The following is a 57671-nucleotide window of genomic DNA, read 5'->3' on the forward strand; positions in this document are numbered from 1 at the left end:
GAGGTTGTGTCTGTGATCTGCTTGCTCCTTCTTGCGGGGGTGGTGGGTTTGTTCTTCCCATCCCTTCTTTTTTCTTCCCCGGGGGGCTAACCCCGTATCCGAACCCAGAGATGAAGGGGGATTAGGGCTGGTCAGCAGGCCGTGTCATCAAAACACTGGCTGAAGCATGATCCTGTGGGGTCAGACCGTTCTCATCGCGGTAGTTCTCTCCCAGAGTTTCTTTGAGGGTATCAAGTTGTTGAGACACCGCGTCGAGGGTAACGATCGACCCCACCCAGCGGGAAGGCTCATCGGCTTCGCTGTTTAGTGAGTTGTAAATAGCCGATGCTTCCTGGTACGCGATAGCACGCTCGTTCTCATCGGCAATACGTGAAGCATCTCTGGCCTGCTCGGTAGCGGTCTTAATCCGGTGGGGGATAGTGCAATCAGTATCCTGCGAGTACAGGCCCACCCTCTGCTCAGCTGCTTGCTGCTGAGCCCGCGAAACCTCGCCATAAAACCGATCCTCCGGAGTCGAGAAAGTAGTGGTCGCCATACCCGCTCGCATCACCTCGGCGTTAACAAAACTATCGCCGGAGTAGAGTGCGGCGTCGAGATAACCCGAAGAACCCACCAAGGAATCATCAAAACGTAAAGTCACGGGTGTGCCCTCGGGTAACTTCTGCCTGAGATAGTCGGTAGACTCCTCCACAAGGCAGGAACCCGAAAGCACATTGTTGTTTTCCGAGGGAGCCACCACATTAAGCAGACGAACCTGCCTCTGCACCCCATCAATATCAACGGTCACCGTATTAGCGGACTCCACCGACGTCACGGTTGCGGCCTGCCCGTCAGCATAACTAGAACTGGGGGAGGAAGAGACAGCGGCATCGTCCGCCGCCTGCCCGCAACCCGCCAATGTAAGCAGTCCAATACCGGCCGGAATAAACACCCGAAAAAACTTCATAGAAACCCTCAAGAAAACTAGTTACTTTTAGCTGCTAGCTCCGCGGCAGCACGGTACATCCCCAAAGGCCCCTGATCGGCGTATGCTTGCGAATGGTCATAGCGGTAGAGCCGCGGCGGGCGGTGCCGGGTCCCCTCAACCCTCTTGCCCGTATCAATAATCGACTTCGACGCGGCAATCTGTCTGCGAAAATTAGCGGGATCAAGCTCCCTACCCAGAATCGCCTCATACACCTCTCTAAGCTGGGCCAGCGTAAACTCATCCCCCAAAAAAGAATGCGCGATACGGGAATGCTCCACCTTGCGCTCCAACCGGTAGAGGGCGTACTCAACAATTTCGTTGTGATCAAAAGCGAGCACGGGCAGGTCATCTGCGGGAAACCAGCGAATATTCTCGTGCACACGGGTACGGCTGACCTCGTTAGCCGGAATAGAAGCCCAGTAAACCACCGAGACGGTGCGGGCGACTGCCGGGCCCGTCTCCGAACCTGACAGAGAGCCGTCTCCGGAAGGCATATGCTGGCCGGGAGTACGATTAATCTCCCCAAAAGCATAAAGCTGCTCCAGGTAACCGGGTACCAGGCCGGTGGCGCGTTTAAGCGTGGAAGCCGCCGCCTGCTCCAGCGAAAGCTCTGCGGGCAGCGGGCCACCGGGAAGAGCCCACTGCCCCTTATAAGGCTCCCGGAGACGCCGCACCAGGGGCAGCCATAGAGAATTCTGTGTAGCACCCTCCTTTTTACGCAGGGCAAGAATCACCGTTGAAACAGCAAGGGTTGCTGCACCACCCTGCGTATCGGCAGGATCCTGCGCCACCTGATTATGCGGTTGGTGCGGAAGGGCCACCATTAAAACCTCCTGGTCCCGTCTACTTACCTTTTCACTACCTCACCATTTATTCTAGTGAAAAAAACCGCTTTCACGTAAAAACCGGTATGCAACCGCATTGCACACCGGTTTTTATAAAATTATTCGCTACTTCTCCAGGTACCGGAAAAAATCGCTAGTCGATCTGAAGCTCTCCCATGGTATCCCAGCCATCACCCTCAATCTGGCGGGATACGATCTTCGGGGTAGCGACCAAAAAAGGACGCATGGTCTCCAAGCCCTGAGCAAAATGCTCAGAGTTCACGTGTGCCTCACCGGCATCATCATCAAATGCCTCAAGCAGCACAAACTCGTGAGGATCCTCAACAGAACGGAACCAGTCAAACCATTTATTGCCCGGTTCGGCGCGGGTGGCCTCGGTAAAATCACCCATAGCTGCTATAAAATCCTCTGCCAGCTGGGGTTTCACCCGGTATTTCACGGTAATAAAAATCAAGGGATACTCCTGATAAAAATAATAGTGTCATCTTTCATTCTAGGCGGCTAGCTCGCCGCTGACTTCAAAATTTTGATTGTTTCAAAGAGAACTCGCCGGTCATTTTCCTCAGTCCTACGCTCCCGGGCGCTGCCGGTAGCACCCATAAAAGCGGCGTTATAGTACATGCCGTCGGCAAGCAAAATAATTGCTCGAGTAACATCTGGGTCTCCCACCTCTGCCAAAATAAGCTCAGTCACCAGCTCCTGCGACTTTTCAAGCGCCACGGACGCCTGCCGATTGGCCTCCTGCGCCAGCCTACTCACCGCAATAAGAGCACGATCAAAGGGGCTATCCCGATAAAAAGAAGTGTTGACATAGTAGGCAGAGGCACCCTCCTGTGCGGTTCGCATGAGCTCGGCATCCTCGCGAGAAAGCCGCTCAAAATGCTCAAGCAACCCCTGAATCAGGGACTCCTTCGAGGGAAAATGATAGAGGAGTCCGCCCTTAGAAACTCCGGCCGACTTGGCAACCGCATCGAGGGTTGCAGCTTTCTCACCCCCGTGCAGCAGCAGCGTCTCATAGGCGGAAAGTATTTTTTCTCTGGCGCTCATAGTCACAAACCTAACGTATTGAAAGTTTACCGTCCAGTTGGTACAGTCTAGAGGGCGAACCGTCCAGCCAGTACAGTAGGTCGACCGGTTCCTTTATTAGCAGACAAAACTACTTAATCTAAGAGGTGAACTATGCCCCTGACAGCCCCTATCCCGGTCATTAACTCGCAGGCTGGAAATAGCCGACCCCCCAAAACCACACCGCGTCAGCGCTGGTCAGCACTTGCCGTGCTCATGCTCCCGGTGCTTTTGGTCTCCATAGACAACACGGTACTCTCCTTCGCTATCCCCAAAATCTCGCAGGCACTGGGACCCAGCGGTGTGCAGCAGCTGTGGATTATCGACGCATACTCCCTGGTGTTGGCCGGTCTACTTGTCCCCATGGGCAGCATCGGCGACCGCATCGGGCGAAAAAAACTGCTCATGATCGGCTCCACGGGGTTCGCGGTTATCTCGGCGCTAGCCGCATTTGCCCCCTCGGCGGCCTGGCTCATCACCGCCCGCGCAGCACTGGGCTTCTTCGGCGCTATGCTGATGCCCTCGACCCTGTCCCTCATCCGCAATATTTTCCCTAACCCCAACGAACGCCGCACAGCGCTGGCCATCTGGGCCGCAGGGTTTGGCAGTGGTGCGGCGCTGGGACCGGTGGTCGGTGGATTTATTCTTGAACACTTTCACTGGGGGGCGGTCTTCATGATGGCGGTACCGGTGCTCATTCCCTTCCTGGTACTGGCCCCCTTCCTCATTCCGGAATCGAAAGACCCTAACCCCGGCCCTGTTGACCCGCTCGCCATCGCCCTGGTCATGGTAGCCATGACATCCATCACCTACGCGATTAAGCACCTAGCCGAGGGCGGTATCGACCTTATCTTCGCGGGCACCCTCGTACTCGGGCTGCTTGCAGGCTGGGCCTTCGTGCGCCGCCAGCTCACCCGGGATATACCCATGCTCGACATGAGACTCTTCACCAACAAAGTCTTTACCGGCGCCATATCGGCAAACCTGCTGGCAGTGATGTCCATGGTCGGCTACATCTATTTCATCTCACAGCACCTACAGTTGGTTGTGGGTATGGGGGCCATGGAAGCGGGCCTCTTCCTCATCCCCGGAACCCTGGTCTCCATGGCCACCGGTCTACTGGTAGTTCGCCTGGTTCCGCGCATCCACCCGGCAAAACTGGTTTCGCTGGGCCTCCTCTTCAACGCCGTAGCCTACGGACTGGTCTACACGCTCGGCGGCGAATCCACCGCGGTGCTCATGGTCTCCTTTATTCTGCTGGGACTGGGAGCAGGAACATCAGAAACCCTCTCCAACGACCTCATGCTCTCCTCCGTCTCACCCGAAAAAGCAGGTGCGGCCTCAGCCATCTCCGAAACCTCCTACGAAATCGGCGCGGTCATGGGAACAGCCATCCTCGGGGGCATACTCACTGCCGCCTACAGGCTGCACATTGTGCTCCCCGAGGGGCTCACCGAAAGCCAACAGCACCTGGCCTCAGAAACCCTGGGTGGAGCGGTACAGCTAGCTACCGGTCTAGATTCTCCCCTGGACGGCCAGCTTCTCGAAGCAGCCCGGCACGCCTTTGACTCGGGAGTCGTGTGGACCACCGGAATCAGCGCCCTGCTCATGCTCTTCGCCGCAACCATGGCATGGTTCATGCTGCGCACCGCAGACCCCAACGCCGAAGCGGCAGAACACTAAAACCGCTACAGGCCGCTGAGACCCGCGCACAGCCGCGGGTCTCAGCCCACAATCACAAAACCAGTCCACCGGGATACAGAATATAGGCCGGTAGCCTCACTAAACTAAAGCCAGATCTTCACCCGATCTTCCGGGGCCAGGTACAGGGCGCTCTCCGGGCCCACCCCAAAAGCCTCATAAAACTCATCAACATTGCGCACTACGCCGTTTACCCGAAACTCATCGGGCGAATGCGGATCAACCGAGAGCATCATCTGCGCATGCTGCACACGGGACTTGGTGCGCCACCCCTGAGCCCAGGCATAGAATACCCGCTGTAGAGCACTCATACCGTCAATCACCGGAGCGGTATCCAGAGAAAGCCCCCGGGCCTCCAGGGCAATCCGGTAAGCCCGCAAAGCAATGGACAGCCCACCCAAATCACCAATATTCTCTCCCAGGGTGAGCTCACCGTTCACCCGGTACTGGGCAGGGTCAAGCCCCTCCGGGGTATAGGCACTGTACTGGTCCACCAGGGCAGAAGTACGCGCGGTAAATTCCTCACGATCCCCATCCGTCCACCAGTTATTCAGCGCCCCACTGCCGTCATATTTTGACCCCTGATCATCAAAACCGTGCCCAATCTCGTGCCCAATGACCGCACCAATGCCACCGTAATTAGCAGCATCATCGGCCGTAGGATCAAAGTAGGGCGGCTGTAGGATAGCTGCCGGGAATACGATCTCGTTTGCCGGCGGCATATAGTAGGCATTCACGGTCTGCGGACTCATTAGCCACTCGTCCCTATCAACCGGTTGACCAATCCGGCTCAACTGAAAATCATGCTCAAAAAGAAGGGCGCGGCGCACATTCTCCAGGAGGTCCCCCTCAACCAGCTGAAGCGAAGAATAATCCCGCCACCTCTCGGGGTAGCCAACCTTGGTCACAAATTTGGACAGCTTATCAAGGGCCCGCTCGCGGGTAGATGCGCTCATCCACTCCAGCGAACCTATCGCCTGCCGGTATGCCTCAAGCAGGTTACCCACCAGTGCCAGCATCTTCTGCTTATACTCCGGCGGAAAATGGACGGCAACATACTCTTGACCCAGTTCCTCACCCAAATGATCCTCAACCACCGAAACCCCGCGCTTCCAGCGCTCACGCAACTGCTCGGTACCCGAAAGGGTCTTACCGTAGAAATCAAAATGGGCGAGGACCAGATCATCGCTGAGATAGGGGGCGCGAGCACCAATGGTCTTCCACACCAGGTAGAGCCTCCAATCATCAAGGGGAGCAGACTCCCACAGCCTCGAAAAATTCTCAAAGAAAGATGGCTGACCCACGATCAGGGTTCCAAACCGCTCAACCGATGAACCCAGCCGCCCTATCCAGGTGGAATAGTCAAAACCGGGAAACTTCTCATTAAGCTCCGCGGCACTGTAGGGGTTATAGCGCTTATCCGCATCGCGCAGGGTGACCTTATCCCAGTGATAGCTGGCAATCTCAGTCTCAAAATCCATGACCCTCCGGGCAAGGTCACCGGCAGGGGCACCCCACGATTCGTCAAGACCGGTCAACTCGAACATTCGCTCAATATGCCGCAGGTATGCCGCCCGAATATCCGCATACTTCTCTTCACGGTAGTAGCTCTCATCGGGTAAGCCCAGCCCCGACTGCACCAGGTACACCACATATTTTTCGGGGTTCTTGGCATCGATACTGGTATACCATCCCAGGGGGCCACCCACCCCCGCACGATCGGCCTCAGCCAGTGCTGACAGCAGTTCTTCCTTCGTCACCGCCTCACGGATCGGCTGCACCTCGGTATGCAGGGGGGCAGCGCCATCACCGTTAATCTTCTGGATATCCATGAAAGAGTTATAGAGCGCACCGATACGCGAAGCAGGATCCTGTGCGGCAATGTGCTCAATAATAGCGCGAACTTTTTCCTCTGCCTCATCGCGGAGTCTATACATGCCGCCGTCTTTAGAGCGATCCGCCGGTATCTCATGACTATCTAGCCAGACACCGTTAACATGGCGAAAAAAATTATCGCCGGGGGAGACAGAGCGGTCAACGTATTGGAGGTCAATTCCAGAAGATTTGGTAGTCATACCAGCAAGTTTATGAGGGAGGCGCCGGTTTTGAACATTGCCGCCCAATAATTATGCGGGCGGTGAAGACAACCACAATATTCCCCACGCGAAGACACAGCAAAAGGCGGCGCCGGCGCGTCCTAAGATGCGCCGGCACCGCCCTACCGTGCGGACACAGAAAAGCTAGTTACGGTAGTCGATTGAGATACGACCGTCGATCCCGCCGGCGTGCATACGCTCAAAAATTTCGTTGATATCTTCAAGCTTGACCGCCTCAACGTTGGGCTTTACCTTACCCTGCACATAGAAATCGATGGCCTCAGCCATATCCTGGCGGGTACCCACCAGCGAGCCGCGAATGGTCAGTGAATTGAACACAATATCAAAAATCGAGGCGGGAAAATCCTGGGGAGGCAGACCCACAAACACGATAGTGCCACCGCGGCGCGACATACCAATCGCCTGTTGGAAGGCCGATGGATGAACAGCGGTCACCACCAACCCGTGGGCGCCACCGCCGGTCGCCTCTTTCAGGGCAGCCACGGGATCGCCCAACTCTCGGGCGTTAACCGTCATCTCCGCACCCAGGCGCCGGGCAAGCTCCAGCTTGTCATCGGCCACATCAATCGCCGCAACACGCATACCCATAGCCACAGCATACTGCACCGCAATATGGCCCAGGCCACCAATACCGGAGATAGCCACCCACTGTCCGGGCTTCACCTCACTGTTTTTAAGCGCCTTATAGACGGTAACCCCGGCACAGAGAATCGGTGCGGCCTCCACGGGGTCAACACCCTTGGGTAGGCGGGGAGCGTAGCGGGCATCAACCAGCATGTACTCGCCGAAAGAACCGTTTTGAGTATAGCCACCGTACTCTGACTTCAGACAGAGCGTTTCACGCCCGGTCAAACAGAATTCGCACTGGCCGCAGGCACTCCAGAGCCAGGCATTACCCACAATATCGCCCAGCTCTATACCGGCAAGATCACCGCTACCCAGGGCCACAACCTCACCGACCCCCTCGTGACCGGGCACAAAAGGAGGCTGAGGCTTGACCGGCCAGTCACCCTCGGCGGCATGCAAATCGGTGTGGCAAACACCCGAGGCGAGCAGTTTAACAAGAACCTGATGGGGGCCGGGCTCAGGAAGCTCCAGCTCACGAACATTGATCGGCTGCGCAAAATCATCGACGACCGCGGCAGTAAATTTTTCGGGAAAAGTAGACATATCTGCCTCATTCTCATACATCTGTGTATAGGACATACCGGCCACGGCCTCGATTCCCCACGGGACCGTACGGTACATATCTAGAATATCGTCTCCCTAGTGTTTCTGGTAGAGAGACTTCCGCTGAAACACGGGGTCCGAGGTCACCAGAATCCCCAGATTACGGAAAATCCGCTCGTCAACCGACCCGAGAATCGTGGTGACATGCAGATCACAACCCCGCAAATTTTTGAGCTGCTCCAGAGCCTGACCTGCCCTGCGGTCGGTTGAGGCAGAAACAGAGAGCGCAATCAGCACCTCATCGGTGTGTAGACGCGGATTCTTACTCCCCAAATGCTGAATCTTGAGCCGCTGAATAGGCTCGATCGCCTCATCGGAGAGCAAATGCTGGTTTTCGTCGATACCCGCCAGATGCCGCAAAGCCTTAAGCAAGACCGTGGCCGAGCACCCCACCAGGTCGGTGGTCTTGCCAGAAACTATGGTGCCATCGTGCAGACGAATCGCTGCCGCCGGCAGGCCGGTCTCCTCCTGAAGCTTCCGGGCCGGGTCCACCGTGTCCCGGTCGGTTACCTCAACACCTGCCTTAGCCATCACCACCGCAGCCCGATCCGACTGGGTGGAACCCAGGCCCCCGCGGGCCTCATCAACCAGCGCCCTAAAATAGCGGCGGATAATCTCCTGCCTACCGGCCTCACGGCACACGGAATCATCGGTAATACAGTTACCCGCCATATTCACCCCCATATCGGTGGGTGACCGGTAGGGGGTCTCTCCGGTGACCCGCTCAAGCAGGGTGCGCAGCAGCGGAAAAGCCTCGACATCGCGGTTATAGTTGACCGTGCTTTGCCCATAGGCCGAGAGATGGAAAGGATCAATCACGTTGGCGTCGTTGAGATCGACGGTGGCCGCCTCGTAGGCAAGATTCACAGGGTGCTCAATGGGCAAATTCCAGATAGGGAAAGTCTCAAATTTGGCGTACCCGGCCCGCACACCGCGCCGGTGCTCGTGGTAGACCTGGCTCAGCGCGGTGGCCAGCTTACCCGACCCCGGCCCCGGCGCGGTCACCACCACCAAATCACGGGTGGTTTGGGCAAACTCGTTTTTTCCCAGGCCCTCGTCGGAGACAATAAGGTCCATGTTGGTGGGGTAGCCGGGAATAACGCGGTGCCGGCTTACCCGCATACCCAGCCGCTCCAGCCGCTCTTTAAAAGCGCTCGCCAGGCGGTCGTCATCTTCCATTTGGGTGAGGACCACGTGCTCCACCAAAAAACCCCGGTCCCGAAAAACATCGATGAGCCGCAGCACGTCGTCTTCGTAGGTTATGCCCAGGTCGGCGCGGATTTTGTGGCGTTCAAGATCTTTGGCGTTGATGCAGATGAGGATCTCCACCTCATCACGGATTTGCTCAAGCATGGCAATTTTATTGTCGGGGGTAAACCCCGGAAGCACACGGGAGGCGTGCATATCGTCAAAGAGTTTTCCGCCCATCTCGAGGTAGAGCTTGCCGCCGATTTCTTCGCGGCGGGCCCGGATATGGGCGGACTGCATTTCAATATATTTCTCGCGGTCAAAACCGTGTACGTTCATACTTTCAAGCATAGACCCAGAACCGCCACCGCAGCCTTATTCCCCTTTCTGCCCGGTCTGCCTGCTGGAGTCCGCCTCTTCGGGGATGTAGGTTGCCGCTGCCGATGCCGCGGTGGCCACCGTGGTCTCTTCCTCGGGAACCACAACCCCCGACGGGGACAGGTACATGTGCTTATTGGCCCAAAGCCCAAAGAGGAGCACGGCCAGGGCGGCTGCCGCTGAGACAAAGAGCATGGGGGTGGCCTCCCCGTGGTAGTAGAGGTTGAAGAAGGTGCCGCCCATGAATCCGCCTGCCAGGGGTGCGCAGATCGGAACCCAGGCGTAGAACCAGCGGGAGCTGCCTTTGCCGTGAATGGGGAGCAGCGCGTGCATGATGCGGGGGCCGAGATCCCGGGCCGGGTTGAGAGCGTAACCGGTTTGGCCGCCCAGGCCGATCACCAGCACAGCCACCATAAATCCAAAGGCCAGGGGTTTGAGGACGTCATTGAGGTCGAGGGTGAGCGGTGATGCTCCCTCGAGGGTTGGGGTAAAGTTTACGCCCACGTAGAGAGCCGAAAAGACCAGCATAAACGTACCAATGATTTCGGAAAGAGCATTGGTGAAGTAGTTGTGAATGGCGGGCACGGTGGAGAAAACGCCCAGTTTGATCTTGGGGTCAGCGGTGGCCTTCCAGTGGGGTAGGTAGTTGAGATAGACGAAGGCCGCCCCGGCCATGGCACCTGCCAGCTGCGAAACCATGTATCCGGGCACCATGGCCCAGTCGAATTCGCCGTAAGCGGCAAGCCCCAGGGAGACCGCGGGGTTGAGGTGGCCGCCCGAATAGTGGTGGGAGGCGTAGACACCGAATGCCACCGCAAAACCCCAGCCGAAGGCAATGGTATAAAAGTTATCGCCGTAGCCTTTGGAACGTTTGAGCTCCACCGTTGCGATGGACCCGCAGCCAATCAGAACCATAATCATGGTGCCGAGGAATTCGGCCAGGTAGGGGCTGATGGTGTGCATAGCGGTCTCCAAAGCAAAAGTTGTTTTGTGTGTGTTTATATCTGTTTATTTGGTTTTCCCTGTATATTGTCGGCCACGACCGTGGAGCGAGTCAAGGATGCGGAATAAAGGTGCCGGGGCACCAAAGCTAAATCTCCCCAAACCCGCCGCTATGTGTGTCTAATTTCACCGCCGCTGAGAGTGCGCGGCTCTTACGGGGCGCACGCAAACGCCGCAGTGTACCTAAAACCAGGTACCTTTTCGCACCCTCCATCCGAGGGTGAGAGCGCGAAGACCCATATAACCTACCGCATAGGCCGCCCAAAGCCACACAAAACCTACCGCATCGGGTCCCTCCGCGGAACCGCGCCCAAAAACCAAGGCTACCGCCAGTAGCATAGGCAGGTAGACACACAGGACTGCGCAGGCCGCCAGCGCAAGATAGCGGAAATCCTGGGCACCGATCAACACGCCGTCAAGCACAAAAACATAGGCGGCCAGAGGCTGCCCCAGCGCAACCACCAGCAGAGCCAGAGAGAAAAGATACTGCACCTGACTATCCGAGGTAAAAATCCAGGCGCCGCCAAACCCCACCAGGGGGCAGAGCGCACCGGTGACAACACCAAACCACAGGCTCCACCGCACCAGCCGATCCTTGAGCTCCAGCACAGCGGCCCGACCCGATGGCGATGCCACATCGCTGGCACCCATCTCTTTACCCAGCAGTGCCTGGGCGGCTATTGCCAGGGAATCGAGCGCATAAGCGAGAAAGCTAAAGAAACTCATGGTCAGCTGGTAGGCTGCTAGATTCTCCACCCCCTGGCGGGTAACCACAAAAACGGTAGCAAGCAGGGCAAGACGCATGGAAAGAGTGCGCAGCATCAGCCAGGAGCCCAGGCTGAAAACTTTCATCACTCCCGCAGCTTCCGGACCCAGTCCCACCCCGTGGCGGAAAAAACCGCGCACCAAAAACAGCACCAGCGCCAGGGCCATCAGCCACTGAATAATCACCGTAGCTACAGCGGATCCGGCCACACCCCACCCGGCCGGGTACACCAAAACCCAGGACAACCCCAGGTTGACCGCCGCCCCGACAGCGGCAACATAGAGGGGGCTCTTTGTATCCTGAAAACCCCGCAGGGCCCCCGTGAGAGCCAGCACCAGCAGCATGGCCGGAAGCCCCAGCCAGGAGGGCCGCAAATACTGCTCGGCGTACACCACAATTTCACCGGTTCCACCCAGGGCGCGCAACAGGGGTACGGTGAGGACCCATCCCGCACCGGCAAGCACCGTCCCAATGAGCAAGGCGGCCCATGCGCCGTCGCGACCGGCCCGGTAGGCGTCGTGTATTTTTCCGGCACCAAAAGCGCGGGCTACCGCGGGGGTTGTCGAATAGGACAGGAAAACCATCAGACCCACCACCGTTTGAATCACGGTGGACCCCAGCGTGAGCCCGGCAAGCTGAGCGCTACCCAGGTGGCCCACAATCGCGGTATCACCCAGCACAAAGAGCGGCTCCGCAACGAGCGCACCAAAGGCTGGCAGGGCCAGGGCAATAATCTGGCGGTTAAGGCTACCTCGCCCGCGAGAAGAGGTCGGCTGAGGGGCTATTTCTGGGGACTGGGCGTGCTCGGACATGATTCAAGCCTACCCGGGACCGCCGAGCGCCCCCTTACTGTGCGGGAAGATCTTCAAGGGTGTAGAACCATAGGTTATCTGTACAGACGGTGTTTCCCACCGAAAATTCGCGAAAGCCGGCGGGCCTAAAACCGCACTTCCGGTAGAAAGCATTGGAGGCGGCATTTTCGGTGCTTGTCCCCAGGTGGGCAGCGCGCAGGCCCCGTGCTTGGAGGGCGCTCAAGGTTAGCTGCATGAGTTCTTGGGCTAGGCCGGTACCGCGTGTCTTGCGGACAACATAAAATTTACTGATGTACCCGGCGGGCTGGGGGATGGATGCGGGGGCCGGTGCCCGCGTATCCGAAAGCGAATAGCCCAGAAGATCGCCGGCGACAGAGGCGGCCAGCTGCACGATATACCGGGAGTCCGAAAGGTACATGTCAAAATGGCGGGGAGAAAGGTTGCCCTCAATAAATGCCCCGATATCCTGTTCCCCAAGTTGCGGTGGGCAGGCATCGGGAAAGGTGAGGGCAGCTAACTCTGCTACGGCCGCAGAATCTTCAACGGTACCCTGGCGAAGAATAAAATCCATACGCAGATATTACCTTCCTACCCGGTGAGCCGGCGGGGACCCTACTCCTTTTCATAGCCGCGTAACCTGTTGAGCTCGCGGCGTTCTGCTTTGCTGGGGCGGCCGGTGCCGCGATCTCGCCGGGGGAGCAACCCGGCACTGAGGTGGGCCGGGCGGGGACCGGAAAGATCCTCATAGCAGGTGGCGGCCTCCGGTGCGCCCACCCGTTTGGTGATTGTTTTCTTCACCTCAAAAATACGCTCCCAACCGGGGTAGCGTACCCGCACGGTGTCTCCGGGGCTCACCCTGTGGGACGGTTTGACATGATCGCCATTAACGCGGACGTGCCCCGCCCTGACCTCGGTGTTTGCCAGTGACCGGGTTTTAAAAATCCGTACCGACCACAGCCACACGTCAATACGGGTGGGGCTTACGGCGGCGGTAGCCTGGGCGCTGTCTTGGGGCATAGCACCAGGTTACCGCCACCGCAGGGTCTAGGCTAGATACTGCTTGGCTCTGCCGGCCCGGGCCTCGTGGATATACCATCCGCAGATTAGACAGAGAATACCCGCTGCTGTCCAGATAAGGAGTGTGCTCCACTGGGATACGGTGGAGGCTTCCGGGAAGTAGGAGAGCGTACGCAGCAGTGAGGAGGATGCGCCGGGAATCATGTGCTGACCTATCTCTCCCCAGGGGGCGGGAAGAAATTGCCAGGGGGTGGATGTGGAGGAGAGGGGATTGCCCACCAGTACGGTAAGCGCAACGCCGAGCGTAGCCCCCGCCCGCTTGCTAAACAGCGTGCCTAGACCCACGATCAGTGCACCGGTGGCTAGACTGGCAACGGTAAAAGCCAACCAAATCGTGCTGAAACTACCGCCGATAAATCCAAACCAGGTGTGCAGCATGAGGGTGAGCGCAAGCCCTACCAGAATACTGTAGAGGGTAACGGTGGCGAGTCGCTGCCAGGCCCCGGTCACCGAAAAGAGCGAAATTATGCCGCCTATCATGCCCCCCAATACCAGGGGAAGGCTGGTTGCTATAGCCAGCCCAGCACCCTGAGGATCCTCGGATGAAAGCTCGATCACGGGCGTGATGGTCACCGTGGTAGCTTCTGCAATCTGCTGATTTGCCTGGAGAGACTGCAATTGGGTGCTTGCCTGGGCAACAGCTGCGGGATCCCGGTCGGAGTCGATCACCGCCTGAAGCTGGGCTGTTTGGGCCTGAATCGTTTGTTCTTGAAACTGGGCGGTCATCTGCTGGGATATCTGGGTGAGTATTTGGGCGGCTGCGGGGCTTGCTGCCGGTGAGGTGAGAATCTCGGGAGCGGCTGTGCTGTCTTCACCGAGCACGATGGCACCGTAGGTTGTTTGCTCTTCAATTTGCTGTACGGCGTCTTCTCTAGAGTCTGCCTCCACAAAGGTGATGGTTCCGGGGGATCTTTCTCTGAGCGTGTTTTCAACCTGGCTAATACTTGCCTCCGGTCCAGAGATCGAGACCGGGAGATTCTTGGGTTCCGAGGTTTTTGTGGGCCAGGTAAAGGCCAGAACCACCAGTGCTGCCACGGTAGTGGCGAGAAGGGCAGTAAGACAGATCCTGGCCCAGTTGCTGTTGGATTGTGTGCGGGCTTTCGGGGGTGAGTCTGTGGAGGCTTCCATAACCAACCTTCTTTCAGTAAAGAGAATATATATTTTGTTTGTGAGAGCCACACTAGCACGAAGATTTTTATAAACAAAACATGTATTCTGTTTTTATGCCCAAGCTTACCCCCCAAACCCGGAAGGCTCGCCGCCACCGCATTACCGAAGCCGCTCTCATCTGCTTCTCTCGTAAAGGCTTCAGCGCTACGTCAATAAACGACATCATTAAAGAATCCGGGTTCTCAGCAGGATCTATCTACTCGCACTTTGCTGGCAAAGAGGAAATCCTCAAAGCAGCGGCAAGCCAGGCTTTTGAAACCCTGCGTGAGACACTCTCGAAAACCTACCCAGACTCCATCACCCCGGCCGAATTCTATCGATTCATCACCACCGGTGACACCTCCCTCCCCATCCAGCTAGGGGCTGTCCTGACACTTATGGGTGAAGCGGTCAACACTCCCGCACTGCGCGACATAGCGAAACATAACCTCGGCCACGTCAGAAACAGCCTGGCAAAAACGCTGGTTCCCTGGGCAGAAAACAAAACAGAAAAACCCCTTGAGCTGGCAGAGCGCACCGCAGATCAGATCCTCATGCTCTTCCATGGCTATACCGTACGAATATCCGTCGATACCTCCGCAGACCCCGTCCAGCTTGCCCACCTGGGTGCTCAGCTTCTGCCCGGGTAGCCGACCGCCGAACGGTGGCCTATGCTGGTTGCATGACACGCGAGACCGCTAACACCGAGCAGGAAGCAAGCCTCACAAAAATTCGTTTTCCCACGGTCCCCGCCGGAAGCTGCTCAACCTTTAACACCGGTAATCTGGCCGGCACAGCTCCCCGAGCGCGCGGTTGGGTTGCCCTGGAACAGCCCGGTAGCTGGGGCCGGAGCATCCTCGACGGCACCGCAATCAACCGCGACCTGGCCAAAAAGATCAACTCAACAGTCAAAAAAGAGACCGGATACACATTTCTGCTGATTCGCAAACCCGGTAGCAGGGACACCACTCCCTCCGGTGGCCGACGGGTATTCATCGCCGAGTCAGCCAGCCCCGCCCCTGCCCTGTGGACCTTCACCGTCAATTTGCCGGAGGAACTTCTTCACCTTCCCCTGGCTGAACCGGCCCGTATCCCCGGTGCCCACCGGTGGGAAAAACAGACTATTACCCTGATCTGCGCCCACTCCAAACGCGACCGCTGCTGTGCCCTGCGGGGGCGGCCCGTCGCCAGCTACCTCGCTCAGCTCCGACCCCGCGACACCGTCTGGGAATGCTCACACATCGGCGGCCACCGCTACGCTCCCACCGGCCTGCTCCTACCCAGCGGCTACGTCTACGGCAGACTCACCCCCGAGTCCGCGCTGTCAGCAACCATCAACCTAGAAGAACACAACCTACCGACCCTGGAGGGTCTGCGCGGACACTCATCACTGAATTCCCTGCAACAGGCGGCAGATATCGCGGTGAGGCGACTACTGCTCAAAGACGGTGAGGAGCCACATTTTACCGAGCTCTCCTTCCACCGCACTAAGAAACAGAAAAACAAAACACACAAAACCGCCGCTTTCAGCGACGACAAGAAAACATCTCGACAGCAGGCCCGGTCTTTCGAACAGGCGGCCAAAAAACACAGGGCCAAACACCTCTACCGAAAACTCAAACACGGTCAAGCAAGCATTGAAGAGCTGGTGGAGCTCAACCAGCTCAACGCGGACTACCGAAAATTCCGGGCAGAGATGAAAGCGCTCAAGCGGGAGGCAAAACGAGCGGCCGCATCCACCGGACACGACAGTCGACACAGCGAGGACACGCCCCGGCACGAGGGGCGGCAGGTACTGGTATGCCACAGCGACGGACGCCGTTGGAGTGTGCACATCGAGACCCAAAAAACCGATCCCGTACCCGCCTCGTGCGGCAAAAAAGCCGCACCAGAAAAAAGTCTTGAGGTGCGTGGCATCGACCCCCTCGACCCCCCGGGTAAAAACGAGAACACCGTAAAACGGTAAGCGGATACACCCGTAAGAAGCCGCGGGAGAAAACCGGCACACACTACGGGCGGGTGCGGCACCTACCGTGCAGTGCCGCACCCGCCCGCGAAAACACAACGCTATAGACCCAGAGCCGCCCTCAAATCGGCAACAATGGAATCCAGCCGGGCATCCGCGCCGGCCCAGTCAACCGGCGCCTCCGGGTCACCGGGAGGAAGAACCACCTCAAGATAGCACTTGAGCTTGGGCTCGGTCCCCGACGGCCGGATAATCACCCGATCATCGCGGTCGGTCACCAGCACCAGCCCCGGAGTCGCACCGAGACCGCGGTAACCCTGCCCCATATCGGCGCTCTCCACCACGGCCGCACCGGCCAGCGTTGCCGGAGGATTCTTCAGAATCTCAGCCAGCTTGGGGGCTATAAGACTCACATCGTCAAAACGGAAGGTCAGCGGCCGAGTCCGGTACACCCCAAATTCGCGGGCAAGGTCGTCGAGCCTGTCAAAAAGACTCTTGCCCTGAGCCTTCAACCGGGCTGCCATGCCGGCCACCGTGACCGCCGCCGAAATGCCGTCCTTATCAGCCACAGCCTGAGGATCACAGCAGTAACCGATCGCCTCCTCATAGCCGAAGATCAGGCCCGGAGTGCGCGCAATCCACTTAAAACCGGTCAGAGTGTTCACCCACTCGGCGCCACGCGCCCGAGCAATCTGCCCCAGCAGGCGACCCGACACCACCGAATTAGCCAACACACCGCTTGGCTGTACCAGATAGTCTCCCAGCAGGGCACCGGTCTCATCACCGCTCAGCTGCACCCAGCCAGTATCGCGGGGTGCGGCAACCGCACACCGGTCAGCATCGGGATCAAGGGCAAGAATAAGATCCGCCCCCACAGACTCCGCCGTAGCAATAGCGCAGTCGAGCGCACCCGGCTCTTCGGGATTGGGAAAAGCGACGGTGGGAAAATCCGGGTCAGGCTGAGCCTGATCGGCAACCAGGTGAACATCGTCAAAACCCGCAGCGGCAAGCGCTCGCAGGGCAAGATCGCCACCCACACCGTGCATGGGTGTGAGCACTATCTTGAGATCGGTAGGAGCATCCGCCGCCAGCGCGGCCACCCGGTTGATATATTCCTGACGGGTATCCAGCTGTTCCACGGAGCCGCTACCGCCGCTACGCGGCACCATATCCGCCGCCGGTGCCCGATCAATAGCCGCCGCAATCAGCTCATCATAGGGCGGTACGATCTGTACCCCCTGGCCAGCACCGGAAACTACCCTTCCCCCCAGGTAGACCTTATAGCCGTTATCCTGCGGTGGATTGTGGGAGGCAGTCACCATGACCCCCGCATCGGCACCCAGCGCCCGAACAGTGTAGGCGGTCAACGGGGTAGGGTTCTGGGCCGGCAGCACCAGCGCCCGGCCACCGGCAGCCGCCACCACGTCCGCCACATCCCGGTGAAACTGGGCAGAACCGTGCCGGGCGTCGCAACCGACCACCACCAGGGGGGTCTCCACCCGCTCATTGAGAACCTCCATGAGGCCCGCGGTGGTGCGGATAACCACCGCCCGGTTCATCTGAGACTCACCGGCCCCAATCTTGCCGCGCAACCCCGCCGTACCAAAAGACAGGGGGCCGGCGAAATAGCTGGCCAGCGTCTGCACGTCACCGCTGGCCACCAGGGCCTCAACCTCGGCCCGCGTGTCCGGATCGGGGTCGTGCTCCGCCCACCGGCGGGCGGTTTCCAGAAGCTCGGTCTTTGATACGTGAGACATTGTCTTTATCTCCTTACTCGTCGAATCCGGCCAAAACAGTAGCGGATGATGAGAGCCCCAGCCGGGTGGCACCGGCATCAATCATCGCCTGTGCGGTAGCGGCATCTCTAATGCCACCCGAGGCTTTCACCCCCAGGCGGGGGGCCACGGTATCGGCCATCAGTTTCACGGCCTGAACCGAGGCGCCCCCGGCCGGGTGAAATCCCGTGGAGGTCTTCACAAAATCCGCCCCCGCACGTTCAGCTGCCTTGCAGGTGGCCACAATTTCCTCATCGGTGAGAGCGGCAGACTCGATGATCACCTTCACAATTGCCGGAGCCGGAGCAGCGGCCCGCACCGCCGCAATGTCGGCCTCTACCGCCTCAAAATCATGCTCTTTGACGAACGCAAGGTTGACCACCATGTCGATCTCCTCGGCACCGTCGGCAACCGCCTGCGCCGTCTCGGCGGCCTTCACCTCCGACTTGACGGCACCCGAGGGGAAACCCACCACGGTTGCCACGTGCACGCCGGCCGGAACCTCAACCGGTAGCAGGCTCGGTGAAATACAGATCGAATAGGTTTTCAAGGTGCCGGCTTCCTCCGCCAGTTCTTTAACCTGCCGGTGGGTAGCCTCGGGCTTGAGCAGGGTGTGGTCAACCATCTGCGCAACCTCTGAACGAGTAGCCATGTTTATCTCCTGTCGAAATAGATAGTGGATGAGGGAAAGGGAGTTAGCCGATGCGGTCGAGAATAATTGCGCGCTCATCTTCAAGCGGGGCCTCGGTGATCTCAAAGCCTCCCCGAAGGGTCTCCAGCGCGCGCTCAAACCTGTCGGGGGTCTCGGTGTGCAGGGTGAAAAGCTTCTGCCCCCGGGTCACCTTCTCGCCCTTGGTCGCGTGCAGCTCGATACCGGCGGTCGCCTGCACGGGGTCCTCCTTGCGGGCGCGGCCTGCCCCCAATCGCCAGGAGCTCACACCCACAGCCAGGGCGTCGAGCTCGGTCAGGTAGCCGTCGCGGTCGGCGACCACATCGTGCGTGTGGGGCGCCCTGGGAAGAGCGGCATCGGGGTCGCCGCCCTGGGCGATAATCATCTGCTTCCACTTATCCATAGCCCGGCCGTCTTTGAGCGCGCCCTCAAGGTCAGCGTCGTGCACCCCCGCGGCCTCAAGCATTTCGCGTGCCAGAGCCAGAGTCAGTTCAACGACATCGGCCGGGCCGCCACCGGCAAGGACCTCCACCGACTCTTCAATCTCCAGGGCGTTGCCGATCTTACGGCCCAGCGGGGTGGACATGTCGGTGAGCAGGGCGGTGGTTTTTACTCCCGCGTCAGTACCCAGGTCAACCATGGTCTGTGCCAGCTCGCGCGCCTGCCCCAGGTCTTTCATGAACGCACCCGAACCCACCTTGACATCGAGAACCAGCGATGCGGTTCCCTCGGCGATTTTCTTGGACATGATGGAGGATGCGATGAGAGGGATTGCCTCAACCGTCGAGGTGATGTCCCGCAGTGCGTAAATCTTTTTATCTGCCGGGGCCAGGCCGGATCCGGCGGCGCAGATAATGCAGCCGGGGTCTTCGAGGATTTCCATGAGACGCTCGTTGCTGACCTCTGCCTGCCATCCGGGGATGGCCTCAAGCTTATCTAGGGTACCGCCGGTATGCCCCAGGCCCCGGCCGGAGAGCTGCGGTACGGCGACGCCGAAGGCGGCAACCAGCGGTGCCAGCGGGAGAGTAATTTTATCGCCCACACCTCCGGTGGAGTGCTTGTCGGCGGTGACTTTGGAGAGTGAGCTGAAATCCATGGTTTCGCCGGAGGCTATCATGGCCTTGGTCCAGCGGGCTATTTCTTGGCGGTTCATGCCGTTAAGGAAGATGGCCATGTTGAGGGCCGCCATCTGTTCGTCGCCCACGACACCGCGGGTGTAGGCGTCAATAACCCAGTCGATTTCTTCGGGGCTGAGTGTTCCCCGGTCACGCTTGATCCTAATAATGTCTACTGCATCGAACTTCTCAGCCATGACAACTCCTTTGGTTTCGCGTATGAGGCCGATTGATGGATCTGTGGTTTTGACTAGAGTTTGTGGAACTCTTGTGTTGCTTGGTAACTCCCATTATTATCATTACTAGAACATTTGTCAATTATGATTTTTATTTTTGTTCTATACTGGTGGTGGGCCCGCTCCGCCCCAGAAACCCAGGGAAGGAAACACCAATGAGCACCCCAACACCGACCGACACCGAACTCCTCGATCTGGCGCGAGAAGCCGCGCACCACGCATGGGCACCCTACTCCGAATTTCCCGTCGGCGCGGCACTGCTGCTCGACGACGGCCGCGTGGTCACCGGCTGCAACGTCGAAAACGCCTCCTACGGCGTGGGCACCTGCGCCGAACGCACCGCCGCCGCCCGCATGATTATCACCGGGCCAAGCACCGCCCCCGACGGGCACCTGCCCCACCCGCCCCGGATTCTGGCCGCCGCAGTGGTCGGGCTCAAAGCCGAGCCCTGCTATCCCTGCGGAGCCTGCCGCCAGTTCCTTCGAGAATTCGACTGCAAGCGGGTTATTGTCATGGAAGAGGGTGAGCCGCGGAGTATTAGCTTTGAAGAAATTCTGCCCCACTCCTTCGGGCCCGAATCCCTCTAAAACATCATCTATTCATACATTCACCCATCTAGGTTTGGTACATTATGGAACGTTTACAAGGTCTACTGGGCATTGTCGTGATTCTCGCGCTCATTTACACGCTGTCGCGGTCTCGAAAAAATATTAGGTGGCGCACCATCGGCATGGGCCTGCTGCTTCAGGTTATTTTCGCCTTCCTCGTGCTCGCCTGGGAACCGGGGTTCAAAGCTCTTGAAGCGGTGGCCCGCGGGCTGGGGAAACTCACCGAGTTCACCAATCGGGGAACCGAATTCGTGTTCGGTGGTCTCCTTGGCGAGAACTTCATCTTCGCCCTCAACGTGCTGCCGGTCATCATCTTTCTGGGTGCCCTGATTTCCGCGCTCTACTACATGCGCATTATCCAGTATTTCGTTGAGTACGTGGGGACGGCCATCAAAAAAATCATGGGCACCTCAAAGGTGGAATCTGTCTGGGCCGCCACCGTGATCTTCCTGGGCCAGTCAGAGGCACCTCTGGTGATTAGGCCCTACCTGCCCAAGCTCACCCGTTCGGAACTTTTCACCTGCATGACCGGCGGATTTGCCTCGGTGGCAGGCTCCACCCTGATCGGCTACTCGCTTCTCGGCGCCCCGCTGGAATACCTGTTGGCTGCCTCCATCATGAACGCCCCCGGCTCCCTCCTGGTCGCCAAGGGCCTCATGCCCGAAACCGAAAAATCAAACCTCGATGCCACCGTCAAAAATGTGCGCGACGAAGAATCCAAGAACCTTATCGACGCTCTCGGTGCCGGCGCTATGGCGGGCGGGAGAATCGCCGTATCGGTTGCCTGCCTGCTCATCGCCTTCATCGCAACCATAGCCATGATCTCGGCAATACTGGGCGGTATCGGCCTCCTCTTTGGCCAGGAAGGCTGGTCACTTGAGGGCTTCTTCGGTATCATCTTCGCTCCCTTTGCCTGGCTCATCGGTGTACCCTGGGGCGAGGCCGGAATGGTGGGCAACTTTATTGGGCAGAAGACAATTATTAACGAGTTCGTTGGCTACACCTCCTTCGGGGAGTCGGTCGACAGCCTGTCCCCCAAGTCGATTATGATCACCTCATTCGCCCTGGCCGGGTTCGCCAACATCTCATCGATCGCAATTCAGATCGGCTCTATCGGTGGGCTGGTCCCCGAACGCCGCGGAGAAGTGGCAAAACTGGGCCCCTGGGCCCTCCTCGGAGGCTTCCTCACCAACATGCTCAATGCCGCTATCGTCGGTGTGATCGTGTTGGCCTAATCCCGCAAAAGGGGTAGGCCCGTGCCGCCAGCCGCCTGCTAGTCCGTTAGGGCCAGCACGCGGCTGGCTGTTTCTTTATCAATCACCAGGTGGGTGGCCAGCCCCATCTTTAGGGCGGTGGCAATAGACTGGGCCTTATAGATCCCACCGGCAACCAATAGCCTCTGCGGCCTCGACCCCAAATCTTCCAGAGAAATACCCACCGTGCGCTCGTCCACCTGCGGCAGAGCAATCTTTCCCTCCGCCGTATAGAAGCGCGAACAGGCATCCCCCACCGCCCGCTCAAGCAGGGTCTCTATCTCGCTGTCGGCCAGATACCCCAGATTCAGCAGCAGACCGTCGCGGGAGAGCCCTCCCACCGTAAACACCGCAAGATCAGCGGTACGGCCCCGCTCCAAAATACCCGCAATATGTCGATCCCGCTCAACAATCCGCTTGGTCTCGGCACTATCAAAAATCACGGGCAGCGGCAACGAATCGGGCTCGGCACCGAAGGCCGTGCAGAGCAGCTTAAGCGTGTCCATGTCGTTGGTGGTGCTGGTTGAGTGAGAATGCCCCCCCTTGAGCTGGATAATACTGACTCCGTGTACGTCCTTGGGTCTGAGATGGTGGGCCAGGGCAGACATGGTGTTCCCCCAGGAAATACCCACAGACATTTCATCCTCGACAAGCTCCCACAAGAGCTGGGCGCCGGTGCGCCCTAAGCCGTCGAGCAGGGTGGGGCGGTCATTGCGCGGGGTAAAAACCAGGCGCACATCGGTGAGGTTAAAGCGCTCTCTGAGTTCCAGCGCCAGCTCATCCCCGTGTTCTCGCGGATCGTGCACAAGGATCGTGACATAGTTTCGGGACCTAGCGTGCTGAAGCAGCTTAGCCACCGTGGGGCGGGAGATACGCATCTCTTGGGCAACCTCACCCTGGCTCATATTGTGACGATAGTAGAGCTTTGCCGCTTGCAGTGCCTGAACATCGCGCTGATCCATAAAATCTTCCCCTAGCTAGCCACATCAGCTCTACCTGTCTACAGGCCGTCCACCGGCCGAAACCCTAGTATATTCCCGAGTTCCTAGGAAACAACCCAGGAACTCGGGAATATACCAGGATCTCGATGGAACACCGCCGTATAAACTACCAGCCGCGCTCTGCCAACCGGTGGGGTGCGGGAAGCTCGGTCACACTTATACCGACCATTGCCTCACCCAGTCCGCGGGAAGCCTGAGCCACAGCCTGAGGGTCGTTGTACTGCGCGGTTGCGTCAACGATGGCGCGTGCCCGGGCTACCGGGTCGCCGGATTTAAAGATACCCGAACCAACGAATACACCGTCGGCACCCAGCTGCATCATCATGGCGGCGTCAGCGGGGGTGGCTACCCCTCCGGCGGTAAAAAGCGGCACGGGGAGTTTGCCTGTGCTGGCGACCTCATGGACGAGGTTGTAGGGGGCTGCCAGCTCCTTTGCCCTGACGTAGAGGGTATCCGGTGAGACCCTGTAGAGGGCCTGGAGTTCGGCGATCTGGGAGATGATAGCGCGAATATGTGTGGTGGCTTCGGAGACATCGCCGGTACCGGCTTCGCCTTTGGAACGGATCATAGCCGCCCCCTCGGTGATGCGCCTCAACGCCTCACCCAGGCCGGTGGCCCCGCAGACAAAGGGTACGGTGAAATCCTGTTTGTTGATGTGGTTGACGTAGTCGGCGGGGGAGAGCACCTCGGATTCGTCGATGAAGTCAATCTTCAGTTCCTGAAGGATCTGTGCCTCAACAAAGTGGCCGATACGGGCCTTGGCCATCACGGGGATGGAGACCGCCCCGATAATTGACTCAATCATGTCGGGGTCGCTCATGCGGGCTACCCCGCCCTGGGCGCGGATATCTGCCGGTACACGCTCCAGAGCCATGACGGCCACTGCGCCCGCGTCCTCGGCTATTTTGGCTTGTTCGGGGGTGACGACGTCCATGATAACTCCGCCCTTGAGGCTGTCTGCCAGGCCTCGTGTGAGCGGGGAAGGATCTGTTGTTTCGGGAGTGTTTTTAGTCATGGTTCAAGTGTGCACCGTAGACTGGTCTAGGTGTTACTCCACTTATGGAAAGAAATTTTAGACCAGTGAGGATTTTGCGCGATGCCCAGGTTTACTTCTTCTGCGGAGCTTCCGCTGACCGTTGATAAAGAGAGTGCGGTTACACTGCCCAGCCAGCTCGCTGGGCAGCTGCGCAGCCTCATTGCCGCCGGTAGCCTGGCTGCTTCTGACCCGCTACCCTCAAGCCGATCTCTGGCCGAGAGACTGGGCATATCGCGGGGGTCTGTGGTTGCAGCCTATGAGCAGCTGGCCGGTGAGGGCTATCTTTGCGCTGACCGGGGTGGTACCCGGGTGAGTGCGGCACCGGTACGGGTCCGGGCACCAAAACGGGCCGGTGAATACCCGGGCAGGGGCTGCGGGTTGGCTTCTGAATCCGCTGAGGGTGCGGGGCAAGCCGTGCGGGCTGAAGACCGGCCGATAGATTTAACCCCGGGCCGGCCAGACACCTCTCTGCTGGCCACGGCTTCGTGGAGGGCCGCTTGGCGGGCAGCTGCGGCTGAGCCGGGGCAGAGCTTTCCCGCCACCGGTTCACCGGAGCTGCGGGAGGAGCTGAGCAGATACCTGAGGCTTACCCGGTCGGTGGTCTGCGACCCGTCGGAGGTGCTTATTTCCGCAGGCGCTCGCGAAGCCTTCCGCCTGCTGCTCTCTGAGATCCGGCGGCAAAAACACAACCGATCCCTGTGCGTTGCGGTAGAAAACCCCGGCTACCCGTCCCTTTCCAAGATTCCGGCGGCTTCTGGCCACCGGGTTGTGCCGGTTGAGGTTGACGGGCAGGGGCTCAACCCGGCGGTTCTGGAGCGTGCGAGCCCTCCCGACCTGGTGCTGGTAGCGCCCAGTCACCAGTACCCGCTAGGCGCGTCTATGCCGCTGGCCCGGCGGCTTGAGCTGCTTGACTGGGCGCAAGAAAACGGGGCCTACATTATTGAAGATGACTATGACTCTGAGCTGCGATACGTGGGTGAACCCCTCCCGGCCCTGGCTGCGCTCGCCCGCCAGAGCGGACGGGATCGGGTGATTACCCTGGGTTCTTTTACCAAGACGCTGGCCCCCGGTTTGGGGCTGGGATACCTGCTGGCCCCGCGGGAGCTTATCAGGGGTCTGATAGAACTGCGCGAGGTGCTAGGGCTACCGGTTTCCTCGACGGTTCAGGCGGCTATGACCAATTTTTTGAGAGATGGCGGGGTTGGGCGCCATGTAGCCCGCATGAGGCGGGTCTACCGTCGCCGGCGCGAAATACTGCTGTCGATACTGGCGCCGCAGACTCTCCCCGGGCAGGTCCGGGTTATACCCATGGACGGCGGGCTGCACGCGGTAATTGAGCTGGGATCGGTGGGCCCTGCGGGGGAGGAGCTTCTGGTTTCTGCCGCCGGGCAGGCCGGGGTTAAGGTCGCCGCTTTAGGGGACTACTGGGCGCACTCCGGGTCCGCCGAGACCCGACGCGCGTGCGGCCTGGTGGTGGGGTTCGGTGGACCGCCTGAGCATGCGCTGGCGCAGGGTTTGCGCACGCTGCGGGCGGTACTGGTCCACGTTCTGAAGGAACGGACGGGGAGCTTAAAAGCTGGGGCGGTACCGGATGGTACCGCCCCAGCTTTAACGAACTCTTCTAGCGAGGTCTAGTTAGGTTATAGGTTATGCATCGATGGCTTTCTCCGTGGTGAGATCGCCGTTATAGGTGGCCATGCTCTGGGCCTGCGACTGAACACAGTAGCCGCCGTTGGCATCACCGCGGTTGCCGGACTCTTTGAAGTGGATAGAGGAGACCATACCCGAGTTGAGCACGGGGCGGTGCCAGGATTCATCCAAGCCAAACTCCTGAGCCATATACTCGTGGTTGTTGACCTCGGCAAAACGAATGTAGAGCTTGAGCGTGATGGTTGAACCGGCCTTGATGCTGTCGAAGGTCAGCCGCAGCTCACCGGCAACCTGTCCGCTGTCGTAGGCTGCAAAAATCTTCTCGTTTTCCTGGTGGTTGATACCGTAACCGGCGTAGGCGCCGTCGGGCAGGGTGGCGGCTGCCGCTGTGGCGGCGTCGCGGATCTGGCCGATCTGGCCGGCCATCCACTGCACCCTGGTCGGGGTGCTTCCGTCGTCGACGGTGTAGATGTACCCGGTGCCGTCTGCAAAGCTTCTGTCGATAACGTTGGCTACGCGGCCCTCATGGGTTGTGCCGCCGTTGTAGTAGCTGCCGCTAATGTAGGCGCGGAGGATGGTCTGGTCCAGGTCGCGGTTGGCCCTGTAGGTGAAGGTGACCTCGTATCCGGGGTTTTCTGACCAGGTGGTTTTGCCGTCGCCGGAAAGGTTGATCTGAACACCGTTTTGGTAGCTTGTGGTCTGTAGCCCCTCGGCTCCGATGAGCGTGTATTGGACTCCGGTGGGGGATACCGCGTCGTTTTGGCAAATGCTGGATGCGGCGTAGGAGGGGATTTGCGAGGTTGCGGCAATAACGGGGGCTGCCCACACCGCGCCCTTGGCTATGGTTCTGCGAGAGATATTCATGTATTTGTCCTTATGGTGCAAAAATAATGTGATTAACGCTATATTTAATCAGGTGGGGGTTATTTCGAAAGATAACCGTATTAGTTAAAATTCAAAATACTTACTGTGTCAAATAAATTTAGCTACATTATAGTAGCACATTGCAGAGGATGTGAAGTTAAATCGTGCTTTCTTCCACACTGCTGGTTCGGCTACCCTAAGAGGGTGACATCTCCGCAGATCCCCGGCGCCAACATCTTTCTGCTTACCGGCGCGGCCGGCGGAACCACACCCCCAGTGGACTCGGCGAATAGGTAAACCCCGCGCCCGCCCGATCACCGCGTAGACTAGTACAGATATCACCAGGAGGAAGAAACCATTGGCTGAACAGCGCCCCCCCGGCTTTAAAGAACAGGTAACCGGACCGCTCGCGATTGCGGCGGTACTGGCGGCGGTCGCCTTCCTGGGTACCCTCATAGCCGCAACCGGCGGCACCAACAACGAACCGCAATACCTGCTGGCACTCACCGTGGCCGGCGGCGTATTTATTGTGGTGCTGGTGGTGTGCGCAACCCTCATTCTGGTAGAAAAACCCAACAGCCCCGAGCTGGGCCGGGGAACCGGCATCAACCGGTCTTCAGCAAAACTCTACGCCGAGGCAAAGGCTCGCCGTGAAGCCGAACAGCGCAGACAAGAAGCCGAGGCCGCAGGCGGGGCCACAACAACCGACAAAGACGACCCCCCAGCTAGCTAGCGGCTTTCGGGATTGAAACGGGCCAGACGTAACGAGTTGAGCACCACAAAAACCGAGCTAAAAGCCATGGCGGCCCCGGCAATCATGGGGTTGAGTAGGCCCGCGGCAGCCACCGGAATAGCCACCACGTTGTAGCCAAAAGCCCAGAAAAGGTTGGACTTGATCAGCTTCAGTGTGGCCCTGGAAAGCCGGATTGCTGCGGGAATAGATTTCATGTCGGAGCGCATGATGGTCATATCCGCAGCCTCCATAGCGACATCGGTGCCCGAGCCCATGGCGATCCCCAAATCAGCGCGGGCCAGCGCCGCGGCGTCGTTCACACCATCACCCACCATGGCGACACGCTGCCCGTTTTCTTGAAGCTGCTCAATTTTACTGACTTTATCGCGGGGCGAGACCCCGGCAAAAACATCCTGCGGGTTGATACCCACCTGCCTGGCCACTGCCTGCGCCACCGGTTGCGCGTCCCCGGTGAGTAGCACGGGGGTGAGGCCAAGTTCTTTGAGCTCTTCAATGGCGTGCACGGCATCGGGCTTGGGCCTGTCCTGCAAGCAGATGAGGCCCGAGGCAGTGCCGTCGAGGGCCACGATGACGGTGGTGAAACCGAGCATCTGCTGGGTGAGAAGCTCGCTCTCTTGCTCATCGGTCAGTTCAACACCCGCCTGCCGGAGGAAAGATTTTTGACCCACCAGAACCCGAACCCGCTGCCGGTCCCATTCAACGTCGCCGTACACGCCGCCACCGGCAGCCGAACCAAAATCGTGCACGTTGGGGAGGGGTGCTGCTGCCCTGCCGGCGGCGGTAATCGCGGTGGCGATGGGGTGCTCAGAGCGGGACTCGACGGCGGCTGCTAGCGTCAGTATGTCCTCGCTTGACCTGCCGCCCAAAGAGCGGGTTTCAACAACCTCCAGCCTACCCTCGGTAACGGTGCCGGTCTTATCCATCACGATGGTGGATACACCGCGGGTGTCCTCGAGTACCCGGGCGGAGCGGATCAGGATACCCAGCTGCGAACCGCGGCTGGTTCCCGCGAGCAGGGCGGTGGGTGTTGCCAGGCCCAGGGCGCAGGGGCAGGCAATAACCAGCACTGACACCGAGGCGATGAAGGCGGCGTTGAGATCTCCGGTGGCAAGGAGCCATCCGGTGAGCACCAGCAGCGCAAGCACAATCACGACCGGCACAAAGACAGCCGAGATGCGGTCGGCCAGCCGGGCGATGGGTGCCTTGGTCGACTGGGCCGCGGCAACGATTGCGCCCATCTGCGCCAGGGTGGTCTCGGAACCAACCCTGCTTGCCTCCACGGTGAGGGAGCCAGAGGTGTTGACGGTTGCCCCGGTCACCTCACTGCCGGGGCCCACCTCAACCGGTACCGATTCACCGGTGAGCAGGGAAGTGTCGATAGCGGACCGCCCCGAGACGACCGTGCCGTCGGTGGCTATTTTTTCTCCGGGGCGCACAAGGAATGTGTCGCCGGGCAGAAGGTCGTGGATGGGTACACGAATTTCACGGCCGTTCTGGAGCACGGTTGCCTCTTTCGCCCCGAGGCTGAGCAGTTTGCGCAGGGCCTGGGAGGAGCGGCGTGACGTGCGGGCCTCAACGTAGCGGCCAATGAGCAGAAAGAGGGCCACCATGGTTGACGAGTCAAAATACAGCATGTGCCCGTGTCCGGCGTGTAGGTGTTCGGCTCCGGTCATTGCCGGGTCCGCAAGTAGCTGGGCGAGGGAGAAAAGGTAGCTTGCGATGATACCCAGCGAGATGAGGGTGTCCATGGTGAAGCTGAAGTGTTTGAGGTTCACCCAGGCCGACCTGTGAAAGGGCAGAGCCGCCCAGGTTGCTACCGGCAGGGACAGCGCCGCCACCACCCAGCCCCAGTGGGGAAACTGGAAAACGCTGAACATCGAGATGAAAAAGACAGGGACCGAGAAGACCAGGGCAACCCAGATGCGCCGCCTGTAGGAGGCCAGCGAACGGAGGCCCTCATCGTCCTGCTGTTCTGTTTCTTCTGCGGTCTTTTTGAGGGTGGCGGTGTAGCCGGCCCCCTCAACGGTTTTGATGATCTCCTCGTCTGAAATACCGCTGGGCACGATAACTCTGGCGGATTCCAGGGGCAGGTTGACGGAGGGCTCGACACCGTCGAGTTTGCGAAGTTTTCGTTCCACCCGGCCCACGCAGGAGGCGCAGGTCATGCCGCCGATGCTGAGGTTGACAATGCGTTCCGTGGCGCGAGAGTTGAAAAGATCCGTTGTTTCGTCTGTCTTGCTGGTCATGGTTCCTCTCAGGCTGGCTGGTGGTGCGGGTAAGGTGTCTGCGCTAGCCGGGACGGTGTGGGTGTGCGGTACCGCCCCGGCTCATGATTTCCCCTAGGGGGCAAGCCGGTAGCCGGCCTCTTGCACGGCCTCTGCAACTTTGGCGGGGTCCAGTTCGCCGTCGTGGGTGATGGTCACGATTGACTCTCCCTCCGGAACCACCCGAACATCTACCGCGGTGACGTTGCCGATTTCTTCGAGCTCTTCGGTAACGCTTGCGGCGCAGTGGTGGCAGGTGAGCCCGGTGGCGTGAACGGTTGTTGTTGCCATGATTTTCTCCATATCTTTTGTTGTGGGGTCGGTTGAGCGTCAGCTGCGGAGTAGCCGGGATATGGCTGTGCTCGCCTCGCTGATTTTTTCGTTGACCATGCTGGGGTCGCCGCTTTCGTGGGATTCGTTGGCGGCACCCACAACGCAGTGGCCGAGATGTTCTTCCAGCAGCCCGATAGAGACCGCGTGCAGAGCCTTGTTGACGGCGGCGATCTGGGTGAGGATATCGATACAGTATGTGTCTTCGTCGACCATGCGGTGTATTCCTCGTATCTGACCCTCGATGCGGCGGAGCCGTTTGAGGTATGCCTCCCTGTGGGGTGAATAGCCGCGGGTCTCCGCGCTGTGCCCGCCCTCCTCCGGGGCGGTAGCTGTGTCACTCATTGCGCTGCCTCCTGATGTGCTCGTCTCCAAGATATACCCCCAGGGGGTATATTGACAAGGGGGCTGCGCGGTAGATCGGGTTAGCCATCGACGGGCAGAAAAACTATCAGCGCAAACGCGGGATTATCGGCGTAGGTGAGGCACTGATAGCGATACTTCACAGGACCCAAGTCGGGGTGATTGAACTTTTTATAGGAGAGGTTGTGGTAGCGCAGCCGATACGATTCCCATTTCTCCCTAAACACACTGCTCTCGGTGCGTAGCTGCTCGATAAGGAGAAGCAACTCATCGTCATCGGGAAACCGCGCCAGATGCTGTCGCAGGGTGCTCACGGCATCTTCGGCAATCACACCCCACTCGGGGAAGAAGGTCCGGGAACCCGGTGAAAGAAAAATATATTTTGCCAGATTTTCTGCCGCCGGTTCGTCCCGCACAAAGGGGGATAGCAGTCGCAGTCCCGCCGCATTGGCCGCCATAAAATCAAGCCGGTGGTTGGATACCCAGGCGGGTGGGCTAACAGAGTTGGCAAGCTGCTGAAGGTCACTCTGGGTGGGCTGGGGGATACCCCCTAAGCTGTCGGAGGTGAAACCGTGGCCGGCGAGCTCAAAAAAATAGCCGGTCTCGACGGGGTTGAGCCGGAGAGCCTCGGCAATAGCGCGGAGAATTTTTGGAGAAACATTGTGCGAGTTTCCGCGTTCGATCTGTGCATAGTACTCGACGCTGATGCCGGCCAGAAAAGCCACTTCTTCTCGACGGAGCCCGGTGGTACGCCGCCGTCCCGTCGCTGCTATCCCCATCTCGTGAGGGCCTATTCTGCTCCTCCTGCTGCGTAGAAAATTTTTAATTTCTTCCCGCTTATCCAATTTCTTAGTGCACTCTTTCTCTAACGCAAATACCTATGGGTGTATTGACAGTACAGTGATAAGAATCACCGTATAGGGTCAATTTTCTTAGTGTACTATTGTAAAACGTTATTTATTCATCATAATAGATTTTAGGTTTACAGAACATGAATGATCTTGTTGCCCTGAGGGCCCCGGTTGACAGCATTGTAACCACCCCCGTTATTTTTGAAAACCAAGATTCAGGGCTTAGGCTTGCCGGAATCATCTACAGGCCCGTGGGTGTTGAGCGCGAAGAGGCTCTACCCACCGTGCTGGTTCAGGGCCCGATGGGTGCGGTCAAAGAACAAACCCAGAGCCTCTACGCCCAGATGCTGGCCAGCAGAGGATACATGAGCATGGTCTATGACTACTCCTACCTGGGGGCAAGTCAGGGGAGTCCGCGCGGGCTAGAGAACCCGGAGATCAAGGCCGGTGACATCCGAGCCGCCGCAGATTTTTTGCTGACCCAGGACAACGCTGACCCCGCCCGGTTTTTCGCCGTGGGCATCTGCGGTTCCGGGGTGTACCTCCCCCTCGCCCTGACCACCTACACCCGCTTTAACGCGGCGGCCTCCATCAACCCCTTCACCATTATCGACACCGTGGCCCCGTTCAGCAAAGAACAGGTACTCGCTGATCGTGAACACTACGAAAAGACCGGTGAGGTGGCGCGCATGGACCTGATTGAACCGGGCTCCGAAGGCGCCGAATACTATTTTAATCCTCACCGCGGGGCCGCGGTGAACCGCGTTGTTTTTCCCACCTGGTGCGAGCTTGACTGGCAGAACTACCACCCCAACGAAACCGTGCAGCAGCTGCGACTACCCTACCTGGTGGTCGCGGGGGAAAACGCATTCACCCGGCCGGGGGCAGAAGTAATGTTTGAAAATCTGGGGTCACAAAATAAAGAGCTGGCCATTATCCCCGAGGCCCGCCACTTCGACCTCTACGACCTCGAACAATATGTTCCTCGGGTTATCGACACCATCATAGAATTTTTTGAAAAATACAGCGGGTAGCCATTACGTCACACATTTTAAATTATAGGATTTAGGTAATTTTACATGGAAAAATTTGAGCAAGAAGTCAAAAACGATATTTTTGGTTTTGGTTCCCCCAACACCCTGGCAGGAGAGCACTTTACCGGGGACAGCTTCCTCACCCACCTCGTGCTCCCCGAAGGGGACGTCGACGTGCACGTGGGCACCATCAACTTTGCGCCCGGCGTGCGCAATGACTGGCACATTCACCGCGGTGGCTACCAAATCATTATCGCCACCTCGGGAGAAGGCTGGGTGCAGATCGAGGGCCAGCCGGCACAAAGCCTGCGGCCCGGAGACACGGTAGTGTTCCATGACGGTGTAAAACACTGGCACGGCGCCAAAGAAGGATCATGGTTCACCCACATCGCTATCACCAAGGGTGAAACCGAATGGCTGGAACGTGTATCCGACAGCGAATTCAGAGAACTATCGAGAGAATCCGGAGAATAAACTATGGAGAAACAAACAGCGGGTAGAGATGTACTGGGAAAAATAGCACCCCAGTTCGCCGCCCTCAACGACGATGTACTTTTCGGTGAAGTCTGGGCGCGCGAAGACCGGCTATCGTTGCGTGACCGTAGCCTGATAACCATTGCAGCCCTCTTTTCCGCGGGGCTCTTCCCCCAGCTGAAATCACACCTAGCCCTGGGCAAAGAACACGGTCTCACCCAGGAAGAAGTGGTAGAAACCATCACCCAGCTAGCTTTCTACTGTGGCTGGCCCAAAGCGTGGAGCGCTCTCCCGCTGGTAGAAGAGGTCTACGGCAGCTCAAACTAGCCCCGTGATCGTTGAAGGATAAAGAAAGTTCATTATGGTTTTTTCAATTAAGAAACAGGGCGTATATTCTGCCGGCGGATCTGTACAGCAGGCGGAGGGCACCTTTGACCCGATAGCCCAGTGGCAGCCGGAAGGGCAGAGCCGGCACTCCGACCACGCCAACGTGTTTTACCAGATCCCCGAAGGGGACCGGGGAAGCATCATGTACCTGCACGGTGCAGGTCAGTCACGTAACGGCTGGATCTCCACACCCGACGGCCGTGACAGCCTGGCCAACATCTTCCTGGCGAGAGGATACTCATCCTACCTGGTCGACCAGCCCCGCCGCGCCTCTGCCGGGCAGTCGTCGGTTGCCACGGAAATTTCTGCTGTCCCCGATGACCAGTCCTGGTACACCCAGTTCCGTATGGGCCTGTGGCCGCAGCTGCAAGACGGCATTCAGTTTGACCGCAGCGAGGAGACGCTTAACCAGTTTTTCCGCCAGTACACCCCGGATACGGGTGAGTTTGATGCGCAAGTGGTGTCCTCAGCTCTGATTGCTGCGGCGGAAAGATCGGGGCCGGTGACCCTGGTAACCCATTCTCAGGGTGGTATCCCCGGTTGGTTTGCGGCTGCCGACTCTGAGCAGATCGAGGCTGTTATCGCCCTGGAGCCGGGCGCGTTTGTTTTCCCCGAAGACGACATGCCCGACGGCGAAGATTCCGCCTCACCCTACCCGGTAGAGGGTGTCCCGGTGCCGCGGGAGACGTTTGAGCGTCTGATCAGTAAACCGATTGCTGTCTACTACGGGGATTTTATCCCGTCTGAGCCGTCGTCGGTGCCCGCCTGGGATTTCTGGCGGGCGGGTGTGGCTATGGCCCACAAGTTTGCCGACTACGCGAATGCTTACGGCGGTGATGTCACGGTTTACGAGCTGCCCCGCGAGGGGATCACCGGAAACTCCCACTTTATGTTCCAGGAGCTGAACAACCGGGAGATTGCCGATCATATTGAGGCATGGTTGATGGCCAGGACGAGCGGGCGGTAGCCTGCCCCGGACGGGCTACGCTGTGCTGCGTCGACTTCCTCGGTTTCGTCCGAGTTCCTAGGTTATTTCCTAGGAACTCGGACGAAACCGAGGATCTCGGCGACCTCGGGGCAGCGGGAGGAATCGACCGCAGGAAAAGCGGTGGAAAGAGGTGCGTTAGGCTTGGAACATGGCTTCTTTCATTGAGGATTACGCTCTCCTGTCCAACATGAATACCGGCGCACTCGTCTCGCGTACCGGATCCATCGACTGGTTCTGCGCCCCACGGTTCGACTCCGGTGCCATTTTTGCGGCCCTGCTAGGTGACCGCGAACAGGGCCGCTGGCTTCTTGCCCCGCTGGAGTCGGTTAACCCGGCCCCGGTTGAAGAAATCCGTATAGAACGTTCCTACCGCGAAAACACCTTTATTCTTCAAACGGTCTGGCACGTGGGAAACGCAAGCGTGCGGGTGACAGACTTCATGCCGCTGGCGGCAGGCACCTCAATTATCCGCAGCGTTGAGGGACTGACCGGTGAGCTCACCATGCTCCACGAGCTCACCCTGCGCTTTGACAACGGCAAAACCACCCCCTGGGTAACCCGCTACGAAGGCCCCGCGGACCCGACAACAGGCACCGTCAGCAGCGAACAGTCCATGCTGGTGGGCATGGCCGGTCCTCACGCCCTCGTATTCCGCGGTAACCCCATACCCGAGGGTCACTACGGTAACCACACCGACACCTTCAATATCTCAGCCGGCCAAATTCTCACCTTCTCACTGAGCTACTTTCCCTCCCACCACAACCCGCCCGAAACCACCGACCTCTCCGCCGCACTCACCTTCACTCGTGACCAGTGGAGCGAATGGTCAGATCTTTACCTCCCCCCGGAACGGGAGGCAGAGGAGAATATCTCCGCCACCCGTGCACTGCCCGACGACCGCACCGGAGAAACAGCACCCGAACTCCCGGCCCCGTCAGCCGGGGCCCCCACGGTGCCGGCAGAACCCGGCACCCAGACACGAGAAATAGATCCCGCTCTCTACCACGAGCTGGCCCAAACAGCCACCCAGCCCACTGTGCCCGTCACTGCCAAACACCTCCAAACCCTCAACGACGATACCTACCGTGCCGCCCGCCTGCGCTCCCTGCTGGTGCTTCGCGCACTGATCTCCCGCGAAACAGGCGGGCTGGTTGCCTCGGCGACCACCTCCCTCCCCGAGACTATTGGGGGCCAGCGTAACTGGGACTACCGGTTCGCCTGGCTCCGTGATGTGGCCATGGCCATGGATGTCATGCTGGTCCACGGGCACCAGCGCGAAACCGCGCAGCTGCGTAACTGGATACTGCGTGCGCTGGCCAACAACCCGCAAAAACCGCACGCGGTCTACGGTATTGCCGGAGAAAAAGACGACCAAGACCGCCGCCTCGCTCTGCCCGGCTACGAAGGTGCACAGCCTGTACGCTGGGGCAACGGGTCAGACGACTATTTTCAGGGGGATGCGCTGGGACAGGTGCTCAACACCTTTGCCAATATGCGCGCCCACGGGGTCGGCGAAGACCATCTTTCTTGGCTGCTTCAGAAGGCGCTTCTCAATGCCGCCGCCGAGCGGATCGGTCAGCCGGACCGGTCTATCTGGGAAATACTGGGGGAGCCGAGGGTGTTTACCCACTCGCAGGTGATGCTGTGGGCGGCATTCTCTGCCGGGGTTGAGGCGGGCCAGGAGCAGGGCCTAGACGGTGACCTTCAGCTGTGGCGGCAGTGCCGGGACCTGCTTGCCGAGGACATCATGGACCGCGGCTTTAACCGGGACCTCAACTCTTTTGTGCAGGTCTATGATGGCACCAGTGTGGACTCCTCCCTGCTACAGTTGGCCCAGGTCGGTTTCCTCCCCTGGGACGACCCGCGGATACTGGGTACAGTGGCCCGGATCGAGAAGGAGCTTCAGCATAGTTCGGGTATGGTTTTCCGCTATATTAACCGTGCCGGTTTTGATGGGTTTGAGGGGCAGGATAATCCTCATTTTGCGTCGTCGCTGTGGCTGGCCGAGCAGTATATTCGGTCGGGTAGGGAGGCTGACGGCCGGCGGGTGCTCGACTCGGTGTTGGCGGCGGCTAACGGCCTGGGGCTGATGAGCTCCGAATACGATTTTGAGGCAGATCGAATGACGGGCAACTTCCCCCATGTTCTGGCCCATATTGCGCTGATCCGGGCGGTTGAGGCGCTGGGGATTTAGCTGGGAAAAATATGCGTGCTCTATGCGGCCTTATCGTAGATACCATTGGAGAAGTTTATTCTGCCCGTCGCGGTAAAACGCTTCTTTTGATTCTGGTAGCTGCCCTGGTTGCCGGCTCGGCGGTTATCCCCCCTTTTATCCTCGGTGCGGGCGTGCTCTACATTAACGACGGCAGCCTACCTCCCCGTGCGCCGGGAGAAAAAATGGTGATCGTAGTGGCCGCCTATATCGCGGTGTGGGGGTCCGGGCAGGTTGTCCGATACTATTTTTTGCCCGTCTACGGTGGTTTGGAGCAGGATCTTCAAAACCGTATAGCACTGGACTATGCGCGTCAGGCTATTGCGGCTGATGAGTCCGTGGGGCACGAGAAAAACAGCTCCGATTTGGCCTACGCAATTGATTCGGCGATGGCCGCCAAGCGCGAAATCATGTCCGGGGTATTCTTGTCCTGGCTCCCTGCCGGTCTCATGCTCTCGCTGGGGGCCGCACTAATATTTATAAATATTGGGTTCATTCAGGGGATTATTTTTGTGCTATTTGTTGCGCTTGCCCTTGGGTGTTCGTTTCCCCTCATCAACCGCCACCAGAGGGCTCAGAGCGAGTTTTTCAGTGAAAACATGAAGAGTTTTAGTGTCCTGGAAAACGGGATCAGCCTGTGGAGAGAAGCAAAAATTATGGGCTCTTCACGGTTTATTGAGGGTAGACTGTTTGGCTCCAGGCTTGCGGTGAAGAAAAAGGGCATGGTCAGCTACCGGGTTACACGACAGTTACACATTATTCAGTACGCGATTATTCTCAGCGGAATGTTTACCATATGTGTTGTCAGCCTGGGGGACGTGCACGATCCGGTCACTACCGCTTCCCGCCTTGTCTCAACGGTGGGGCTTGTGGCCGCAGCGGTTATACCTCTACAAAATATTGGCTTCACGTCATCGCAAATTGTAGAATCTGCCGCACGGTTTTCACGCTCCACAGAGAAGATCAACCGCCTGGGGACAACCAAAAACAACACTATTTCCAGATTTATAGAATCTCACAAAGACTCGTGGGACGGGCTGCAAAACCACACACAAAAATACGGTATCGTCTGGGTTCTGGGCCCCAGCGGGGCCGGTAAAACCACCTACCTGGAGCTCATTCTGGGGCTGATCAAGACCCCCGATAGCTGCCATTCCACCGCCGGGCCAAAAATACCGCATGGCCTTTCGGGTGCCTACTACTCGCCCCAAGAAAGTAACCTCCTCATGGGAACCGTCCACGAGAACATCGACTTCGGCAGGCAGGGCTCCACCGCCGAGATCGACAAACTGCTTGACGGCCTGAACCTGGCAGATTTTTCCTCCTCCGGGGACCGGTACCGCGAGCAAATATCCGCCGCTGAAGGCGGAGTATCCGGTGGGCAGGCAAAAAGAATATCTCTGGCTAGAGCCCTTTTTAGTGTCACCGGTTCCCTGGTTGTTCTCGACGAACCCACAGCCGGTCTTCACCGGCAGGTTCGACACAGCGTGTGGAGGGCAATACGAGAAGCCTCCCACCATAATCTGCTCATTGTTTCAACCCACGATGACGACGCACCCATAGCGGATACAGACACAGTGGTCAGATTCTAATCTCCTCACTCTCCGCCGACCCCGCCCAAAACAGCCTGTACTAGTCTTAAAGCATGCCGACTCACCCGCAGCTTCCCACACCCGATCACGACCCCTTTGCTTATCTTGAGGAGCTCTCAGTAGAAAACGCTGCCTGGGCAAACCGGCGTAGCCGGGAGTCCCTGCACAATTTTGCCGGCGCCCGCTTTGAGAGACACCTCCACCACGCCGATCGCATTCTCTCGGCAAAAGACAAGCTGGTGGTGGGTACCCGCCGCGGCGACTACGTCTACGATTTTTACACCGACGGCCCCCACCCCCGCGGGCTTTGGCGGCGCACCGGCAAAGCCTCCTACGATGCCTGGACAGACGAGATGAGCGAACCGGAATGGGAGACCCTCCTCGACATAGCCCAACTGGGTAAGGAGGAGGGACAATCCTGGGTCTACGGCGGAATGAAAATCTGCCGTGACGGCTACAGCCGCGCCCTGGTCACCCTGCGTCCCGGAGGATCCGACACCAACCTTATTCGGGAATTTGACCTGGTGACCAAAAAATTTGTTGAAAACGGTTTCACCAAACCCCTCAGCAAGGGGGACATGCGCTGGCTCAACCGGGATACAGTGCTACTTGCCCACGACAGCGACGGGTCGACAACCCGCGCCGGCTACCCCTCAAGGGTGCTCCTGTGGAAGAGGGGGCAGAAGATTGAACACGCGCGGGTGCTGCTTGAAGGGGCGCCGGCGGATATGGCGGTGGGCGGGCAGAACTTCAACCTGCCCGGTTTTGAAAAAACAATACTGTACCGGGCCCGAAACTTCAGAGAATTTGAGCTGTTCGATATGAACCGCACAAACTATGAGCTCACACCGATGAACGTTCCGGCTACCGCTACCTGCGGGGTGGCCCGCGACTGGCTGACCGTTCACCTGCGCGAGCCCTGGGAGCTTGACGGCAGGGTTTTCCCCCGCGGCTGCCTGCTGGCCCTACCCTACCGGGACGCCCTCGGCCAGCCCACCGCCGCCGCGGTGCGGGTACTCTTTGAGCCCACCGCCGAATCATCACTGCTTGACTACACAACGGTGCGAAGCGGGATCGTGCTCACCGTACTGGACAGGGTGCGCACCCGCCTCTTCTTTGCCGAGGATACCCCCGCTGGCTGGCAGCTGCATCGGCTCACCCCGGCCCTGGGGGAGTTCGACACCGTGCGCGTGCAGGCTATCAATCCCGAAGCCCGCAATAGCGTTCACCTGATTGTCAGCGGTTTTCTTACCCCTCCCACCCTCTACCGGGGTAGTTTTGTTGGCGGCTTTGGGGCGGAAAATTTTACCCTGCATCAGCTACGCCGGGTACCGCACCGGTTTGATACAGCCGGTCTTGAGGTGCGGCAGCGCTGGACCCCGTCCGAGGACGGCACCCCGGTACCCTATTTTGCCGTGGGATCGGCGGCGGCCCTGGACGGAACATCACCGGCCCCCACCCTGCTGACAGCCTACGGTGGTTTTGAGGTGTCACAGATTCCCGGCTATTCGGGTCTGATCGGTAAGGGGCTGCTGGAGAGAGGCTATGTGTACGCGGTAGCCAATATCCGCGGCGGCGGAGAGCTCGGCCCGGCCTGGCACCAGGCGGCACTGAGAGAGAAACGACACCGGGCGCACGAAGATTTTGCCGCTGTCGCCGCCGACCTGGTCTCCGCGGGTATGACCACCGTGCCGCAGCTTGCCGCTATGGGCAGCTCAAACGGGGGCCTACTCATGGGCAACATGTACACCCGCTACCCCCGGCTTTTTGGGGCAATAGTTTGCCGGGTGCCGCTCCTCGATATGAAGCGCTATTCGCACCTGCTCGCCGGTGCCTCCTGGATTGCGGAATACGGTGATCCTGACACCGATGACTGGAGCTTTCTCCAAAAATTCTCTGCCTACCACCGGGTCAACCCGGAAGATATCCACCCCACCATGCTCCTGACCACCTCAACCGGCGACGACAGGGTACACCCCGCCCACGCCCGCAAGTTTATGGCGCTTCTAGAATCGCTGGGGAAACCGGTACACTACTTTGAAAATGCCGAGGGTGGGCACGCCGGCGCCGCGGATATTAAGCAGCGGGCACTTCTTTACGCCATGCTTTTTACCTACCTGGACAACGCAATATTTCCCGAGCACCGGCGGCTTCCCCGCTAGGGCTTACTATCCTCGTCGGGAGCAGCGGGGAAACCGTAGCCGGTGTCTCCGCGGGCTTCCCCGCCCGGTTCACCGGGGCTGACCGGTTCGGACTGCCCGGCGAAACCGTAGTTGCGCAGCTGCGGAGGAACCCAGCCGCTAAAGAGGGTGTCAGAGATGGTACGATCCCGCGAAACCGCGGGCTCCTTCTCCACGGTGGAGACAATACCCCAGTGCTGGTTCTCGGCATCCTCCGGGTAGGTGGCCATAAAGTCGCTTGCCTGGATCGGGTCCGCCCAACCGGCGGCGGGCTCGGCGGCAGGAGCCATCGACAGCGGATAATCGGGGTTGCGCTTGGGCCGCCAGATCAGCCTACCCGGTTCAGACCGGTCCCGCAGGGCATGGGTGCGCCAGGTGAGAGCCGGGTGCGAGAGGTTAAGGTTTGCAAGCCAGGTGAAGAAGCCCCGCTCATACACGGCGCGGTTAGCGAACTCATCGGTGTTAACCTCGCGGTTGAGGTACTTGCCTGAGGCCAGCACACTCATGGCCTCAAGACCACCCTGCGGCGAGAGCCTGTAACCAAAGTTGTCAGCGGTGTACTCCTGGGCTCGGGAAAGGATTGAACCGGCGTAGGGGATCGACGAGAAAAAAGACGTAAAGAGCAGACGAAAATACCCCACGTGGCCCGCAGCGATGTGGCCCACCTCGTGGCCAATAATAAAGCGCAGCGCCTCGGGGTTGCGGGCTTGACCACCCACCTCAAAAAGATCCGAATAGATCGCAACAAAGCGGCGGTGGCCGTGGCCGGAAGCGAAGGCGTTAATGGCGCCGTTACCGAGCACCACATAGGCGTCGGGCACCCGGCGAAGACCGGCCGAGCGGGCAGCCTCCACCACCATCTCGTAAGCCTCGGGAAACTGGGTGGGAGTAATCCGCACCCCGGACAGGCGCATCTGCGCGTACTGCAGGGCGCGCATCCAGAAAATAGCGAGCGGCAGGTAGACCGCCAGCAGAATAATATTCCCGACGACACCACCCACATCTGTCGTGTAGTAGCTGCTACTGAGGGTATTGACGATCTCACCCCACAGAAGGAACCCGGCCCCCACATAGGCCACCAGGGTCACCAGATAGGCCACCACCAGCCAGGGGATCTCACCGGGGTGCCTCAGCGCGTTGAGGTAGCGGAAGGGGAGCAGGGACTGATAACCAAAAAGCCTAGGCGGGGGCAGGGGAGAAGACGGTGTCTGCCGTTTATCTTCGGGTAACCAGCCCCGAGAAAGGTCATTGGGCAGGGGAGTCTGGGCGGGGCCGTAGCCGGGTGAGGCGGCACTGCCGCCGTCGGCGGTGTGGGGGCCAAAACCGTAGGGTTGGTCCTGGGGAGGCTCATGCGGTGGTTGCGACATCGTACTCCTTAAAGACTAAGCATAGGAACTTTCCGCCTATAACCCTAACAGGTTCCGGCCCCGCTCACTCGGCAAAGACGTGTGGGCGGCGCAGGTCTAGAGGCCCTCCACAATCCTGAGAGTGGCCTCAGCAATCGCCTTCTCCTCATTGGTGGGAACCACCAGCACGGCAACCGCCGAATCCTGACTGGAAATAATGCGGGGGTTATCCCCGCGCTCAGCGTTGAGTGCGGGGTCAAGCTCAATCCCGAGCGCACCGAGACGATCCACCGTCTGCTGGCGGAAGGCCGGAGAATTCTCGCCGATTCCGGCGGTAAAAATGAGCGCCCGCATACCGCCAACAGCCACATGGTAGCCGCCAATATATTTGGCCAGACGGTAGGTGGCCATATCCATAGCCAGCTGGGCGCGGCTATCACCCTGTTCCTGAGCCTCTTCCACCTTACGCATATCGTTAGAACCGGCAATAGCGAGCAGGCCGGACTCGTTGTTGAGGATCGTGTTCAGCCGGGCCGCATCCACCTCGGGGTTATTCTGAAGGTAAGAGGTCAGTACCGAGGGGTCAATATCCCCGGTGCGAGTACCCATCACCAGCCCAGCTAGGGGGGTATACCCCATGGAGGTATCAACGGACACCCCTCCCCGAACAGCGGTCACCGAGGCACCGTTACCCAGGTGGGCAACCACAGCATTGAAATCATCCCGGGCAACACCGAGCAGGTCCGCGGCAATACCGGTCACATAGTCGTGGCTGGTGCCGTGGAAACCGTAGCGGCGAATACCGTAGTCGGTATAAAAATCCTCGGGCACAGCATAACGCCAGGCGAACTCGGGCATAGTGCGGTGGAACGCGGTATCAAAAACAACCACCTGCGGCAGCGCCGGCCACTTGCGGGTCACCGCCCGCAAACCTTTAACGTGGGCCGGATTATGCAGGGGAGCCAGCGGCGATAGTTCCTCGATAATGTCAATGGTGTCGGCATCAACGAGCGCCGGCTCAGAGAAACGCTCACCACCGTGGACCACCCGGTGCCCCACGGCACCAATCTCACGGTCACCCAACTCCTCGTCGAGCCGGCTAGCCATGATTTCCAGGGCGGCGTCGTGGTCGGGTATATCCACCCCAATATTTTCAATCAGCCCTTTGGTGACCACGGCTTCATCGCCGTCAATATCGGTATCGCGCACCTGGTATTTAATGGAGGAGGAACCACAGTTCACAACAAGAATAAGCAAGGAGTTTCCTTCGTTTGGTTAGTGCCGCTAGGGCAGAATGACAACAATAAACTATGAGGTATACGGTTGCCCCGCACGGGGCCGGGCAACCGTATCCGGCTCAGCTGCTCTCTAGAGAGTCTGCGCCTGAATAGCGGTGATAGCAACGGTGTTGATGATGTCATCAACCGTGCAGCCGCGAGAAAGATCGTTGACCGGCTTACGCAGACCCTGAAGAACCGGCCCAACAGCCACCGCGCCGGAGGTCTGCTGAACAGCCTTATAGGTGTTGTTACCGGTGTTGAGATCGGGAAAGATGAAAACGGTAGCCTGACCCGCCACCTCGGAACCGGGTAGCTTAGACGAGGCAATAGACATATTCGAGGCGGCATCAAACTGGATGGGGCCCTCAACCGCGAAATCGGGTTCGGTAGCCTTGACCAGCTCGGTGGCCTCGCGCACCACATCAACATCGGCCCCCGCACCGGAGGTCCCGGTAGAATAGGACAGCATAGCAACCTTGGGTTCAACCCCAAACTGGCGGGCAGTCTCGGCAGATGCCTTAGCAATATCGGCAAGCTGCTCAGAATTGGGGTTGGGGTTGACAGCGCAGTCACCAAACACCAGCACCCGGTCCTCCATGAGCATGAGGAAGACAGAAGAAACAACCTTCACACCCTCACGGGTTTTGACAAATTCCAGTGAAGGCCGAATCGTGTTCGCGGTGGTGTTGACCGCGCCGGAGACCATGCCGTCCACCAGGCCCTTGTACACGAGCATGGTGCCAAAATAGGAGGGATCGGCCATGCGCTCGCGGGCCTGCTCAATGGTCACACCCTTCTTGGCGCGCAGCTGGGCGTAGGTAGCGGCAAAATCTTCGGTGTGCTCATTGTTCTCAAGGTCAATAATGTCAACACCCTTACCGACGGGCAGATCAATACCCTCAATCTGGCAGATCTTGGCAATCTTCTCGGGGTCGCCGATCAGCACCACATCGCAGAAATCACGGCGGGCAATAATCTCTGCCGCCCGCAGAATACGCACATCGTAGCCTTCGGGGAGCACGATAGAGCGGCGGTCTGCGCGAGCCTTCTCAATCAGATTGTGGAGGAAACGCAGCGGAGTCATGGAAACCGGCCGTTCCAGCTCTAGCCGCTCCAGCAGTTCGTCGGGGTCGACGTTACGGGACCACTCGCCCAGGGCGGTCGCAATTTTACGGGGCTGACCGCTGGAGAGGGACCCCGTCACCCGCGACACCGCGCGCCCGGCCTTGAAGGTATCGAGGCCGGTGTTAAAAACGGGGAAGGGTGCACGCTCGGTCAGCGAAGCCAGTACCGGTGACTCGGTGGGGTCGCCCAGCCCCCCGGTCAGCAAAACCGCCGAGGGGGCGGGGAAAGACGGTGAAAGCGCAGAAGCTAGGGTGGCGACCACCACGTCGGTGCGGTCGCCGGGAACAATCACAAAGTCGCCGTCGGCAAACTGGTTGAGAAAGTTTGCCACGGTCATTGCCGCGATCTTGACATCGTGAATATCGCGGTTGAGGTCTTCGCTGGTCAGACCCTCACTGCCGAGCGTGAGAGACTGCACCACCTCGGCGACACTGGGTAGGGAGAGCTCGGGAATTTCGGGTAGCACGTAGACCGGCCGGTTAGAGGGGCCGCGTTTGGCTGTTTTCGCAATCTCATCACGATATTCGGGGCGGCAACGGTTAACCATGATGGCCAGGGTGTCCACCTTTGACGAGTTGAGCTCGGTGCGCGCCACATCGACGGCGTTAACGGCGTCCTGTACCGATGAATCTTGGGCACCGATAATAGCGATAACGGGTAGCCCGAGGTCGCGGGCGAACTGGGCATTGAGATCGAATTCTGCTGTGACCGCGTTGTGGGCTAGCAGGTCGGTGCCGTCAACAATGATCACATCGCACTCATCGGCCATCTCCGAGTAGAGGGACACGGCAAGTGAGGACATCTCGTCGTGTTTGCCCTCGGCTAACAGCTCGCGGCAGCGTTCCAGAGAGACCCCGCCCCGAGCCTGGAGCGCGCTCAGGCCGAAGGTGCGGCGCATGAGCTGAATCATGGGGTCCTTGCCCTCTTCATCTCCGGCAAAGACCGGGCGGAAGAATCCCACGCGGTCGGTTCTCTTGATGAGAGAGTCGGCCAGTCCCAGGGCAACCAGGGATTTGCCTGACTGCGAGGTCATTGCGGAGAGGTAGATACCGGTAGTCATGATCGGGTGTACTCTCTTTCTGGCTGCCCTGCACGCGAGCACCACAGCCGAGTTATTTTTATCCTCTGCAATTTTATGCTGTTTTCGGCTGAGACGGTATATGGCGGCCGGGGCGTGTAGGTCACGTCCGGTGCTGGCACGCTCGACCCACCGGGCGGTAGTCTTATATGCATGTTATTTGCGTTCTCGCTGGCCCCCACGGGCGGCAATTTTGAAGACGGCTCCGTGCACAGCGCGGTGGCTGAGGCGGTTCGTGTCGTCAACGAATCGGGTCTACCGCACGAAACCAACTCCATGTTCACGCTGATCGAGGGCGACTGGGATCAGTGCATGGAGGTCATCAAACGCGCCACCGAGGCTGTGACCGCCGTGGCTCCGCGTGTTTCCCTGGTGCTTAAAGCCGATATACGCCCCGGTCATGACTCGGGAGAAATAACCGGTAAAGTAGAGCGGCTCAACCGGGCCCTCTAGCTTCTTGAGCGGCTGGAAGAAACGTGGCTAAAAGCAGAAAAAGGCGCCCCGTAGCAGCTACCGGGCCGCGGGAGGGCACCTACACCATATCCACCGGAACCGCCGAGCTTATCTCGGACGACTACACCCCCGACGGCTGGGTGCTCGAAATCAACGGTATGGAATCTTCCCACATTGTTGTGGGCCGCCCGCGCGAACTCGACTTTGAGTACATGCGGTGGCTGGCCGCGATCGTTGAGGTCCATGTATCCGGCGGTCTCGACGAGAGCACGCTGCGGATAACCCATCTGGGCGGTGGCGCCTGCTCGCTGGCGCGATACTTTGCCGACCTGTACCCGGGATCCCGCAACACCGTGGTGGAGCTAGACGCCAAACTGGCCGCCTACGTGAGGCAGTGGTTTGATCTCCCCCGAGCACCCTCGCTCAAGATTCGGGTGGGGGAGGCGCGCGCCGTCACCGAGACGTTCGCCCCGGCGTCGCGGGACATTATTATCCGCGATGTATTCTCCGGCTACACCACGCCCCTCCCGCTTACCACCCTGGAGTTCACGAAGATAGCCGCCGGAGCGCTGTCGAGCGGGGGCCTGTACGTCATCAACTGCGGAGACAACCGCGACCTAGCCGGTGCCCGCGCCGAGGCGGCGGCCCTCACCGCAGTATTCCCCTACACCTGCGCGGCGGCAGACCCCGCCATGCTGAAGGGCCGCCGCCGGGGCAACATTATTCTTGCCGGCTCGCCGGTGCCGCTGCCCCGATCCGGTGAAAACGCTACCGCCCAGCTCGCCAAGCGACTACTCGCCGGGGCAGTGCCGGCCCAGTACCGGGACGACTCCTGGGTACGGGCCTTTGCCCGTAGCGCCTCACCCCGCCGAGACAGGGTGCCCGGACCCGATCTGGGGAGGCTGGACCGGCAACTTCGCCACTAGGCTACATTAGCGGCCCAGCCACCCCTCAATGACCCCCATACCAAAGAAGACCATAAACGCCGCCGCAACAAGATACATGATGGGGTGCACCTCGCGGGCCCGCCCCTGCACCGCCCGAATAAAGCAGTACGAGATGAAACCGGCGCCGATACCGTCGGCAATCGAATAGGAGAAGGGCATCATCACGATGGTGAGGAAGGCCGGAATACCCAGTCCCCAGTCAGTCCACTCAATGTGCACGGCCTGGCGGACCATCAGAAACCCAACCACCACCAGGGCGGGAGCTACGGCCTCAAAAGGTACCACGTTCACCAGCGGCGAGATGAACACGGCCAGCAGAAAGAGGACGCCGGTGACCACGTTGGCGAAACCGGTGCGGGCACCCTCACCGATACCGGTCGCCGACTCCACATAGATCTGGTGGGCGGAACTCGAGGAGCCACCGCCGAGCACGGAGCCGGCAGCGTCGAGCAGTAATACCCGGTCAATATTTTTGATGGTGCCGTCGCGGTCGACTGTACCGGCCTCGGTGGCCAGCCCCTGAGAGGTGCCCATAACATCGAAGAAAACGGCGAGGAGTACCGCAAACATCAGCATGGTTGCGCCCAGCCCGCCCATCGAGCTTGCGGAAAAGGCACCGAACATATCGACGGAGCCAATCAGCGAGAGATCCGGTGTACCCACCCAGCTGGAGGGGACCGCGGGAACCACCAGGGACCAGCCGGTAGCCGTCTCGGTTGACGACCCCGAGGGAAAGAGGGATTCCAGAGCTATGGCCAGAATAGTGGAGGCAATCACCGAGATAAGAATTCCACCGCGCACGTTGCGGATAAAGAGGGCGATAGTGAGAAAAAGCCCGAAGAAGAAGACCAGCAGCGGCCAGCCGATAAAGTCTCCTCCGACACCCAGGGACACGGGTACGGTGGTTCCGGCAGAATCCGGCATCCGGCGCACTACCCCGGCGTTGACCAGGCCGATAAAGGCAATAAAAATACCGATACCCACCACGATTGCTGTTTTGAGTGACGCCGGCACCGCGTTAAAAACGGCGCGGCGGAAACCGGAAAGTACCAGGATCGCCATCACAATACCCGCCCAGACGACGAGCCCCATAATCTGCGGCCAGGTGAGGTTGGGGTTGGTGGCGATGGTGGAGGCCAGCAGGGCGTTAACGCCCAGGCCGGCGGCCATGGCAAAGGGCTGATTGGCCCACATCCCCATGAGGATGGTGAGAATACCGGCGATGAGGGAGGTGGCTGCGGCAACACGTTCCACGCCCAGGGTGTTGCCGGAGGCATCGGGGCCCAGCCCCAAGACCAGCGGGTTGAGTACCACAATATAGCTCATGGCAAAGAAGGTGGCCAGGCCGCCGCGGAATTCGGTGGCCAGGGTTGAGCCGCGTTCGGTGATTTTAAAGAAGCGATCCAGCGCGTTTTTGGGGGCCGGTGTGTGTGCGGATGGAGCCGCGGTGTTCTCAGAAGTCATTCGTTGAATCCGTAGTTACTCTCGTGTGAGGGGCTTTAAGCCCTAAAGAAATAAGCGCCCGCGGTAGGCGTAGCGCTTTTGTTACCTGTTTATTCTATGCCATGGGGTGCCCGTGGTGGGCAGTGATGACCGTGTTTTGGGGCAGGGCTTTGGGGTGGTGCAGAAAATTTTTGGGTTCCCCTCGGCGGCGCACGCCTGATACTGTTTAGGTATACCTAACTATGTTTTGAGGAGATACTTGTGACCGTTCCCCCCGCCGCCGAAGACCTGTCGTTTACTTCCCGGGCCCTCGTGAACACCTCACGCCCCGAACGCTACGCCAAGCAGCTTGTTGCGCATATGGGGCGGAAGGTCCCCGCCGCTGAGATCGAGTCCGGCCACCGGATTACCTTTGACCGGGACTCCACCTTTAACGGTTACGGCGACGTGCTGGTGACCGAGACGGACGGCTCCCCGCAGCTCGTGCTACTGGCCTATGCGCCCAGCGCCGAAAAACTGGAGAAGGTTGAGCGGGTGCTGGCCAGCCACCTTGAGAGGTTTGGGGAGCGTGATGGGCTGACAGTGAACTTCTCCCGTCTGCCCTAGGGGCCACCCTCTACGGGTGTGGTTTTATGATCGCTTCTCTGCCATACCGTCGGAAGAGAGGGTTTTAGCGGGTAAGTTGCAGAGAAATACGGTGCAAATTATCCGAATTCAGGGTATGAAACACAGCCAAAAGGTCACAAAACAACACCGAAGCCACCATAGACTTGTTCAGTACATATCGCCGGAAGCCCGCTTTCGGCCACAACCTAAGGAGTTCCCCCGTGAGTGCTGGAAATGCAGCCGCGTCTGTCGCGCAGAAGGTTAAGGTAACCTTCAAAACCATAACCGATCCTGCCCGTCGTCGTGTCGGCGTAGCGCTTTTTGCCGGCCTGCTCGGCGGGGCTCTCTCCGCCATCGTAAAATTTGGCTGGGAGACACCGCTTCCTCCGCGTACTCCCGAGCGCAACGCCACCAACCCGCCCCAGGCGCTCCTCGAACTTTTCGGCATGAGCCCGGAAACGAGCCACGCCACCTACACCTGGCTGGGCAACGACCTGCCCTACATGTCTTTCATCATCCACTTTGCCTTCTCCATCGTCTTTGCCCTGCTCTACTGCGCAATAGCCGAGTACTGGCCCAAGATCAAGCTCTGGCAGGGGGCGGCCATCGGCATCGTCATCTATGTTGCCTTCCACGTGGTGCTCATGCCCGCTATGGGTATTGTCCCGGCCCCCTGGGATCAGCCCTGGGAGGAGCACTTCTCAGAGTTCTTCGGCCACATTGTCTGGTTCTGGACCATTGAGGTGGTGCGTCGAGATATCCGTAACCGCATTACTCACGAACCCGATGCCGAATACCCGCTAGAGGCCCGATTCGTCTAGACGGGAGCCGGTGCCCTCCCACCATCGCCGTGCATACGGAAAGCTTCATCGGCGCCGGGTATGCCGTTGACCGGGCTACCCAGCACCGATCGGCGTGAGTAAACTTGAGGGCAGTGAAAAAATCAATCGGCCCGCGGCGTAGTCTGACCGCGTGCGGGCAGCGAAAGGAAGACCTGTGACCCAGACACGCCCTCTGCGCGTTGCCGTGATCGGTTCCGGCCCCGCCGGTGTCTACGCCGCGGATATCCTCACCAAAGCCAAAGAGGTCAAAGACGGCGAAGTCAAAGTTTCCATCGACATCTTTGACCGCTACCCTGCCCCGTTTGGCCTGATCCGTTACGGGGTGGCCCCCGATCACCCGCGTATCAAGGGCATTATTGGGGCCCTGCACAAGATCATGGACCGGGGAGATATTCGTTTCTTTGGCAATGTTGAATACGGCGTTGACCTCTCCCTGGAAGATCTGCGTGAGCACTACGACGCCCTGATCTTCGCCACCGGTGCCATCAAAGATGCCCCCCTCGACGTGCCCGGCGTTGATCTTGACGGCTCATACGGGGCATCAGATTTTGTCTCCTGGTACGATGCCCACCCCGACTATCCGCGCGAGTGGCCCCTGACGGCACGTGAAATTGCGGTACTGGGTAACGGCAATGTCGCCCTGGATATCGCCCGCGTACTGTCCAAGCACGCCGACGACCTACTGGCAACAGAGATTCCCGACCACGTGTACCGGGGGCTGAAGTCCTCGCCGGTGACCGACGTGCACATTTTTGGTCGTCGGGGCCCGGCGCAGATCAAATTTACCCCGCTGGAGTTGCGTGAGTTGGCCCATTCTCGTGATGTTGACATCGTGCTCTATGAGGAGGATTTTCAGTTTGATGCGGCCTCCCTGGAGGCCATGGAGAAAAATGCTCAGGTGAAGGTGATGACCAAGGTTCTGCGGGGCTGGTTGGAGGACCAGAAGGTGAGCGAGCAGACCGCTTCCCGACGCTTGCACCTGCACTTTTTGCAGTCGCCGGTCGAGATCCTGGGCGAAGACGGTGCGGTAGCCGGCATCAGGGTGGAGCGCAATGAGCTGGACGGCTCCGGCGGGATCCGGGGCACCGGCGAGTATGTTGATTACCCGGTGCAGGCGGTATACCGGGCCATCGGGTATTTTGGGTCAGAGCTGCCCGATGTTGGCTTTGACCCCGTCAAGGGTGTGATTACCAATGTCGAGGGCAGGGTTGTTGACACCGCGGGTGAACCGGTGCCCGGCCTCTACGCTACCGGCTGGATTAAGCGCGGCCCGGTGGGGCTGATTGGTTCCACCAAGTCCGATGCCCTGGAGACGGTGACTCACCTGCTCGAGGACCGCGAGAACCTCTATACCGCCACCGAGCCTGATGCTGACACCTTTGTGGATTTCCTGGAGTCCAAGGGTATCGAGTACACCACCTGGGAAGGCTGGCACCGGCTCGATGACCATGAAAAGGCGCTGGGTGCTGCCGCCCTGGATTCGGCCGGGGCACCGCGTCAGCGGGTCAAAGTTGTTGACCGCGACGAGATGGTTCGGATTTCACGCGGCCTGTAGGCCCGTATAGATACCGGCCCCCTTGCCGCCGGGGACTTCTACCGCCTCGGCTGCAAGGGGGATTGTCTGCTACCGGGTTGCCCGGGGCTGGCCCTCCGCGTATCCTGCCGCCGACTGGATACCCACGGTGGCGCGTTCGGAGAATTCGTCGAGTGTTGCTGCCCCGGCGTAGGTGAAGGAGGAGCGCACACCGGAGATGATGGAGTCGATCTGGTCTTCTACACCGCCGGCACCGTGGGGCAGATAGATGCGTGCCGAGGAGATCCCCTCCTCAAACATTTCTCTGCGCGCCCGCTCGAAGGCCGCGGTTTTGGAGTTCCGGTTTTCCACCGCCCGCCGCGAGGCCATGCCGAAGGATTCTTTGTAGTAGCGGCCGTCGGCGTCTTGAAGAACGTCTCCGGGTGACTCAAAGGTTCCGGCAAACCAGGAGCCGATCATCACGTTGGAGGCGCCGGCAGCCAGGGCGAGAGCGACGTCGCGGGGGTCTTTGACACCGCCGTCTGCCCACACGTGCACGCCGAGTTTGCGGGCTTCTTCGGCACATTCGAGTACGGCCGAGAACTGCGGGCGGCCCACACCGGTTTGCATGCGGGTGGTGCACATGGCCCCGGGGCCGACACCCACTTTGATGATGTCTGCGCCGGCTTCGGCGAGGTCCCGCACCCCGGCGGCGGTTACCACGTTGCCGGCGGCTATGGGTACTTTCGGGTTCAGGGAGCGCACCCTTTTGAGGGCCTCTATCATGGTTTCCTGGTGGCCGTGGGCGGTATCGACGACCAGGACATCCACGCCGGCGTCCAGCAGTGCCCGGGCACGTGTCTCAATATCACCGTTGATACCGATAGCGGCCCCCACCCGCAGGGCGCCGCGCGAGTCGATCGCCGGCTGGTAGAGGCTGGCGCGTAGTGCCCCCTTGCGGGTGAGAACCCCCACCAGTTGGCCGGCGGAGTCAACCACCGGGGCGAGTTTATGCGAGGCCCCGTGTAATTGCTCGAACGCGGTTTGGGCGTTCACGGTATCGGGGAGGGTCATGGGATCGGCGGTCATCAGGTTGGCCACCTGGTCAAAGTTGTCGCTGCCCCGCAGGTCCTTGTCGGTCACGATGCCCACGGGTACACCGTCTTCGACCACGATCGCCGCGCCGTGGGAGCGTTTGGGGATCAGGTGCTTGGTATAGCCGGCGGTGTGGTGCGGTTTGACGGTGATGGGGGTGTCAAAGATCAGGTGGGAGCTTTTGACCTGCTGCACGGTCTGGGCCACGATGTCGGTGGGTATATCCTGCGGGATGATTGCGATCCCGCCGCGGCGGGCCACGGTTTCTGCCATGCGCCGGCCCGCGACAGCGGTCATGTTCGCCACGATGATGGGGATGGTGGTTCCGGTGCCGTCTGAGGTGGTGAGGTCAACTCCCATGCGTGAGCCAACCTGCGAGCGTGACGGCACCATAAAGACGTCGGAGTAGGTGAGGTCTGTTGTAGGCATGTTGCCATTGAGGAATTTCATGCTCTCAAACATACCGTAGCTGAGGGTTGATGGCGCCGGGTTCTTAGCCTAGAGCTGATTTGCGGGTGCCGTTGTCGATGGGTAGCACTTTTTCTAGGTAGGGGTTGAGGAAGACTCCTTGGGGGTCGAGTTCTTCGCGGAGGGTGGAGAAGGAGCCGTATTCGGGGTAGAGACCCGCCAGCTCTGTGGATGTGAGCGAGTGCATCTGCCCCCAGTGCGGTCTGCCTCCGTGGGCTGTAAAGATTTCTTCGAGCAACCCAAAGTACTCTCTATAATCGCTTCGCCAGTATTCCCGGGCCGAGATAAAAACGGTTTCGCGGCCGTGGGCGGGTGAGAGCGGGATACTGTCGGCTGCGGCGGTGCGAACGATGAGAGGGAAGCTGGATCGTACCGTGCAGCTGTTGAGCCGGGAGTAGACCTCGGACATGACAGTGTTGAAATCGGCGAGGTCGAAAGCGTATTCCATGTTGTTCTGGTGCACGGTGCGGTTGAGGATAAAGACCGAGGGGGCCAGGTCCGCATAGCGGCGGTTTCTTTCGACGAGGTTGGCGGCGCGGTTGACCGCCCCCCGGGTGGCGGGGATTTTTGAGTTGAGAAAACTCGCGAGCTCAAAGATACCGTTGTTGATGGCGTAGTCGCGCCCGTGTCGGCGTGCCTGCGAAATGCGTGCTGACGATGGCATATATCCTTCGGTGAGGAGGGGCAGCCGGGTGAGCCTGCGGGTGCGCACCAGCCGTGAGCCGGGGTGCCAGGCGACCTCGTAGTGTTCTGCGTTGCGGGCGCGGTCGGTAAAGCTGTGCATGATTTCGTGGTAGTCGCGGTTGCGCTCTACCGCGTGTAGACGGAAGATGGGCACCACCCGGAAGGTGAGGGAGACCAGCACCCCCAGGGCGCCCAGGCCCACCAGTGCGGCCGAAAAGATGCGAGGATTTTGGCTGGGGGAGCAGGTGAGGAGTTCGCCGGTTGCCGTGATCATGGTGAGCCGGAGGACCTGCGTGGGGATGATGCCGAAGGAGAGGCCGGTTCCGTGGGTGCCGGTTGCTACCGCCCCCGCCAGTGTCTGCTGGCCCAGTCGTCCGAGGTTTTCAAAGGCGAGCCCGTAGGTGGCGAGGATTTTATTTGCCTGGTGCACCGTGGTGCCGGCGAGGAAGGTTGCTTCTCCGGCGGCGGTGTCGATGGAGGTGGCGCCCACCAGGTAGTCGAGGCTCATCATGGAGTCGGTGGGTTGGGCGATTGCTGAGGAGCTGCGGGAGGCGCCAACCACCTTGATGCGGCTCCCGTTGATTGCTGCTAGGGCGACGTGTTGTTGTGCTTCGGGGATAGACCGGGGGGTATATACACGGTTGGGGGTGGTGCTGTGCCGGTAGCCCCAGGTGCTCCAGTGTGTTTCAGACATGACTGTTGTGCTTTCGGGTTGGTCGTCGCTGGTTCTCTCATATTCTCATGTCCGGTGGGGTGGGGGGAGAAATTTTTCCTGTCAGCTGTGAGCCTCTGCCCGTGAGGCGTGCTTGTGTCGGTGTGCCGGTACGGCTATACCTAGAAGTGGCGGGGTTCTCCTTTACCCGGGTGCTCTGCCGGAGGTTCCCGGGGGTGCCCCAAAATTTTTTGTGCGAGTGAGGTGCTGGTATGTCCTATTCAACGGTTCTTGGCGGTAGCGAGTTTTCCTCGTGTGTGATGAACGCGGCGGGTGTGATGTGTATGAGCGCTGAGGAGTTGGACTCGGTGGCCAACTCCGCGGCAGCAACTTTTGTCACCAAAACCGCTACCGTGCGTGAGAGAGCAGGAAATCCGGAGCCGCGGTACCGCGATGTGGGTGAGAACAGTATTAACTCTATGGGGTTACCCAACAGGGGGATCGACTACTATCTGGACTACCTGTCCACCGATCCCCGTCAGAGTGACAGGTTTCTTTCGGTGAGCCCGATGGCTCCGGATGATATTCCCCTGCTGTTTGCGCGCGTGAATTCGGCGGGATTTACCGGCATGGTGGAGCTCAACCTCTCCTGCCCCAATATTCCCTCAAAACCCCAGATAGCCTACGATTTTGAGGCCGCAGATCGGATTCTTGCCCGGACGTTTGAGCTCTATTCGGGCAGGCTGGGGGTTAAGCTGCCGCCTTTCTTTGATATGGCGCATTTTGATACCGTGGCCGAAATCCTCAACCGCTACCCGCTTACTTTTATCAACAGCATCAACAGCCCCGGCAACGGTCTGATGATCCGGGGGCTGAGCATGTCTATAGCCCCCAAAAACGGGTTTGGTGGTATTGGTGGCCCCACTGTTAAGCCCTGGGCGCTGGCCAATGTGCACGCATTTTTTACCCGTCTGAACCCTTCGATTCAAATTATCGGTACCGGCGGTGTTACCCGCGGTATTGACGTGTTTGAGCACATACTCTGCGGGGCAAGTATGGTGCAGGTGGGTACAGCTCTACACCAGCAGGGCACCGGTCTCTTTGACAGGCTTCTGGTTGAGTTGGAGCAGCAGATGCGGGCCTACGGGTTTGAGACCCTCGACGATTTTAGGGGAGCGGTGGAGTACATCTAGGAATACCGGAGTACCGGTGGGGTACTGGGCTGCACCCCGATAAAATCGTCGCTCATTCTTGCGGCAAACGGGTACAAAAGTGAACCCCAACACTCTAAAATAGAAGGTGTAGCCCCGACCCCAGCACAAGGAACCAGTCGGGTACTTTAAAAATTTTTAAGGGAGATAGCCATGACCGACCAGAAATCAACCAACAAAAGTTTTGGTGAACAGGCCATCGAAAACCGCGATGCCGGTGTAGATCTCACCACAATATCCGGTGAGGTGATTGTCGGTATCGACGGCTCAGAGCAGTCTTACGGTGCCCTACAGTGGGCGGTGCACGAGGCCGGGATCCGCAAGGTTCCGGTTCGCCTGGTTACCGCGTACTCGCTACCTGTTTTTACCGGTGGAGGTATGGACGCGGGGTATTCGGTGGTCGATGAGCAGGCGCTGCGCGACGGCGTAGCGCAGATCCTCAACGAGGCTCGCACCCGTATCGGGGAAACCGATGTTGAGATTCGCTCCACCGTTGAAACTGGGGACGCCACCGGTGTGCTCCTGGAACTTTCAAAGCGCGCGGAGTTGATGGTGGTGGGTTCGCGCTCGCACGGCGGTTTTTTGGGGCGCCTGCTGGGCACGGTGTCCACTTCTTTGCCGGCGCACTCCCACTGCCCCACGGTGGCGGTTCCGGCTTCTTACGGTGAGGCGATTGATAAGGATCCGGGTCTCTTGGGGAAGGGGCGTCCGGTGGTGGCCGGTTCGGATGGTTCTGAGCAGGCGCGGGTGGCGATTCTCAAGGCGGCTGAGGAGGCTGACCGTCGCGGGGTAAAGCTGGTGTTGGTCAACGCTCTTGCCCCCTATACCGGGGCTTTGAACTGGGTGCCTGCCGCTGTTGATTTTGAGGCAATGTACCGTGAAATTGCTGATCTTCAGCGTAAGGCTGCTATCTGGATTAGGGGTTTTTATCCCGAGCTGGAGATCGAGTTTAAGCTGATTGACGGTTCGCCGGTGCAGGTGTTGCTTGAGGCCGGTAAGGACGCCGATTTGATTGTGGTGGGTACCCGCGGCCGTGGCGGTGTTGCCGGTCTGTTGCTGGGTTCAACCTCGCAGGGGGTCCTGCACAATACTAAGACCCCGGTGATGATTGTTCCCGAGCTTGAGGATGAGCGTATTAAAACTGCGCCCGAAGCCGATATTACCTGGGGTTAGGTACCTGTGTAACCGGAAGCTGCCGCCGGTGTGAGCGGCAGCTTCCGGTTCTCTGCGAAAAATTTTAAATTTTTTTTGGAGAGCCCGAGGGCCTTGTGAGCCGGTGATTTTTCGGGGGTTTTAGCCGGTAGCCGGTTCGGTGCGGTGGGCCGGCCGGGGAAAGCCCGGTTTGCGCGGGTAGAAAAACTGTCGTAAGCTAGTTGAGGTTCGAGCAGCGGATACCCTGGGTAGCCCTGTTTGAAATCCTGGCCCCCATCGTCTAGCGGCCTAGGACGCCGCCCTTTCACGGCGGTAACACGGGTTCAAATCCCGTTGGGGGTACGTGCAAATTGTTGATTTGCATGGCCATGTTGAATGATATAAAGTTTCACTTTGTTGATATCAACTCTGGCCCCGTAGCGCAGTTGGTTAGCGCGCCGCCCTGTCACGGCGGAGGTCGCGGGTTCAAGTCCCGTCGGGGTCGCTTCAGCCGCGTGAGTTCTCTTTATGGGAAAGCGCGGTTGCGGCATATCTGATGAATATGCCTGGCTCTGTAGCTCAGTTGGTAGAGCGTGCGACTGAAAATCGTAAGGTCACCGGATCGACGCCGGTCGGAGCCACAAACCACTTACATGGGCTTCTAACGTGTAGGTGGTTTTTCTTTTTAAGGTATTTCCTTATCCTCTTCTTCTCGGTGCGCTTCTGCACTGCCCCGTCTCCGAATGCGCCTGTCACTGTTTTCCTGTGTGTTCGGGACCTGTCTGGGGCGAACCTGCGTGGGACGGGGCGGTTTAGGTAGAAAAGTATTTTTGTGGATGCTACTGATGTTTCGGTTTTATGCGGTAAAAGTTTAGTTTATTTTGGGGTTTCAGTAGTGAGCTCGCCCTCCGCCTGTGTGGCTATAAAAAGGATATTTTTATGGTTATGAAATCGAACAATACGCTCCGTAGGTTGTTTGGGGGAAGTTTTGCCGTCTCACAGTTCTGTGGCTGCTTCCCGATGAATCTCTTATTTGTACTGATGAGAATAATTCCCTTGTCAGAGTACCAATTTATACCATACCCGGCATGTTTTGCCGGCGATTGCTCGCTAGTAATATCGTGGGCTGTTTAGTGGACAAAACTTAAAATTCAAATGAGATTTACACCCCTTTGGGCTGGGAACCGTGTAAAAATGGTAGGGCTATCCCTCCGCTCAGTGGAAAAATAGCGTAGTCTCGGTGGTACTCTCTGCTAAGCACACTTGCAAAGGTGATAACTTGTCCACAGAACCAGTTGTAAGAATAAATAGGCCAAAATACAGATTTAAAAAAACCCACTTTTTCTACCAGTTTCTGCTCTACCTATCCCCCGTTATTCTGCTGACCACCATCTTCCCCCTGGTCACCCCCCAACTAGAGCGGGTAAGTATCGGCAGAACCTCACTCACCCAAATTATTCTGGCGGTTTCCATTACAGTCCCCTGGATGTCGCAGAGCGTGTGCCTGCCCATCTACCGGGCAATGGAAGATCTGCTGGGTGAAAGAAACATGGACGCCTGTATGCGGCGCTTCTCCGAATACTGGCTCTCCACCTGCGCGGCGGTCCTTCCGATACTGCTGCTCTTCTCAGCCCCCTTCTACTTTGTGCTGGGCTGGGACAGCAGGGCACTCATTGCCTTCCTTCTCCTGGGCTTTCTCAATATTGCCTTTGGTCAGCTGCTGGTGGTGGCCAACCTTCCCACCACCAACCGAAACAACTGGGCCTTTGCCTGGCTCGCCTATGCGCTGACACTTCTGATCTTCCCCCACATCTGGTTTCTTCCACCGCTCATGGGAATACTGGTCATGCTGTTCGTTTTACGGCACCATCTGCGCTACCTCACCGCCTTCAGATAT

General features: G+C 59.1%; 50 protein-coding genes and 3 tRNA genes (1 of these 53 running past the window's edge). 25 read left to right on the forward strand and 28 right to left on the reverse strand.

What is annotated here, in order from left to right:
- Positions 1-121: 121 nt before the first annotated feature.
- From ACS1BR_RS04265 to ACS1BR_RS04280, 4 genes are all read right to left on the reverse strand, one after another.
- On the reverse strand, positions 122-946 hold the full coding sequence (locus ACS1BR_RS04265; RefSeq protein WP_463560342.1) for a thermonuclease family protein: 825 nt from the start codon (positions 944-946) through the stop codon (positions 122-124).
- Between the two features lie 17 nt (positions 947-963).
- A complete protein-coding gene (locus tag ACS1BR_RS04270) occupies positions 964-1791 on the reverse strand; it encodes an NUDIX hydrolase (RefSeq protein ID WP_463560344.1) in 828 nt (275 codons plus the stop codon).
- 154 nt (positions 1792-1945) lie between these two features.
- Positions 1946-2266 (reverse strand): putative quinol monooxygenase, encoded by a 321-nt coding sequence (locus tag ACS1BR_RS04275; RefSeq protein ID WP_463560346.1) that lies wholly within the window; start codon positions 2264-2266, stop codon positions 1946-1948.
- A 47-nt stretch (positions 2267-2313) separates the two neighbouring features.
- On the reverse strand, positions 2314-2859 hold the full coding sequence (locus ACS1BR_RS04280; protein WP_463560348.1) for a TetR/AcrR family transcriptional regulator: 546 nt from the start codon (positions 2857-2859) through the stop codon (positions 2314-2316).
- A 132-nt stretch (positions 2860-2991) separates the two neighbouring features.
- Between ACS1BR_RS04280 and ACS1BR_RS04285 the strand changes: the two genes are divergently transcribed.
- Positions 2992-4560 carry an MFS transporter gene (locus ACS1BR_RS04285; RefSeq protein ID WP_463560350.1) on the forward strand — a complete coding sequence of 523 codons (1569 nt, stop codon included), beginning with the start codon at positions 2992-2994 and terminating at the stop codon, positions 4558-4560.
- Between the two features lie 104 nt (positions 4561-4664).
- Here the strand turns inward: ACS1BR_RS04285 and ACS1BR_RS04290 are convergent, their stop codons facing one another.
- The 8 genes from ACS1BR_RS04290 to ACS1BR_RS04325 all read right to left on the reverse strand — a co-directional run bounded on the left by ACS1BR_RS04290 (position 4665) and on the right by ACS1BR_RS04325 (position 14276).
- Positions 4665-6653, reverse strand: a complete 1989-nt coding sequence (locus ACS1BR_RS04290; RefSeq protein ID WP_463560352.1) for a M13 family metallopeptidase — start codon at positions 6651-6653, stop codon at positions 4665-4667.
- A gap of 165 nt (positions 6654-6818) precedes the next feature.
- Positions 6819-7865, reverse strand: coding sequence for an alcohol dehydrogenase AdhP (gene adhP, locus ACS1BR_RS04295; protein WP_463560353.1), 1047 nt, complete (start codon positions 7863-7865; stop codon positions 6819-6821).
- Positions 7866-7961: 96 nt separating this feature from the next.
- On the reverse strand, positions 7962-9464 hold the full coding sequence (locus ACS1BR_RS04300; RefSeq protein ID WP_463560355.1) for a DUF1846 domain-containing protein: 1503 nt from the start codon (positions 9462-9464) through the stop codon (positions 7962-7964).
- 24 nt (positions 9465-9488) lie between these two features.
- Complete coding sequence (locus tag ACS1BR_RS04305) at positions 9489-10454, reverse strand: MIP/aquaporin family protein (RefSeq protein ID WP_463560357.1); 966 nt, start codon at positions 10452-10454, stop codon at positions 9489-9491.
- Positions 10455-10676: 222 nt separating this feature from the next.
- Entirely contained in the window at positions 10677-12071 is a 1395-nt protein-coding gene (locus ACS1BR_RS04310) for an MATE family efflux transporter (protein WP_463560359.1), read from the reverse strand.
- Between the two features lie 34 nt (positions 12072-12105).
- A complete protein-coding gene (locus ACS1BR_RS04315; RefSeq protein WP_463560360.1) occupies positions 12106-12642 on the reverse strand; it encodes a GNAT family N-acetyltransferase in 537 nt (178 codons plus the stop codon).
- 41 nt (positions 12643-12683) lie between these two features.
- Entirely contained in the window at positions 12684-13088 is a 405-nt protein-coding gene (locus ACS1BR_RS04320; RefSeq protein WP_463560362.1) for an RNA-binding S4 domain-containing protein, read from the reverse strand.
- A gap of 27 nt (positions 13089-13115) precedes the next feature.
- Positions 13116-14276, reverse strand: coding sequence for an ABC transporter permease (locus ACS1BR_RS04325; protein ID WP_463560364.1), 1161 nt, complete (start codon positions 14274-14276; stop codon positions 13116-13118).
- Between the two features lie 95 nt (positions 14277-14371).
- On the opposite strand from ACS1BR_RS04325, the gene ACS1BR_RS04330 reads away from it, so the two are divergent.
- Positions 14372-14947: a TetR/AcrR family transcriptional regulator gene (locus tag ACS1BR_RS04330; protein WP_463560366.1), complete on the forward strand. Its 576-nt coding sequence runs from the start codon at positions 14372-14374 to the stop codon at positions 14945-14947.
- Between the two features lie 32 nt (positions 14948-14979).
- Positions 14980-16263, forward strand: a complete 1284-nt coding sequence (locus ACS1BR_RS04335; RefSeq protein ID WP_463560368.1) for a sucrase ferredoxin — start codon at positions 14980-14982, stop codon at positions 16261-16263.
- A gap of 101 nt (positions 16264-16364) precedes the next feature.
- Here the strand turns inward: ACS1BR_RS04335 and ACS1BR_RS04340 are convergent, their stop codons facing one another.
- Genes ACS1BR_RS04340 through ACS1BR_RS04350 form a run of 3 tightly spaced genes read right to left on the reverse strand, consistent with a single transcriptional unit; the run spans position 16365 to position 20020 of the window.
- Entirely contained in the window at positions 16365-18020 is a 1656-nt protein-coding gene (locus ACS1BR_RS04340) for a phospho-sugar mutase (protein WP_463560370.1), read from the reverse strand.
- 13 nt (positions 18021-18033) lie between these two features.
- Complete coding sequence (gene deoC, locus ACS1BR_RS04345) at positions 18034-18690, reverse strand: deoxyribose-phosphate aldolase (protein WP_463560372.1); 657 nt, start codon at positions 18688-18690, stop codon at positions 18034-18036.
- A 43-nt stretch (positions 18691-18733) separates the two neighbouring features.
- Entirely contained in the window at positions 18734-20020 is a 1287-nt protein-coding gene (locus ACS1BR_RS04350; RefSeq protein WP_463560374.1) for a thymidine phosphorylase, read from the reverse strand.
- A 194-nt stretch (positions 20021-20214) separates the two neighbouring features.
- Here ACS1BR_RS04350 and ACS1BR_RS04355 point away from each other — a divergent pair, with 194 nt between their 5' ends.
- Positions 20215-20646 (forward strand): cytidine deaminase, encoded by a 432-nt coding sequence (locus ACS1BR_RS04355; protein ID WP_463560377.1) that lies wholly within the window; start codon positions 20215-20217, stop codon positions 20644-20646.
- Positions 20647-20690: 44 nt separating this feature from the next.
- Entirely contained in the window at positions 20691-21902 is a 1212-nt protein-coding gene (locus tag ACS1BR_RS04360) for a NupC/NupG family nucleoside CNT transporter (RefSeq protein ID WP_463560379.1), read from the forward strand.
- A 38-nt stretch (positions 21903-21940) separates the two neighbouring features.
- On the opposite strand, the gene ACS1BR_RS04365 is transcribed toward ACS1BR_RS04360, so the two are convergent.
- The gene (locus ACS1BR_RS04365; RefSeq protein ID WP_463560381.1) at positions 21941-22882 is read right to left on the reverse strand and encodes a sugar-binding transcriptional regulator; all 942 of its coding nucleotides are present in this window, start codon (positions 22880-22882) and stop codon (positions 21941-21943) included.
- 145 nt (positions 22883-23027) lie between these two features.
- On the reverse strand, positions 23028-23936 hold the full coding sequence (pdxS, locus tag ACS1BR_RS04370; protein WP_463560383.1) for a pyridoxal 5'-phosphate synthase lyase subunit PdxS: 909 nt from the start codon (positions 23934-23936) through the stop codon (positions 23028-23030).
- A gap of 81 nt (positions 23937-24017) precedes the next feature.
- Between pdxS and pdxR the strand changes: the two genes are divergently transcribed.
- A complete protein-coding gene (gene pdxR / locus ACS1BR_RS04375) occupies positions 24018-25592 on the forward strand; it encodes a MocR-like pyridoxine biosynthesis transcription factor PdxR (RefSeq protein ID WP_463560385.1) in 1575 nt (524 codons plus the stop codon).
- Positions 25593-25604: 12 nt separating this feature from the next.
- Here the strand turns inward: pdxR and ACS1BR_RS04380 are convergent, their stop codons facing one another.
- The gene (locus ACS1BR_RS04380; protein ID WP_463560387.1) at positions 25605-26471 is read right to left on the reverse strand and encodes a hypothetical protein; all 867 of its coding nucleotides are present in this window, start codon (positions 26469-26471) and stop codon (positions 25605-25607) included.
- Between the two features lie 358 nt (positions 26472-26829).
- Between ACS1BR_RS04380 and ACS1BR_RS04385 the strand changes: the two genes are divergently transcribed.
- The gene (locus ACS1BR_RS04385) at positions 26830-27204 is read left to right on the forward strand and encodes a hypothetical protein (protein WP_463560389.1); all 375 of its coding nucleotides are present in this window, start codon (positions 26830-26832) and stop codon (positions 27202-27204) included.
- On the opposite strand, the gene ACS1BR_RS04390 is transcribed toward ACS1BR_RS04385, so the two are convergent.
- From ACS1BR_RS04390 to ACS1BR_RS04405, 4 genes are all read right to left on the reverse strand, one after another.
- Positions 27201-29471 (reverse strand): heavy metal translocating P-type ATPase, encoded by a 2271-nt coding sequence (locus tag ACS1BR_RS04390; protein ID WP_463560392.1) that lies wholly within the window; start codon positions 29469-29471, stop codon positions 27201-27203. The two genes, ACS1BR_RS04385 and ACS1BR_RS04390, sit on opposite strands and share 4 nt — an antisense overlap.
- A 93-nt stretch (positions 29472-29564) precedes the next feature.
- Positions 29565-29780, reverse strand: a complete 216-nt coding sequence (locus ACS1BR_RS04395) for a heavy-metal-associated domain-containing protein (protein WP_463560394.1) — start codon at positions 29778-29780, stop codon at positions 29565-29567.
- A 39-nt stretch (positions 29781-29819) separates the two neighbouring features.
- Entirely contained in the window at positions 29820-30164 is a 345-nt protein-coding gene (locus tag ACS1BR_RS04400; protein WP_463560396.1) for a metal-sensitive transcriptional regulator, read from the reverse strand.
- Between the two features lie 80 nt (positions 30165-30244).
- Positions 30245-31027, reverse strand: coding sequence for a helix-turn-helix domain-containing protein (locus ACS1BR_RS04405; RefSeq protein ID WP_463560399.1), 783 nt, complete (start codon positions 31025-31027; stop codon positions 30245-30247).
- 146 nt (positions 31028-31173) lie between these two features.
- Between ACS1BR_RS04405 and ACS1BR_RS04410 the strand changes: the two genes are divergently transcribed.
- The 7 genes from ACS1BR_RS04410 (at position 31174) to ACS1BR_RS04440 (ending at position 39882) form a co-directional block, all read left to right on the forward strand.
- On the forward strand, positions 31174-32067 hold the full coding sequence (locus ACS1BR_RS04410) for an alpha/beta hydrolase (protein WP_463560401.1): 894 nt from the start codon (positions 31174-31176) through the stop codon (positions 32065-32067).
- Positions 32068-32112: 45 nt separating this feature from the next.
- Positions 32113-32541 (forward strand): cupin domain-containing protein, encoded by a 429-nt coding sequence (locus tag ACS1BR_RS04415; protein ID WP_463560403.1) that lies wholly within the window; start codon positions 32113-32115, stop codon positions 32539-32541.
- 3 nt (positions 32542-32544) lie between these two features.
- Positions 32545-32868 (forward strand): carboxymuconolactone decarboxylase family protein, encoded by a 324-nt coding sequence (locus tag ACS1BR_RS04420; protein ID WP_463560407.1) that lies wholly within the window; start codon positions 32545-32547, stop codon positions 32866-32868.
- 34 nt (positions 32869-32902) lie between these two features.
- Positions 32903-33895, forward strand: coding sequence for an alpha/beta hydrolase (locus tag ACS1BR_RS04425; protein WP_463560409.1), 993 nt, complete (start codon positions 32903-32905; stop codon positions 33893-33895).
- A 169-nt stretch (positions 33896-34064) separates the two neighbouring features.
- Positions 34065-36110 carry a glycoside hydrolase family 15 protein gene (locus ACS1BR_RS04430; protein ID WP_463560412.1) on the forward strand — a complete coding sequence of 682 codons (2046 nt, stop codon included), beginning with the start codon at positions 34065-34067 and terminating at the stop codon, positions 36108-36110.
- 11 nt (positions 36111-36121) lie between these two features.
- Positions 36122-37720 (forward strand): ATP-binding cassette domain-containing protein, encoded by a 1599-nt coding sequence (locus tag ACS1BR_RS04435; protein WP_463560414.1) that lies wholly within the window; start codon positions 36122-36124, stop codon positions 37718-37720.
- A gap of 53 nt (positions 37721-37773) precedes the next feature.
- Positions 37774-39882, forward strand: a complete 2109-nt coding sequence (locus ACS1BR_RS04440) for a prolyl oligopeptidase family serine peptidase (protein WP_463560416.1) — start codon at positions 37774-37776, stop codon at positions 39880-39882.
- Here the strand turns inward: ACS1BR_RS04440 and ACS1BR_RS04445 are convergent.
- From ACS1BR_RS04445 to pta, 3 genes are all read right to left on the reverse strand, one after another.
- Positions 39879-41267, reverse strand: coding sequence for a M48 family metallopeptidase (locus ACS1BR_RS04445; RefSeq protein WP_463560419.1), 1389 nt, complete (start codon positions 41265-41267; stop codon positions 39879-39881). The two genes, ACS1BR_RS04440 and ACS1BR_RS04445, sit on opposite strands and share 4 nt — an antisense overlap.
- A 96-nt stretch (positions 41268-41363) precedes the next feature.
- A complete protein-coding gene (locus ACS1BR_RS04450) occupies positions 41364-42503 on the reverse strand; it encodes an acetate/propionate family kinase (protein ID WP_463560422.1) in 1140 nt (379 codons plus the stop codon).
- A gap of 111 nt (positions 42504-42614) precedes the next feature.
- Positions 42615-44711 carry a phosphate acetyltransferase gene (pta, locus tag ACS1BR_RS04455; RefSeq protein ID WP_463560425.1) on the reverse strand — a complete coding sequence of 699 codons (2097 nt, stop codon included), beginning with the start codon at positions 44709-44711 and terminating at the stop codon, positions 42615-42617.
- A 171-nt stretch (positions 44712-44882) separates the two neighbouring features.
- Between pta and ACS1BR_RS04460 the strand changes: the two genes are divergently transcribed.
- Positions 44883-45182 carry a thiamine-binding protein gene (locus ACS1BR_RS04460; RefSeq protein ID WP_463560427.1) on the forward strand — a complete coding sequence of 100 codons (300 nt, stop codon included), beginning with the start codon at positions 44883-44885 and terminating at the stop codon, positions 45180-45182.
- A gap of 23 nt (positions 45183-45205) precedes the next feature.
- The gene (locus tag ACS1BR_RS04465; RefSeq protein ID WP_463560430.1) at positions 45206-46108 is read left to right on the forward strand and encodes a spermidine synthase; all 903 of its coding nucleotides are present in this window, start codon (positions 45206-45208) and stop codon (positions 46106-46108) included.
- 6 nt (positions 46109-46114) lie between these two features.
- Here ACS1BR_RS04465 and ACS1BR_RS04470 read toward each other — a convergent pair whose 3' ends face one another.
- Positions 46115-47593, reverse strand: coding sequence for an NCS2 family permease (locus tag ACS1BR_RS04470; RefSeq protein ID WP_463560433.1), 1479 nt, complete (start codon positions 47591-47593; stop codon positions 46115-46117).
- 240 nt (positions 47594-47833) lie between these two features.
- Here ACS1BR_RS04470 and ACS1BR_RS04475 point away from each other — a divergent pair, with 240 nt between their 5' ends.
- From ACS1BR_RS04475 to ACS1BR_RS04485, 3 genes are all read left to right on the forward strand, one after another.
- A complete protein-coding gene (locus tag ACS1BR_RS04475) occupies positions 47834-48178 on the forward strand; it encodes a DUF2218 domain-containing protein (RefSeq protein WP_463560435.1) in 345 nt (114 codons plus the stop codon).
- Between the two features lie 221 nt (positions 48179-48399).
- Positions 48400-48999 (forward strand): YagU family protein, encoded by a 600-nt coding sequence (locus ACS1BR_RS04480; RefSeq protein ID WP_463560437.1) that lies wholly within the window; start codon positions 48400-48402, stop codon positions 48997-48999.
- A gap of 175 nt (positions 49000-49174) precedes the next feature.
- The gene (locus tag ACS1BR_RS04485; protein WP_463560439.1) at positions 49175-50575 is read left to right on the forward strand and encodes an FAD-dependent oxidoreductase; all 1401 of its coding nucleotides are present in this window, start codon (positions 49175-49177) and stop codon (positions 50573-50575) included.
- Positions 50576-50644: 69 nt separating this feature from the next.
- On the opposite strand, the gene ACS1BR_RS04490 is transcribed toward ACS1BR_RS04485, so the two are convergent.
- Positions 50645-52078 carry a GuaB1 family IMP dehydrogenase-related protein gene (locus ACS1BR_RS04490; protein WP_463560441.1) on the reverse strand — a complete coding sequence of 478 codons (1434 nt, stop codon included), beginning with the start codon at positions 52076-52078 and terminating at the stop codon, positions 50645-50647.
- A 43-nt stretch (positions 52079-52121) separates the two neighbouring features.
- Positions 52122-53474 (reverse strand): D-arabinono-1,4-lactone oxidase, encoded by a 1353-nt coding sequence (locus tag ACS1BR_RS04495; RefSeq protein ID WP_463560443.1) that lies wholly within the window; start codon positions 53472-53474, stop codon positions 52122-52124.
- Between the two features lie 230 nt (positions 53475-53704).
- Here ACS1BR_RS04495 and ACS1BR_RS04500 point away from each other — a divergent pair, with 230 nt between their 5' ends.
- From ACS1BR_RS04500 to ACS1BR_RS04525, 6 genes are all read left to right on the forward strand, one after another.
- A complete protein-coding gene (locus ACS1BR_RS04500; RefSeq protein WP_463560447.1) occupies positions 53705-54625 on the forward strand; it encodes a dihydroorotate oxidase in 921 nt (306 codons plus the stop codon).
- Between the two features lie 171 nt (positions 54626-54796).
- Positions 54797-55816, forward strand: a complete 1020-nt coding sequence (locus ACS1BR_RS04505; protein WP_463560450.1) for a universal stress protein — start codon at positions 54797-54799, stop codon at positions 55814-55816.
- A 248-nt stretch (positions 55817-56064) separates the two neighbouring features.
- Positions 56065-56137: transfer RNA gene (locus ACS1BR_RS04510), tRNA-Glu, on the forward strand.
- Positions 56138-56205: 68 nt separating this feature from the next.
- Positions 56206-56279 (forward strand) — tRNA-Asp (locus tag ACS1BR_RS04515).
- Between the two features lie 63 nt (positions 56280-56342).
- Positions 56343-56415, forward strand: a tRNA-Phe gene (locus tag ACS1BR_RS04520).
- 638 nt (positions 56416-57053) lie between these two features.
- Positions 57054-57671 carry the 5' portion of a hypothetical protein gene (locus ACS1BR_RS04525; RefSeq protein ID WP_463560452.1) on the forward strand. 648 nt of this gene lie beyond the right edge of the window, so 618 of the gene's 1266 nt are visible here — the first part of the coding sequence; it begins with the start codon at positions 57054-57056; the stop codon falls past the right edge of the window.

The sequence above is a fragment of the Rothia sp. 18CD1-1 genome (genome assembly GCF_055285355.1).

Coding starts and splice junctions, on each gene's coding strand:
- ACS1BR_RS04265 (WP_463560342.1), bottom strand. CDS start 946: ATGAAGTTTTTTCGGGTGTTTATTCCGGCCGGTATTGGACTGCTTACA.
- ACS1BR_RS04270 (WP_463560344.1), bottom strand. CDS start 1,791: ATGGTGGCCCTTCCGCACCAACCGCATAATCAGGTGGCGCAGGATCCT.
- ACS1BR_RS04280 (WP_463560348.1), bottom strand. CDS start 2,859: ATGAGCGCCAGAGAAAAAATACTTTCCGCCTATGAGACGCTGCTGCTG.
- ACS1BR_RS04285 (WP_463560350.1), top strand. CDS start 2,992: ATGCCCCTGACAGCCCCTATCCCGGTCATTAACTCGCAGGCTGGAAAT.
- ACS1BR_RS04290 (WP_463560352.1), bottom strand. CDS start 6,653: ATGACTACCAAATCTTCTGGAATTGACCTCCAATACGTTGACCGCTCT.
- adhP (WP_463560353.1), bottom strand. CDS start 7,865: ATGTCTACTTTTCCCGAAAAATTTACTGCCGCGGTCGTCGATGATTTT.
- ACS1BR_RS04300 (WP_463560355.1), bottom strand. CDS start 9,464: ATGCTTGAAAGTATGAACGTACACGGTTTTGACCGCGAGAAATATATT.
- ACS1BR_RS04305 (WP_463560357.1), bottom strand. CDS start 10,454: ATGCACACCATCAGCCCCTACCTGGCCGAATTCCTCGGCACCATGATT.
- ACS1BR_RS04310 (WP_463560359.1), bottom strand. CDS start 12,071: ATGTCCGAGCACGCCCAGTCCCCAGAAATAGCCCCTCAGCCGACCTCT.
- ACS1BR_RS04315 (WP_463560360.1), bottom strand. CDS start 12,642: ATGGATTTTATTCTTCGCCAGGGTACCGTTGAAGATTCTGCGGCCGTA.
- ACS1BR_RS04320 (WP_463560362.1), bottom strand. CDS start 13,088: ATGCCCCAAGACAGCGCCCAGGCTACCGCCGCCGTAAGCCCCACCCGT.
- ACS1BR_RS04325 (WP_463560364.1), bottom strand. CDS start 14,276: ATGGAAGCCTCCACAGACTCACCCCCGAAAGCCCGCACACAATCCAAC.
- ACS1BR_RS04330 (WP_463560366.1), top strand. CDS start 14,372: ATGCCCAAGCTTACCCCCCAAACCCGGAAGGCTCGCCGCCACCGCATT.
- ACS1BR_RS04335 (WP_463560368.1), top strand. CDS start 14,980: ATGACACGCGAGACCGCTAACACCGAGCAGGAAGCAAGCCTCACAAAA.
- ACS1BR_RS04340 (WP_463560370.1), bottom strand. CDS start 18,020: ATGTCTCACGTATCAAAGACCGAGCTTCTGGAAACCGCCCGCCGGTGG.
- deoC (WP_463560372.1), bottom strand. CDS start 18,690: ATGGCTACTCGTTCAGAGGTTGCGCAGATGGTTGACCACACCCTGCTC.
- ACS1BR_RS04350 (WP_463560374.1), bottom strand. CDS start 20,020: ATGGCTGAGAAGTTCGATGCAGTAGACATTATTAGGATCAAGCGTGAC.
- ACS1BR_RS04355 (WP_463560377.1), top strand. CDS start 20,215: ATGAGCACCCCAACACCGACCGACACCGAACTCCTCGATCTGGCGCGA.
- ACS1BR_RS04360 (WP_463560379.1), top strand. CDS start 20,691: ATGGAACGTTTACAAGGTCTACTGGGCATTGTCGTGATTCTCGCGCTC.
- ACS1BR_RS04365 (WP_463560381.1), bottom strand. CDS start 22,882: ATGGATCAGCGCGATGTTCAGGCACTGCAAGCGGCAAAGCTCTACTAT.
- pdxS (WP_463560383.1), bottom strand. CDS start 23,936: ATGACTAAAAACACTCCCGAAACAACAGATCCTTCCCCGCTCACACGA.
- pdxR (WP_463560385.1), top strand. CDS start 24,018: ATGCCCAGGTTTACTTCTTCTGCGGAGCTTCCGCTGACCGTTGATAAA.
- ACS1BR_RS04380 (WP_463560387.1), bottom strand. CDS start 26,471: ATGAATATCTCTCGCAGAACCATAGCCAAGGGCGCGGTGTGGGCAGCC.
- ACS1BR_RS04390 (WP_463560392.1), bottom strand. CDS start 29,471: ATGACCAGCAAGACAGACGAAACAACGGATCTTTTCAACTCTCGCGCC.
- ACS1BR_RS04395 (WP_463560394.1), bottom strand. CDS start 29,780: ATGGCAACAACAACCGTTCACGCCACCGGGCTCACCTGCCACCACTGC.
- ACS1BR_RS04400 (WP_463560396.1), bottom strand. CDS start 30,164: ATGAGTGACACAGCTACCGCCCCGGAGGAGGGCGGGCACAGCGCGGAG.
- ACS1BR_RS04410 (WP_463560401.1), top strand. CDS start 31,174: ATGAATGATCTTGTTGCCCTGAGGGCCCCGGTTGACAGCATTGTAACC.
- ACS1BR_RS04415 (WP_463560403.1), top strand. CDS start 32,113: ATGGAAAAATTTGAGCAAGAAGTCAAAAACGATATTTTTGGTTTTGGT.
- ACS1BR_RS04420 (WP_463560407.1), top strand. CDS start 32,545: ATGGAGAAACAAACAGCGGGTAGAGATGTACTGGGAAAAATAGCACCC.
- ACS1BR_RS04425 (WP_463560409.1), top strand. CDS start 32,903: ATGGTTTTTTCAATTAAGAAACAGGGCGTATATTCTGCCGGCGGATCT.
- ACS1BR_RS04430 (WP_463560412.1), top strand. CDS start 34,065: ATGGCTTCTTTCATTGAGGATTACGCTCTCCTGTCCAACATGAATACC.
- ACS1BR_RS04435 (WP_463560414.1), top strand. CDS start 36,122: ATGCGTGCTCTATGCGGCCTTATCGTAGATACCATTGGAGAAGTTTAT.
- ACS1BR_RS04440 (WP_463560416.1), top strand. CDS start 37,774: ATGCCGACTCACCCGCAGCTTCCCACACCCGATCACGACCCCTTTGCT.
- ACS1BR_RS04445 (WP_463560419.1), bottom strand. CDS start 41,267: ATGTCGCAACCACCGCATGAGCCTCCCCAGGACCAACCCTACGGTTTT.
- pta (WP_463560425.1), bottom strand. CDS start 44,711: ATGACTACCGGTATCTACCTCTCCGCAATGACCTCGCAGTCAGGCAAA.
- ACS1BR_RS04460 (WP_463560427.1), top strand. CDS start 44,883: ATGTTATTTGCGTTCTCGCTGGCCCCCACGGGCGGCAATTTTGAAGAC.
- ACS1BR_RS04470 (WP_463560433.1), bottom strand. CDS start 47,593: ATGACTTCTGAGAACACCGCGGCTCCATCCGCACACACACCGGCCCCC.
- ACS1BR_RS04490 (WP_463560441.1), bottom strand. CDS start 52,078: ATGAAATTCCTCAATGGCAACATGCCTACAACAGACCTCACCTACTCC.
- ACS1BR_RS04495 (WP_463560443.1), bottom strand. CDS start 53,474: ATGTCTGAAACACACTGGAGCACCTGGGGCTACCGGCACAGCACCACC.
- ACS1BR_RS04500 (WP_463560447.1), top strand. CDS start 53,705: ATGTCCTATTCAACGGTTCTTGGCGGTAGCGAGTTTTCCTCGTGTGTG.
- ACS1BR_RS04505 (WP_463560450.1), top strand. CDS start 54,797: ATGACCGACCAGAAATCAACCAACAAAAGTTTTGGTGAACAGGCCATC.